51 protein-coding genes and 2 tRNA genes (1 of these 53 cut by a window edge) are annotated in these 56,776 nt (G+C 70.2%); 36 read left to right on the top strand and 17 right to left on the bottom strand.

Annotated elements, in window-relative coordinates; genetic code table 11:
* From pepN to VFF97_RS14275, 3 genes are all read right to left on the bottom strand, one after another.
* Positions 1–1,212, bottom strand: a 1,212-nt coding sequence (gene pepN / locus VFF97_RS14265) for an aminopeptidase N (RefSeq protein WP_325034161.1), incomplete at its 3' end; no start/stop codon positions are given.
* Positions 1,213–1,350: 138 nt separating this feature from the next.
* On the bottom strand, positions 1,351–3,048 hold the full coding sequence (locus VFF97_RS14270) for a SulP family inorganic anion transporter (RefSeq protein WP_325034162.1): 1,698 nt from the start codon (positions 3,046–3,048) through the stop codon (positions 1,351–1,353).
* A complete protein-coding gene (locus tag VFF97_RS14275; RefSeq protein ID WP_325034163.1) occupies positions 3,045–3,413 on the bottom strand; it encodes a metalloregulator ArsR/SmtB family transcription factor in 369 nt (122 codons plus the stop codon). Before VFF97_RS14275 ends, VFF97_RS14270 begins: the two co-directional genes overlap by 4 nt.
* Positions 3,414–3,492: 79 nt before the next feature.
* Between VFF97_RS14275 and VFF97_RS14280 the strand changes: the two genes are divergently transcribed.
* The 3 genes from VFF97_RS14280 to VFF97_RS14290 are packed head-to-tail and all read left to right on the top strand — an operon-like array spanning position 3,493 to position 6,254.
* Complete coding sequence (locus VFF97_RS14280; RefSeq protein ID WP_325034164.1) at positions 3,493–4,686, top strand: ferrochelatase; 1,194 nt, start codon at positions 3,493–3,495, stop codon at positions 4,684–4,686.
* A 21-nt stretch (positions 4,687–4,707) separates the two neighbouring features.
* On the top strand, positions 4,708–5,253 hold the full coding sequence (locus VFF97_RS14285; RefSeq protein ID WP_325034165.1) for a ribose-5-phosphate isomerase: 546 nt from the start codon (positions 4,708–4,710) through the stop codon (positions 5,251–5,253).
* A complete protein-coding gene (locus VFF97_RS14290) occupies positions 5,253–6,254 on the top strand; it encodes an Fpg/Nei family DNA glycosylase (RefSeq protein ID WP_325034166.1) in 1,002 nt (333 codons plus the stop codon). The genes VFF97_RS14285 and VFF97_RS14290 overlap by 1 nt, the downstream gene beginning before the upstream one ends.
* A gap of 23 nt (positions 6,255–6,277) precedes the next feature.
* Here the strand turns inward: VFF97_RS14290 and VFF97_RS14295 are convergent, their stop codons facing one another.
* Positions 6,278–7,105, bottom strand: coding sequence for a nucleotidyltransferase domain-containing protein (locus VFF97_RS14295; RefSeq protein WP_325034167.1), 828 nt, complete (start codon positions 7,103–7,105; stop codon positions 6,278–6,280).
* Positions 7,106–7,178: 73 nt separating this feature from the next.
* Here VFF97_RS14295 and VFF97_RS14300 point away from each other — a divergent pair, with 73 nt between their 5' ends.
* The 5 genes from VFF97_RS14300 (at position 7,179) to VFF97_RS14320 (ending at position 13,077) form a co-directional block, all read left to right on the top strand.
* Positions 7,179–7,853, top strand: a complete 675-nt coding sequence (locus tag VFF97_RS14300) for an FMN-binding negative transcriptional regulator (RefSeq protein WP_325034168.1) — start codon at positions 7,179–7,181, stop codon at positions 7,851–7,853.
* Positions 7,850–9,358: an amidohydrolase gene (locus tag VFF97_RS14305; protein WP_325034169.1), complete on the top strand. Its 1,509-nt coding sequence runs from the start codon at positions 7,850–7,852 to the stop codon at positions 9,356–9,358. Before VFF97_RS14300 ends, VFF97_RS14305 begins: the two co-directional genes overlap by 4 nt.
* Positions 9,359–9,525: 167 nt before the next feature.
* A complete protein-coding gene (locus VFF97_RS14310; RefSeq protein ID WP_325034170.1) occupies positions 9,526–11,007 on the top strand; it encodes a multicopper oxidase family protein in 1,482 nt (493 codons plus the stop codon).
* Positions 10,988–12,400 carry a sensor histidine kinase gene (locus tag VFF97_RS14315; protein WP_325034171.1) on the top strand — a complete coding sequence of 471 codons (1,413 nt, stop codon included), beginning with the start codon at positions 10,988–10,990 and terminating at the stop codon, positions 12,398–12,400. Before VFF97_RS14310 ends, VFF97_RS14315 begins: the two co-directional genes overlap by 20 nt.
* Entirely contained in the window at positions 12,400–13,077 is a 678-nt protein-coding gene (locus VFF97_RS14320; RefSeq protein ID WP_325034172.1) for a response regulator transcription factor, read from the top strand. Before VFF97_RS14315 ends, VFF97_RS14320 begins: the two co-directional genes overlap by 1 nt.
* Before the next feature lie 66 nt (positions 13,078–13,143).
* Here the strand turns inward: VFF97_RS14320 and VFF97_RS14325 are convergent, their stop codons facing one another.
* Positions 13,144–13,629: a DNA starvation/stationary phase protection protein gene (locus VFF97_RS14325; RefSeq protein ID WP_325034173.1), complete on the bottom strand. Its 486-nt coding sequence runs from the start codon at positions 13,627–13,629 to the stop codon at positions 13,144–13,146.
* Between the two features lie 169 nt (positions 13,630–13,798).
* Here VFF97_RS14325 and VFF97_RS14330 point away from each other — a divergent pair, with 169 nt between their 5' ends.
* From VFF97_RS14330 to VFF97_RS14340, 3 genes are read left to right on the top strand one after another with little or no spacing between them, the layout of a single operon-like run.
* Positions 13,799–15,946, top strand: a complete 2,148-nt coding sequence (locus VFF97_RS14330) for an acyltransferase family protein (RefSeq protein ID WP_325034174.1) — start codon at positions 13,799–13,801, stop codon at positions 15,944–15,946.
* A gap of 41 nt (positions 15,947–15,987) precedes the next feature.
* A complete protein-coding gene (locus VFF97_RS14335) occupies positions 15,988–16,530 on the top strand; it encodes a gamma carbonic anhydrase family protein (RefSeq protein ID WP_325034175.1) in 543 nt (180 codons plus the stop codon).
* A gap of 1 nt (position 16,531) precedes the next feature.
* On the top strand, positions 16,532–16,894 hold the full coding sequence (locus VFF97_RS14340; protein WP_325034176.1) for an A1S_2505 family phage non-structural protein: 363 nt from the start codon (positions 16,532–16,534) through the stop codon (positions 16,892–16,894).
* Between the two features lie 87 nt (positions 16,895–16,981).
* Here VFF97_RS14340 and VFF97_RS14345 read toward each other — a convergent pair.
* Positions 16,982–17,055: transfer RNA gene (locus VFF97_RS14345), tRNA-Gly, on the bottom strand.
* Between the two features lie 97 nt (positions 17,056–17,152).
* On the opposite strand from VFF97_RS14345, the gene VFF97_RS14350 reads away from it, so the two are divergent.
* The 8 genes from VFF97_RS14350 (at position 17,153) to VFF97_RS14385 (ending at position 23,841) form a co-directional block, all read left to right on the top strand.
* Positions 17,153–17,533 carry a nuclear transport factor 2 family protein gene (locus VFF97_RS14350; protein ID WP_325034177.1) on the top strand — a complete coding sequence of 127 codons (381 nt, stop codon included), beginning with the start codon at positions 17,153–17,155 and terminating at the stop codon, positions 17,531–17,533.
* Between the two features lie 81 nt (positions 17,534–17,614).
* Positions 17,615–17,688 (top strand) — tRNA-Pro (locus VFF97_RS14355).
* A 71-nt stretch (positions 17,689–17,759) separates the two neighbouring features.
* Positions 17,760–19,214, top strand: a complete 1,455-nt coding sequence (gene tig / locus VFF97_RS14360) for a trigger factor (protein WP_325034178.1) — start codon at positions 17,760–17,762, stop codon at positions 19,212–19,214.
* 76 nt (positions 19,215–19,290) lie between these two features.
* Positions 19,291–19,782 (top strand): tetratricopeptide repeat protein, encoded by a 492-nt coding sequence (locus tag VFF97_RS14365; protein ID WP_325034179.1) that lies wholly within the window; start codon positions 19,291–19,293, stop codon positions 19,780–19,782.
* Positions 19,783–19,860: 78 nt separating this feature from the next.
* Positions 19,861–20,448: an ATP-dependent Clp protease proteolytic subunit gene (locus VFF97_RS14370; RefSeq protein WP_179490004.1), complete on the top strand. Its 588-nt coding sequence runs from the start codon at positions 19,861–19,863 to the stop codon at positions 20,446–20,448.
* 32 nt (positions 20,449–20,480) lie between these two features.
* A complete protein-coding gene (locus VFF97_RS14375; protein ID WP_325034180.1) occupies positions 20,481–21,152 on the top strand; it encodes an ATP-dependent Clp protease proteolytic subunit in 672 nt (223 codons plus the stop codon).
* Positions 21,153–21,376: 224 nt separating this feature from the next.
* Positions 21,377–22,645: an ATP-dependent Clp protease ATP-binding subunit ClpX gene (clpX, locus tag VFF97_RS14380; protein ID WP_325034181.1), complete on the top strand. Its 1,269-nt coding sequence runs from the start codon at positions 21,377–21,379 to the stop codon at positions 22,643–22,645.
* Positions 22,646–22,698: 53 nt separating this feature from the next.
* Positions 22,699–23,841 (top strand): epoxide hydrolase, encoded by a 1,143-nt coding sequence (locus VFF97_RS14385; RefSeq protein ID WP_325034182.1) that lies wholly within the window; start codon positions 22,699–22,701, stop codon positions 23,839–23,841.
* A gap of 7 nt (positions 23,842–23,848) precedes the next feature.
* Here VFF97_RS14385 and VFF97_RS14390 read toward each other — a convergent pair whose 3' ends face one another.
* From VFF97_RS14390 to VFF97_RS14405, 4 genes are read right to left on the bottom strand one after another with little or no spacing between them, the layout of a single operon-like run.
* The gene (locus tag VFF97_RS14390) at positions 23,849–24,532 is read right to left on the bottom strand and encodes an ABC transporter ATP-binding protein (RefSeq protein ID WP_325034183.1); all 684 of its coding nucleotides are present in this window, start codon (positions 24,530–24,532) and stop codon (positions 23,849–23,851) included.
* Complete coding sequence (locus tag VFF97_RS14395) at positions 24,529–25,434, bottom strand: ABC transporter ATP-binding protein (RefSeq protein WP_325034184.1); 906 nt, start codon at positions 25,432–25,434, stop codon at positions 24,529–24,531. Before VFF97_RS14395 ends, VFF97_RS14390 begins: the two co-directional genes overlap by 4 nt.
* Entirely contained in the window at positions 25,431–28,115 is a 2,685-nt protein-coding gene (locus tag VFF97_RS14400; RefSeq protein WP_325034185.1) for an ABC transporter permease, read from the bottom strand. Before VFF97_RS14400 ends, VFF97_RS14395 begins: the two co-directional genes overlap by 4 nt.
* Positions 28,112–31,165 (bottom strand): FtsX-like permease family protein, encoded by a 3,054-nt coding sequence (locus VFF97_RS14405; RefSeq protein WP_325034186.1) that lies wholly within the window; start codon positions 31,163–31,165, stop codon positions 28,112–28,114. The genes VFF97_RS14400 and VFF97_RS14405 overlap by 4 nt, the downstream gene beginning before the upstream one ends.
* A 168-nt stretch (positions 31,166–31,333) precedes the next feature.
* Between VFF97_RS14405 and VFF97_RS14410 the strand changes: the two genes are divergently transcribed.
* Positions 31,334–32,446: a class I SAM-dependent methyltransferase gene (locus VFF97_RS14410; protein ID WP_325034187.1), complete on the top strand. Its 1,113-nt coding sequence runs from the start codon at positions 31,334–31,336 to the stop codon at positions 32,444–32,446.
* A 10-nt stretch (positions 32,447–32,456) separates the two neighbouring features.
* Here VFF97_RS14410 and VFF97_RS14415 read toward each other — a convergent pair whose 3' ends face one another.
* Positions 32,457–34,508 (bottom strand): M3 family metallopeptidase, encoded by a 2,052-nt coding sequence (locus VFF97_RS14415; protein ID WP_325034188.1) that lies wholly within the window; start codon positions 34,506–34,508, stop codon positions 32,457–32,459.
* Between the two features lie 105 nt (positions 34,509–34,613).
* On the opposite strand from VFF97_RS14415, the gene VFF97_RS14420 reads away from it, so the two are divergent.
* The 3 genes from VFF97_RS14420 to VFF97_RS14430 are packed head-to-tail and all read left to right on the top strand — an operon-like array spanning position 34,614 to position 36,831.
* On the top strand, positions 34,614–35,261 hold the full coding sequence (locus VFF97_RS14420; RefSeq protein ID WP_325034189.1) for a helix-turn-helix domain-containing protein: 648 nt from the start codon (positions 34,614–34,616) through the stop codon (positions 35,259–35,261).
* Complete coding sequence (locus tag VFF97_RS14425; RefSeq protein ID WP_325034190.1) at positions 35,258–35,479, top strand: hypothetical protein; 222 nt, start codon at positions 35,258–35,260, stop codon at positions 35,477–35,479. Before VFF97_RS14420 ends, VFF97_RS14425 begins: the two co-directional genes overlap by 4 nt.
* Positions 35,479–36,831, top strand: a complete 1,353-nt coding sequence (locus tag VFF97_RS14430) for an MFS transporter (protein ID WP_325034191.1) — start codon at positions 35,479–35,481, stop codon at positions 36,829–36,831. Before VFF97_RS14425 ends, VFF97_RS14430 begins: the two co-directional genes overlap by 1 nt.
* A gap of 53 nt (positions 36,832–36,884) precedes the next feature.
* Here the strand turns inward: VFF97_RS14430 and VFF97_RS14435 are convergent, their stop codons facing one another.
* The 4 genes from VFF97_RS14435 to VFF97_RS14450 all read right to left on the bottom strand — a co-directional run bounded on the left by VFF97_RS14435 (position 36,885) and on the right by VFF97_RS14450 (position 41,127).
* On the bottom strand, positions 36,885–37,133 hold the full coding sequence (locus VFF97_RS14435; RefSeq protein WP_325034192.1) for a hypothetical protein: 249 nt from the start codon (positions 37,131–37,133) through the stop codon (positions 36,885–36,887).
* Between the two features lies 1 nt (position 37,134).
* Positions 37,135–39,714: a valine--tRNA ligase gene (gene valS / locus VFF97_RS14440; protein ID WP_325034193.1), complete on the bottom strand. Its 2,580-nt coding sequence runs from the start codon at positions 39,712–39,714 to the stop codon at positions 37,135–37,137.
* 97 nt (positions 39,715–39,811) lie between these two features.
* Entirely contained in the window at positions 39,812–40,468 is a 657-nt protein-coding gene (locus tag VFF97_RS14445) for a hypothetical protein (protein WP_325034194.1), read from the bottom strand.
* A 116-nt stretch (positions 40,469–40,584) separates the two neighbouring features.
* Positions 40,585–41,127, bottom strand: coding sequence for a hypothetical protein (locus tag VFF97_RS14450; RefSeq protein WP_325034195.1), 543 nt, complete (start codon positions 41,125–41,127; stop codon positions 40,585–40,587).
* Positions 41,128–41,235: 108 nt separating this feature from the next.
* On the opposite strand from VFF97_RS14450, the gene VFF97_RS14455 reads away from it, so the two are divergent.
* Positions 41,236–41,616: a hypothetical protein gene (locus tag VFF97_RS14455; RefSeq protein ID WP_325034196.1), complete on the top strand. Its 381-nt coding sequence runs from the start codon at positions 41,236–41,238 to the stop codon at positions 41,614–41,616.
* On the opposite strand, the gene VFF97_RS14460 is transcribed toward VFF97_RS14455, so the two are convergent.
* Positions 41,585–42,682 carry an FUSC family protein gene (locus VFF97_RS14460; RefSeq protein ID WP_325034197.1) on the bottom strand — a complete coding sequence of 366 codons (1,098 nt, stop codon included), beginning with the start codon at positions 42,680–42,682 and terminating at the stop codon, positions 41,585–41,587. The genes VFF97_RS14455 and VFF97_RS14460 overlap by 32 nt on opposite strands.
* A gap of 151 nt (positions 42,683–42,833) precedes the next feature.
* On the opposite strand from VFF97_RS14460, the gene VFF97_RS14465 reads away from it, so the two are divergent.
* From VFF97_RS14465 to VFF97_RS14490, 6 genes are all read left to right on the top strand, one after another.
* Entirely contained in the window at positions 42,834–43,187 is a 354-nt protein-coding gene (locus tag VFF97_RS14465; protein WP_325034198.1) for a TraR/DksA family transcriptional regulator, read from the top strand.
* 112 nt (positions 43,188–43,299) lie between these two features.
* On the top strand, positions 43,300–43,467 hold the full coding sequence (locus VFF97_RS14470; protein ID WP_325034199.1) for a hypothetical protein: 168 nt from the start codon (positions 43,300–43,302) through the stop codon (positions 43,465–43,467).
* Positions 43,464–44,231, top strand: coding sequence for a PH domain-containing protein (locus tag VFF97_RS14475; RefSeq protein ID WP_325034200.1), 768 nt, complete (start codon positions 43,464–43,466; stop codon positions 44,229–44,231). Before VFF97_RS14470 ends, VFF97_RS14475 begins: the two co-directional genes overlap by 4 nt.
* Positions 44,232–44,454: 223 nt before the next feature.
* On the top strand, positions 44,455–45,900 hold the full coding sequence (rpsA, locus tag VFF97_RS14480) for a 30S ribosomal protein S1 (protein WP_325034201.1): 1,446 nt from the start codon (positions 44,455–44,457) through the stop codon (positions 45,898–45,900).
* A 132-nt stretch (positions 45,901–46,032) separates the two neighbouring features.
* Entirely contained in the window at positions 46,033–47,769 is a 1,737-nt protein-coding gene (locus VFF97_RS14485) for a sensor histidine kinase (RefSeq protein WP_325034202.1), read from the top strand.
* Complete coding sequence (locus tag VFF97_RS14490; RefSeq protein WP_325034203.1) at positions 47,766–48,926, top strand: hypothetical protein; 1,161 nt, start codon at positions 47,766–47,768, stop codon at positions 48,924–48,926. Before VFF97_RS14485 ends, VFF97_RS14490 begins: the two co-directional genes overlap by 4 nt.
* Positions 48,927–48,956: 30 nt before the next feature.
* On the opposite strand, the gene VFF97_RS14495 is transcribed toward VFF97_RS14490, so the two are convergent.
* Positions 48,957–49,709, bottom strand: coding sequence for a response regulator transcription factor (locus tag VFF97_RS14495; RefSeq protein WP_325034204.1), 753 nt, complete (start codon positions 49,707–49,709; stop codon positions 48,957–48,959).
* A 577-nt stretch (positions 49,710–50,286) separates the two neighbouring features.
* Between VFF97_RS14495 and coaE the strand changes: the two genes are divergently transcribed.
* The 6 genes from coaE to VFF97_RS14525 form a co-directional block, all read left to right on the top strand.
* Positions 50,287–50,913: a dephospho-CoA kinase gene (coaE, locus tag VFF97_RS14500; RefSeq protein ID WP_325034205.1), complete on the top strand. Its 627-nt coding sequence runs from the start codon at positions 50,287–50,289 to the stop codon at positions 50,911–50,913.
* 122 nt (positions 50,914–51,035) lie between these two features.
* Positions 51,036–52,241: an acyl-CoA dehydrogenase family protein gene (locus tag VFF97_RS14505; protein ID WP_325034206.1), complete on the top strand. Its 1,206-nt coding sequence runs from the start codon at positions 51,036–51,038 to the stop codon at positions 52,239–52,241.
* Entirely contained in the window at positions 52,238–53,473 is a 1,236-nt protein-coding gene (locus VFF97_RS14510) for a CoA transferase (protein WP_325034207.1), read from the top strand. Before VFF97_RS14505 ends, VFF97_RS14510 begins: the two co-directional genes overlap by 4 nt.
* A 35-nt stretch (positions 53,474–53,508) precedes the next feature.
* Positions 53,509–54,699 (top strand): mandelate racemase/muconate lactonizing enzyme family protein, encoded by a 1,191-nt coding sequence (locus tag VFF97_RS14515; RefSeq protein WP_325034208.1) that lies wholly within the window; start codon positions 53,509–53,511, stop codon positions 54,697–54,699.
* Entirely contained in the window at positions 54,699–55,922 is a 1,224-nt protein-coding gene (locus VFF97_RS14520; RefSeq protein WP_325034209.1) for a CaiB/BaiF CoA-transferase family protein, read from the top strand. The genes VFF97_RS14515 and VFF97_RS14520 overlap by 1 nt, the downstream gene beginning before the upstream one ends.
* A gap of 10 nt (positions 55,923–55,932) precedes the next feature.
* Positions 55,933–56,776: the 5' portion of an MFS transporter gene (locus tag VFF97_RS14525; protein WP_325034210.1), read on the top strand. Its footprint extends 515 nt past the window's final position; the window shows 844 of its 1,359 coding nt (coding positions 1–844); it begins with the start codon at positions 55,933–55,935; its stop codon lies off the right edge, out of view.

Below are 56,776 nucleotides of genomic sequence, written 5' to 3' on the forward strand. Positions count from 1 at the left end.
CTGCTCGATGCCCACCCACGCGGCGAGCTGCTTGAGCACCGACCCGCCCTTGGCGTACGTGATGCCGTCGAAGTTGACCTGCACGTCCTCGAGGTCGCGGATCTCGGCGACGACCGGATGCGTCGACGGCAGCTGGTCCTGGCGGTACGCCCAGGTCTTCTCCATCGCGTTGAACGTGGTCCACGCCTCGGTCCACTCGGTCGCCTCGGCGGTCGCGATCGTCGACGCCCATTCGGCGAACGACTCGTTGAGCCACAGGTCGTTCCACCACTTCATGGTCACGAGATCGCCGAACCACATGTGCGCGAGCTCGTGGAGGATCGTGACGACGCGGCGCTCCTTGACGGCATCCGTCACCTTCGAGCGGAAGACGTAGGTCTCGGTGAACGTGACCGCGCCCGCGTTCTCCATCGCGCCGGCGTTGAACTCGGGCACGAAGAGCTGGTCGTACTTCGCGAACGGGTACGGGTAGTCGAACTTGTCCTCGAAGTACGCGAAGCCCTGGCGGGTCTTCTCGAAGATGTAGTCGGCGTCGAGGTACTGCCACAGGCTCTTGCGCCCGTACACGCCGAGCGGGACGACGCGGCCCGACGAGCTCGTGAGCTCGGAGAACGTCGCCTCGTACGGTCCGGCGATGAGCGCGGTGATGTAGGACGAGATGCGCGGGGTCGGCTCGAACGTCCAGGTGGCGCTGCCGTCGCCGTGCCGCTCGGGGTCGGGCGTCGGGGAGTTCGACACGACCTTCCACTGCTCAGGTGCGGTGACGGTGAACTGGAACGTCGCCTTCAGGTCGGGCTGCTCGAACACCGCGTACATGCGACGCGAGTCGGGCACCTCGAACTGCGTGTAGAGGTACACCTCGCCGTCGACCGGGTCGACGAAGCGGTGCAGGCCCTCGCCGGTGTTCGTGTAGAGGCAGTCCGCGTCGACCACGAGCTCGTTCTCGGCGGCGAGGCCGTCGAGCGCGATGCGCGAGTCGGCGAACGCGGTGGCGGGGTCGATCGAGCGGCCGTTGAGCGTGATCTCGCGCACCTCGCGGGCGATGAGGTCGATGAAGGTCGAAGCGCCTTCGGTCGCGGCGAAACGCACGACGGTGCGGGATCCGAAGACCTCCGCCCCACGCGTCAGGTCGAGCGTGACCTCGTACGAGTGGGTGTCGACGATCGCTCGGCGCTCCTGCGCCTCGACGCGGGTGAGGTTCTCTCCAGGCACTGCGTTCTCTCCCAGGGGTGAAGGGGATGGGCGCCCGTGCCACGCCGTTCGCGCGCACGGCAACCATGACACTCTACGTCAGGGCGCGGCATCCGCCCCTCACCCCCTGGGACGCCCAGCGCCACATCGTCGCGCGGCTCAGCGACTGCCCGCGGCCTCGCGTGCGATGTGGCTGCGCGCGTGCTCGATCGCCGCCGGGAGGTCGGCGAAGAGGTGCTTGTGGTGCCGCAGCGAGTCGAGCACGCCCACCGTGCGGAAGAGCTCCTCGTGACCCGGCTGCACGCCCTTGATGAGCACCGTCACGCCGCGCCGCTCGAGGGACTGGACTATCTCGGTGAGCACGCGCGCACCGCTCGCGTCGACGAGCTCGAGCTGCGACATCCGCAAGATGACGACGGACACGCCGTTCATCCGCATGACGGTCTCGAAGACGCGGTCCGACGCCGCGAAGAACAGCGGTCCGTCGAACCGGATGATCGCGATGCGCTCGTCGCCCGGCTCCGCGGGACCGGGGAGCTCTTCGCGTCGCACGCCCGTCGCCCGCGACAGGTTGCGGATCGCGAAGACTCCGGCGCACAGCACCCCGATGCCGACGGCGACGATGAGGTCGAAGGACACCGTGATGATCGCGGTGATCACGAACGCGAGCGCGTCGGCGCGCGTCGAGCGCAGGATCGAGCGGACGGTCGCGGCGTGCACCATGCGCGTCGCCGTGACCATGAGGACGCCCGCAAGAGCCGCGAGCGGGATCATGCCGACGGGCCCGGATGCCACGAGCACGATGAGCAGCAGCACGATGGCGTGGGTGATCGACGCGATGCGCGTGCGACCGCCCGAGCGCACGTTGACCGCGGTGCGCGCGATCGCGCCGGTCGCGGGCATGCCGCCGAAGAGGCCGGATGCCACCGACGCGAGTCCCTGGCCCACGAGCTCGCGGTCGGGGTCGTACGGACCCGTGTCGGCGAGCGACGCCGCCACGCGTGCCGACAGGAGCGATTCGATCGCGGCGAGCGCGGCGACGGTGAGCGCGGCGGGGACCAGTCCGCCGAGCGCCGCGAGGTCGATCGACGGAAGCGCGGGGGCGGGAAGTGCGGAGGGGAGGGCGCCGATCACCGCGAGCGGTGTCGGAAGCACGGCAGCGAGCACGGCGACGATCGCGATGCCGAGGAGCGAGCCCGGGAGCGAGGGGTGGATCCGGGGTGCGACGAGCATGCACGCCGCGACGATCGCGACCGCGCCGAGCGCCCACGGCACGTACGACCAGTCCGCCTCGAGGAGCGACTGCACGGCGGCGACGATCGCGTTGGAGCTGTGCTCTCCTGCGTGCGGCGTCGTGGGCGTGGTCACGAGCGGCACCTGCTGCATGAAGATGATGACCGCGATGCCGAGCGTGAACCCCTCGATGACGGGCCACGGGATGAACGACACCGCGCGGCCGAGACGCAGGGCACCGGCCGCCAGCACGACGACTCCTGCGAGCACGCTCACCGCGGCGATGGCGCCGACGCCGTGCGACGCGACGATCGGCAGCAGCACGACGACCATCGCTCCGGTGGGTCCCGACACCTGCACGTTCGAGCCGCCGAAGATCGCCGCGACGAGGCCCGCGACGATCGCGGTGATGAGTCCCTGCTCGGCCGTGAGCCCCGAGCTGACCCCGAACCCGAGCGCGAGCGGCAGCGCGACGATGCCGACGGTGACGCCCGCGATGAGGTCGCGGCGCCACGTGCGCTTCGCCGGGCGATAGTCGTCGGGGGACGGGAGCAGAGCCAGCGCCGCGGCGCCGGCGCGCCGCCACCGCGAGGCGGGGGTGGCGGCATCCGTCGCGCGGCTCATCGCGGTGCTCCGGGAAGCGCCGGCAGGTCGTCGGCGTCGGCGAGACGCGCGCCGTCGGAGCGGAGCATGTCGAGCAGCAGCGCGCGGGCGACGGCGAGGAGGTCGGCCACGCGCGGGTCGGCGAGCCGGTAGTACACGTGGCTCGCGCGCCGCTCGGAGGCGACGAGTCGGTGGCGGCGCAGGACCGCGAGATGCTGCGACAGGTGCGAGGCCTCGAGGCCCGTCTCGTCCTGCAGGACGGCGACGCTGAGCTCGGGCTCGCTCGCGAGGAGTTCGAGGATGCGGATGCGGAACGGGTGCGACAGACCCTTGAAGAGGCCGGCCTTCACCTCGTACAGCGGACGCTGCTGCTGGGTGAGTGGCATGATGAATTCATCATATCGCCCTTTCGTGTGCGATCGTGCCGCGAGTCGACCGGCCGCGACGCGGTGCGAGGATGGACGGGTGAGCGCAGCAGCACAGCAGGTCCCGTTCGCATCGCCCGCGGCGAGCGGCGGCGCCCCGTACGTCGAGACACCCGTTCCCTACGACGCCATCCTCCTCGCGAGCTTCGGCGGGCCCGAGGGACAGGACGATGTCATCCCGTTCCTGCGCAATGTCACGCGCGGCCGGGGCATCCCCGACGAGCGCCTCGAAGAGGTCGCGCACCACTACCGCGCCTTCGGCGGCGTCAGCCCCATCAACGCGCAGAACCGGCAGCTGAAGGCCGCGCTCGAAGACGAGCTCGCCCGCCGCGGGATCGACCTGCCGGTGTACTGGGGGAACCGCAACTGGGCGCCCTATCTCGATGAGGCGGTGACAGATGCCGCGGCATCCGGTCACACGAGTCTCCTCGCCATCGCGACGAGCGCGTACAGCTCGTTCTCGAGCTGCCGCCAGTACCGCGAGGACTTCGCGCGCGTGCTCGCCGACACCGGGCTCGCCGGCACGGTGACCATCGACAAGGTGCGCCAGTTCTTCGATCATCCCGGCTTCGTGCAGCCGTTCATCGACGGCGTCCGCGACGCGGTGACGCAGCTTCTCGGCGAAGGCATCGAAGGGCGGCACATCCGCGTGCTCTTCTCCACACACAGCGTGCCGACCGCCGACGCGCAGCGATCCGGTCCGCGCGAGGGCGACGAACTGCACCGCGAGTGGGGCGAGGGGGGTGCGTACGCCGCTCAGCACGAGGCCGTCGCGGCGTACGTGATGTCGCAGGTCGAGGCATCCGTCGACGCCGTCGACATCGGGTGGGAGCTCGTGTACCAGTCGCGGTCCGGCCCGCTCAGCCAGCCGTGGCTCGAGCCCGACGTCAACGACGTGATCGAAGGGCTTCCCGCGGAGGGCATGCAGGCGGTCGTGATCGTGCCGCTCGGGTTCATCAGCGACCACATGGAGGTCCTGTGGGATCTCGACACCGAAGCGACGGATGCCGCGGCCGCCGCAGGCCTCCGTGTGCTGCGCACGCCCACCCCGGGCGTCGACCCCGCGTTCGTGGCAGGGCTCGTCGATCTCGTCCAGGAGCGGCTGCACGGGACGCCCGCGGCGGAGCGCCCGCACGTGACGGAGCTGGGCCCGTGGTTCGACGTATGCCGACCCGCGTGCTGCGAGAACGTGCGCGCCGGATTCAAGCCCGCCGCGGCGGGCTTGGCGCCCTGACTCGTCCGTAGGATTGAGGTCATGCGCATCCACATCGCGACCGACCACGCCGGCCTCGAGTTCTCCACCCAGCTGCAGCACCATCTGGCCGGTCAGGGCCACGATGTGGTCGACCACGGTCCGGTCGAGTACGACCCGCTCGACGACTACCCGGCCTTCTGCATCCGTGCCGCCCAGGCGGTGGTGCGCGACCAGGAGGCGGGCATCGAGGCGCTCGGCGTCGTGTTCGGCGGCTCGGGCAACGGCGAGCAGATCGCGGCCAACAAGGTGCGCGGCGTGCGCGCCGCCCTCGTGTGGAGCATCGCGACCGCCGAGCTCGCCCGCGAGCACAACGACGCGAACGTGATCGCGATCGGCGCCCGCCAGCACACGTTCGAGGAGGCCGCGTCGTTCATCGACCGGTTCATCTCCACGCCGTTCTCGAACGAGGAGCGCCACGTGCGCCGCATCGGCCAGATCGCGGCGTTCGAGGCGGACGGCACGCTCGAGCCCGACCCGCGCGCGACGGCGGGCGAGCCGGACGTGCTCGCCGACGGCTCGAGCTCGTTCGACCCCGAAGCCGGCTGATGCCCGAGGGCCATTCCGTCCATCGGATCGCCCGGCAGTTCGACCGCAACTTCGTCGGCCGCACGGTGACCGCGTCGAGTCCGCAGGGCCGGTTCGCCGAGGGCGCTGCGGTGATCTCGGGGCGCACCGTCACGAGCGTGCGGGCAGTGGGCAAGCAGATGTTCCTCGAGTTCGACGACGAGATCTGGCTGCGCGTCCACCTCGGAATGTACGGGGCGTGGGACTTCGCGGGCGAGATCCTCGTCGACCCGACGATCGCCTCGGCGAACGGCCGTATGGGCCAGACCAACCAGCGCGGCACGAATCTCGTTGAGGAGCCGATCCTGGACTCCGCGGGCGAGAACTCACTCACGTCGATCGGGGCGCCTCGCCGCGCGCGTGTGCACGTCCGCATGTCCGAGCAGACGACGGGCCTCCCCGATGAGGGCGCCGAGTGGCCGCCGGCGGTCGTGGGCCAGGTGCGGCTTCGCCTCCTCACCGACACGACATGCGCCGACCTGCGCGGCCCGACCGCGTGCGAGCTGCTCACGCCCGACGAGGTCGCAGCCGTGATCGCGAAGCTCGGCCCCGACCCGCTCGTCGACGACGTGCAGGAGGGCGAGGAGCGCTTCGTGTCGGTCGTGCGGCGCAAGCCGACGTCGATCGCGCTGCTGCTCATGGACCCGAGCGTCGTGAGCGGCATCGGCAACGTCTACCGTGCCGAGCTGCTGTTCCGCGCCCGCCTGAACCCGCACACGCCGGGCCGCGACGTGCCCGAGGAGGTCGTGCGCGAGCTGTGGCGCGACTGGGTGCGGCTGCTGGCGATCGGCGTCGAGACCGGGCAGATGATGACGATGGACGGCCTCGACCCCGACGCGTACCGCAAGGCGATGGCCAACCGCGACGACCGCCACTGGGTCTACCACCGTGCGGGGCTCCCGTGCCGCGTGTGCGGCACCGCGATCGTCGTCGAGGAGCTCGCGACGCGCAAGCTCTACTGGTGTCCCGAGTGCCAGGCGTGAATCACCTCTGACGCGGTCCAGCCTCAGAGATCGTCGACCGGCGCCGGCCCGTGCATCCACGACCACTCCGTGTCACGCATGAACCACGCGCCCCACGACTTCTCGGCCGCGGCGACGTCGACGCCGTAGTGATCGAGCACGCCGTGCACGAGCGCGTCGACGCGCTGCACGGTGGGGTCGTCGTAGAGCGCCGCGATGTCGTCGAGCAGACGTGCGGGGCGGTCCGGGGCATCCGCCGTCACCCGCAGCAGCCACTTGTGGAACGGGAACAGCATCGCGTTCTCGTTGAGGACGATGCGGCACGCGAACAGCACGGCGCGGTTGAGCGAGATGCCGCGCAGGTACGGATTCTGCTTCTCCCACCCCTGCTCGTGGTACCAGCGCCAGGCGAGCGCCTGCGACACGAAGCGCTCGCGGCGCTGCGACTGCTCCTCGACGGGGAATCGGACGACGTCGGCGAGCGTCTCCTCGAGTCCTGCTGTGCGCGAGAAGAGGACGCGCGCGTCCTGGTACCCCCACCGCGTCGCGTCGTCTCCGCGTGCCGCGACCTCGTCGAGGAAGCGCCGCGACACGAACTTGCCGTCGACGTAGCCGCCTTCGTACGTGCTGAGGTCGTGGCTCACGAAGCCGGTGTCGGGCACGGCGAGCCGGCGCTCGAACTCGTCGTGCGGCACGACGATCACGATGTCGACATCGGATGCCTCGGTGCCGAAGCCGTGCGCGAGCGAGCCGGTGAGCAGCAGCGCCTCGACATCGGGCCGGCCGGAGAAATGCGCGAAGACGCGTTCGACGGTCTCGACCTGGTGGGGCCAGATGCGCACGTCGTCGAGCGGGGGAAGGGTGAGGGTCACAGTCGCACACGCTAGCGCCTGATCGTGCCCCCGCGCGATCACTCCGCCGCGAGAGGACTCGTAGGCTGGTGTGGTGCGCCAGAACCCGTCCTTCGCGATGACCGACGTCGGCGAGCTGCGTCGACTCATCGATGACAACCCTTGGGTCACGCTCGTGAGCTCCACCGACGACGGTCTCGTCGCCTCGCACTACGCCGTGCTGCTCGACGAGGGGCGCGACGACCTCACGATCGTGGGGCACGTCGGTCGCCCCGACGACATCGTGCACGACCTCGGCCGGCGTGAGCTGCTCGTCGTCGTGCAGGGCCCGCACGGGTACATCTCGCCGGGCTGGTACGGCGACACCCCGTCCGTCCCCACGTGGAACTTCGTGGCCGCACACCTGACGGGCGTTCCCGAACTGCTGTCACCCGACGAGAACCTCGCGGTGCTCGACCGCCTGGTCGCGCGATTCGAGAGCCGGATGCCCCAGCCGAGGCTCATGTGGCAGCCGCCCAACGACCGCTCGTTCATCGAGAAGCTCGAAAAGGGCACGGTCGGCTTCCGCCTGACGCCCACGCGCGTCGTCGCGAAGCGCAAGCTCAGCCAGAACAAGAGCCCCGAGGTGGTCGAGACGATCATCGCGGAGCTCTCGGGCGACGGTCCGTACGCCGATCCCCAGCTCGCGGCCGAGATGCGCCGGGCGCACGACGCGATCGCGGCGGCGCGTGCCTCGCTCGAGGCCGCCGACGCGGGCCCGGCACGATGATCCTCGCGCGCGGCGAGCACGTCGCGGTCATCGCGAACGTGCGCATGACCGGACGCGACCGCCTCGACCCGTTCGGCGCCGACCCCGTCGACGTCCACATCGCGGACGGGCTCATCGCCGACATCGCGCCCGCGAACGCGCTTCCGCGGCACGGAGCCGTGCTCGATGCCTCGGGGTCGTGGCTCATCCCGGGCTTGTGGGACCACCACGTGCACACGGTCCAGTGGGCCCTCGTCGCGCAGCGGGAGGCGCTCGCGCACGCGGCATCCGCGGCTGAAGCAGCAGCGATCATGTCGAACGCGCCCGTCCTCGGCGACGGCCGACGCGTCGGCACCGGCTTCCGCGACGCGCTGTGGCCCGACCAGCCGACGATCCGGATGCTCGACGCCGCGACAGGCGACGTGCCGACCTATCTCATCAACGCCGACGTGCACAGCGTGTGGCTCAACTCCGCCGCGCTGCGACGTGAGGGCTTCGAGCCCGACGAGACCGGCATCCTGCGAGAGGCGCCCGCATTCGAGATCTCGCGGCGCCTCAACGCGGTCGATGCCGCCGTCGGCGACCGGCTGGTCGCCGCGATGGCGACGGATGCCGCGGCCCGCGGCATCGTCGGAATCGTCGACCTCGACATGGCGTGGAACGAAGAGGCGTGGGCGCGGCGGCTCGCCGCCGGGTTCGACGCACTCCGCGTCGAGTTCGGCGTGTATCCCGACCTCCTCGACCGGGCGATCGCCGAGGGACTCCGTTCGGGCGACCTCGTGCGCGGAGCCGACTCCGACCTCGTGCGCGTCGGACCGCTCAAGGTCATCACGGACGGCTCTCTCGGCACACGCACGGCGGCGTGCTCGCATCCGTATCCCGGCGATCCGCACAACCACGGAATGCTCACCGTCGACCCGGCCCACCTCGTGGAGCTCATGACGCGTGCGACGGGAGCAGGTCTGGCGTGCGCGATCCACGCGATCGGCGACGTCGCGAACTCGCACGCGCTCGACGCGTTCGCGACGACGGGAGCCGTCGGCACGATCGAGCACGCGCAGCTCGTTTCGGCGGTCGACATCCCACGGTTCGCGCGGCTCGGTGTGGCCGCGAGCGTGCAGCCCGAGCACGCCGTCGACGACCGCGACATGACCGACACCATCTGGGCCGAGCAGACCGCGATCCCGTACCCCCTGCGGGCGCTCGCCGACGCGGGGGCGACGCTGCGATTCGGGTCGGATGCCCCGGTCTCGCCTCTCGACCCGTGGGCCGCCCTCGCGGCGGCGGTCTATCGCACGCGCGACGGGCGTCCCGCGTGGCGACCCGAGCAGGCGCTCGATGCCGCGACGGCGCTGGCTGCGTCGACGCGCGGCGGCTCGGGCGAGGACGCCGCGACGATCGAGCCGGGCGCCCTCGCCGACCTCGCGATCGTCGAGCGCGACCCGCTCGCCGCGTCGGAGGGCGAGCTGCGGGGCATGCGCGTCGCCGCGACGATGATCGAGGGCCGCCTCACTCACGTCGCCTGACGCCGCCGCCGACCGGCCGGCGGGCAACTCCCACGCCCGGGCCGGGGGACAACCCCCGTTCGCATTCGGTCGGCACCCGGATGGGGCGGAAGGGCCGTCCTGGGTTGGCTGGAGTCATGCTTCACCGAACCCTGTCCACACGCGGCCGACTCCGACGCCCCCGCGCCGTGACGGCGACCCTCGCCGCACTCGCGGCCGTCGGCATCGGCCTGTCCGTCGGCATCTCCGGATGCGCCGTCTTCGCCCGCCCGGCACCGCCCGCGGCCGGAAGCGTGTCGTTCTCGAACCCGCTGCGCGTGCCGCCGCTCGCGGAGTCGACCGTCGAGAACGGTGTGCGCGTGTACGAGCTCACGGCCGCCGAGGGCTCGACCGACATCGTTCCCCAGGGGCCGACGCCCACGCTCGGGTACAACGGCTCCTACCTCGGACCGACGCTCGTCGCCGAACGCGGCGAGACCGTGCGCGTCGAGGTCGACAACGAGCTGCCCGACGCGACCACCGTGCACTGGCACGGCATGCACCTGCCCGCCGCGATGGACGGCGGGCCGCACAGCCCCATCGCACCGGGCGACACGTGGTCGCCCGAATGGACCGTCGACCAGCCCGCCGCGACGCTCTGGTACCACCCGCACCTGCACGAGCACACGCGCGAGCAGGTCGATGCGGGACTCGCCGGCATGTTCATCCTGCGCGACGACGTCGAAACCGCGCTTCCACTCCCGCGTGAGTACGGCGTCGACGACATCCCCCTCATCGTGCAGGACCGTTCGTTCGGTGCTGACGGCGCGTTCACCGGCGAGCTCGGGCAGTTCGACGGCGTGCTCGGCGACACGATCCTCGTCAACGGCACCGCGTCCCCGTACCTCGACGTCACGACCGAGCGGGTGCGCCTGCGGCTGCTGAACGGCTCGAGCGCCCGCATGTACGAGTTCGCGTTCGAAGACGGCCGTGCGTTCGACCTCATCGCGACCGACGGCGGACTGCTCGAGGCTCCCGTCGAGACCGAGAGCATCCCGCTGTCGCCCGGCGAGCGTGCCGAGATCGTCGTGACGATGACGCCGGGGGAGAGCGCCGTGCTGCGCTCGATCGCGCCAGACCCGGCCCTCAACGCGGGCTCGTCGTCGTTCGACGTGATGGAGCTGCGGGCCGCAACCGATCTCACTCCCTCTCCCACGGTTCCCGACCGACTCGCGGACATCCCCGAGCCGGATGCCTCGACCGCCGTCGGCGAGCGCACGTTCGAGCTCAGCGGCCACAACATCAACGACCGCCAGATGGACATGGGCCGCGTGGACGAGGTCGTCACCGTCGACACGAGCGAGGTGTGGCGGGTGCGCAACGACAACCCGCTGCCGCACAGCTTCCACGTGCACGACACGCAGTTCCGTGTGCTGAGCATCGACGGAGAGGCTCCGCCGCCGCGACTGGCCGGATACAAGGACACGATCGCGCTGGAGCACGACCGCGAGTACCGCCTGCTCGTCCGGTTCGAGGACTACGCCGATCCGACGACGCCGTACATGTACCACTGCCATCTGCTGTGGCACGAGGACCAGGGCATGATGGGACAGTTCCTGGTCGTCGAGCCGGGCCAGCAGCCCGCCCTTCGCACAACACCGGGAGGATCCGATGACCACCACGACCACTGACACCGCCGTGGCACCGCCGCAGCAGCGCCCCGCCGAGGGCTTCTGGGCGACGTACGGCCGCTGGTGGGTCAACGCCCCCGGAAGCGCGCTGTACCTCCTCGTCGTGTTCGTCCTCGCGATGACGAGCATCGGGGTGCTGGCGTCGTTCTTCTCGACCGGCATCGGCCTGCTCGTCCTCGTGATCGGGCTCCCGATGGTCGTGCTGACCCTGCTGATCGCGCGCGTGCTCGGCGTGGTCGACCGGTTCCTCCTGCGCCTCACGGGTCTGCCGCAGATCGCCGAGCCGGAGTGGAACCGTGACGCGCCGGACGCGAACGGCTTCTGGATGACCCTGACCCGCCCGATCCGCAACGGCCACTACTGGTCGTACCTCGTGCACGGCATGATCGTGAACCCGATCATCAGCACGATCTCGTTCGCTCTCACCGTGGCGTGGCTCAGCGTCGGCCTCGGCGGACTGACGTACTGGTTCTGGGGCATCTTCCTGCCGCGAGGCGACGTCGGTCGCTGGGGCCAGTACGTGGCGGACTTCATGCCGGGGCTGTTCGGCGGCTGGTCGTGGTGGGCCGTGGAGGTCGTGCTGTATCTCGTCGCCGGCATCCTCTTCACGTTCACCCTGCCGTGGGTGATGGGCGGCCTCGCCCGCATGCACCATGCGATCGCGCAGGGCATGCTCGGACGCTGGCCGTCCGACGATCTCGCCGCGGAGGTGCGCGCCGAGGCTGCGGCCCGCGGCCTTGCCGTGCAGGCTGAGGACGCAGCGCTTCGTCGCCTCGAGCGCGACATCCACGACGGTCCGCAGCAGCGCCTCGTGCGTCTGCAGATGGACCTCGCGGCCCTGCAGCGGCGTGCCGAGGCAGGCGACACGGATGCCGCGGCCGAGCTCGCCCGCGAAGCGCAGTTCCACACGAAGGCCGCGCTCGACGAGCTGCGCGCCCTGTCGACCGGGGTCGCGCCGCCGCTGCTGCAGGACCGTGGCCTCGGCGCGGCACTGAACGCGCTCGGCGCCGCAACGGCGCTGCCGGTCACCCTCGACATCGACCCCGCTGTCGACACGGTGAGCCCCGAGATCGCGCGCACGATCTACTTCGTCGTCGCGGAGCTGCTCACGAACGCGGTCAAGCACTCGGGCGCATCCGAGGTCACCGTGCGCGCCGCGATCCGGCCGGCCACCCCGCAGACCCAGGCGATGCTCGACGTGTGGGTCGTCGACAACGGACACGGCGGCGCCCACATGTCGCCAGGACACGGCCTCGAGGGCCTGCGCGACCGGGTGGCGGGCCTGCGCGGCATCCTCCGCGTCGAGAGCCCGTACGGCGGACCGACGACGATCGGCGCGCATGTGCCGCTGCCCGCTCCGGGCGCGGCGGACACGGGAACGGGGGTGCGATGATGGCCGATCCACGGACCGAGACGCCGGATGCCGGGCTCCGCGTCGTGCTCGTCGAGGACTCCGTCCTCCTGCGGGAGGGCCTCGTGCGACTCTTCGACGAAGCGGGCTACGTCACGGCGGGAGCGTTCGGTGACGCCGACGACATCGTCGCGCGGGTGCGCGGCGCGCAGGCCGACGTCGCGATCCTCGACGTCCGACTGCCGCCGACGTTCCGCGACGAGGGGATCAAGGCGGCCATCACGCTGCGCGCCGAGGCGCCGGACGTGGGGATCCTCGTGCTCAGCCAGTACGTCGAGGGTCTGTACGCACGAGAGCTTCTCGCGGGCGGCGACGGCGGCATCGGCTACCTGCTCAAGGACCGGGTCACGTCGCTCGAGGAGTTCACGGATGCCGTGCGCCGCGTTCGCGAGGGCGGCACGGTGCTCGATCCGCTCGTCGTGAAGGAGCTGCTCGCCGCGCGACCCGACCCGCTCGCGAGCCTGACGCCCCGCGAGCGCGACGTCCTCGAGCTCATGGCCGAAGGCCGCAGCAACGCGAGCATCGCGGAGCGCCTCTTCATCGGGGTGGGCGCGGTCGAGAAGAACATCAGCTCGATCTTCGCGAAGCTCGGGCTGGAGGAGACCGGCAGCGAGCACCGACGCGTGCTCGCGGTCCTCGCGTTCACGCAGCGGAGCTGACGACGGAATGACGGATGCCCCCGCCGGCGTGCGCGCCGGGCGGGGGCATCCGTGGGTATCGGTCGATCACTCGGCGAGGTGCGCGAAGAGGAACCAGCGGTCCTTCTCGAGCGACTCCTTGATGGCGATCGCGATGTCCTGGCTCGTGAGGTCGATCTCGTCGAGGCCGTCGATCGCGGCCTGCGTGTCGGCGATCACGGAGTCCATGTCGGAGATGACCGCGCGGATCATGTCCTCCCACTGCGTGAAGCCGCCGCCGACGGCGGTCTTCTTCGCCTTCTCGGCGACCGTCGCCACGCGCGCGTCGATCGGAAGGCCGAGGGCGACGATGCGCTCCGCGGCGGAGTCGGCTCCGTCCTGCGCGTGCGCCACCACGGTGTCGAGCAGCTCGTGGATCGCGATGAAGTTCGCACCGCGGACGTTCCAGTGCGCCTGCTTGCCGTTCACGGCGAGCGCCTGCAGCCCGAGGACGAGGGGAGTGAGGAACTGTGCTGCCGCTGCGGCGACCGTCGGGTCGGCAGCGGTTGCGGGGGTCGTTTGCGTGTTCGTCATGGCCTTCGCCTCCGATAGCGTCGGGGAACCGGTCGGTCCGATGGGAGCAACGCTACTCAGCACCCCGTATTCCGCAAGCAAGAGAAGCCTGGGCTAACCGCGCGGCGGGGGAGGGCGTCGACGGCTCGGCGCGTCGGTCGCATCCGCTCGGAGCGGCTAACGTCGAGGGGTGCCATCCGCCGATCACGACCTCGGACCGCAGCACCTCGAAGACCCCGCACGGGTCGTGCTGCGGCAGCCGACCGACCGTTCGCCCGAGCACGCCGAGCCGTCGCGGTTCATCCCCCACGTGCAGGGGCTCCGCGCTATCGCGGTCATGTGCGTCGTGCTGTACCACTTCTGGCCGGGGCGGTTCCCGGGTGGGTACGTCGGCGTCGACATCTTCTTCGTGATCTCGGGCTTCCTCATCACGTCGCACCTCATGCGCGAGCTCACGGCGACCGGCACGGTGAAGCTGTCGCAGTTCTGGGCCCGCCGCGCGCGGCGCCTTCTGCCGGCATCGCTGCTCGTGCTGCTGTTCTGCGCGATCGTCGCGGGCTCGGCCTACCTCATGCCGACATCGGCGCTGCCGAACGAGGTGCGCGAGATCATCGCGTCGACGTTCTACGTCGAGAACTGGTATCTCGCGCTGAACTCCGCCGATTACCTCAATCATTCCGGCGATCCGACGACCGTGCAGCACTACTGGTCGCTGTCGCTCGAGGAGCAGTTCTACGTCATGTGGCCGCTCATCATGCTGCTGGCGGCGTGGATCGGGCTGAAGTGGTTCCGCGGCGCGCGCCGCCGCACCGTCATCGGGGCGCTCGCGGTCGTGTCGTTCGTGTCGTTCGTCTTCTGCGTGTGGTTCACACTCACGAACCCCGCACCGGCGTACTTCGTGACGTTCGGCCGCATGTGGCAGTTCGGCGTCGGGGCGATGGTGGCCCTCATCCCGATGCTCCGCATCCGCAATGCGGTCGGAAGCTTCGTGCTCGGGTGGGCGGGTGTCGCGGCGATCGTCTTCACGCTGTTCCGATTCGACGGCCAGACGCCGTTCCCGGGCTACGCGGCGGCGCTGCCGACGCTCGGTGCGGCCGCGATCATCGCCGCCTCGAACACGGAGCGCTGGTGGTATCCGACTCGCGTCCTGTCGCTGCGCCCGGCGCAGTTCGTCGGCGACATCTCGTACTCGCTGTACCTGTGGCACTGGCCGCTCATCATCATCGCGCCGTCGGTGCCGTTCTGGGGTCTCACGATCTACCACCGGCTCGCTCTGCTCGCGCTGTGCTTCGTGCTCGCCTGGCTCACCAAACGCTTCGTCGAAGATCCCGTCCGCGGCTGGAAGGTGCTCACGTCGAGACCCGCGCGCGTGACGCTGTGGTCGTCGCTCGCCGCGATGCTCGTGGTCGCCGGAGCCGCGGGGACGGCGTGGGCGGTGAACGCCCCCGCCTACAACGAAGGGGTCCGAGGACTCCAGGAGCTTCGCGAGAACCCACCCGAGTGCTTCGGGGCGGCGCTCGAGCTCGACCCCGGCTGCGAAGGCGTCGACTTCGGCGACACGATCCTGCCCGCACCGGGATTCGCGGGCGTCGACCGCCCCGGCGACGAGCAGTGCTTCGTGCAGCTCAACGACGCACGCCCGGTGTCGTGCGAGTTCGGCTCAGACGATGCGGATGCCCCCACCGTCGCCCTCATCGGAGACAGCCACGCCTTCCAGCTGCTGTCGACGTTCCAGCGCATGGCCGACGACAACGGCTGGCGGCTTGTGACCTACTTCAAGGGCGCATGCCCGTGGAACACGACCCCGCTCGCGACACCGGGCGCGTTCGGCGAGGCGTGCACAGAGTGGCGCGACGCCGTGCGCGCCCAGCTCGCCGAGCGCGACCTCGATGCGGTGTTCACCGCCGCGATCGCGACGACGCCGTACTCATCGGCCGGGTTCGACTCGGCGCACGACGCTGCGGTCGCCGGCTACCGCGAGGCGTGGGGAGAGGTGCTCGACCGGGGCATCCCGGTGGTCACGGTCGTCGACAACCCGGTGTGGGAGACCGATCCGAACAAGTGCCTGCGCACGCGCGACGCGTCGGAGTGCGACGGTCCGCGCTCGGCACTCCTCGTCGAGGACGACCCGCTGAGGGAGGCCGCAACCGACGTCGCGGGTGTCTCGCTGCTGGACTTCACCGAGGTGTTCTGCGGCCCCGACGTCTGCAGCCCCGTCGTGGGCGGCGCGAACGTCTATCGCGACCAGGACCACCTCACGGTGACCTTCGCCGACACGCTCGCCCCCTGGTACACCGAGGCGATCCGGAGCGCGCTGAACTCGTCGACCGCGGACTAACCCCGGTCGGGTGGGCGCCTGGCTCTCGCTATCGTCGAAGCATGACCATCGCCGACGATGCATCCGTTCTGTCCGTCTCCGGGTCGACCCCCGACCTGCATCCGACCGCCTTCGTCGCCTCCGGCGCGCGGGTCATCGGCGCCGTGACCCTCGGCGAGGGCGCGAGCGTCTGGTACAACGCGGTGCTGCGAGCTGACGGCGACACGATCACCATCGGCGCGAACACCAACCTGCAGGACAACGTGTCGGTCCACGTCGACCGCGGCTCGCCCGTCGTGATCGGCGAGAACGTGTCGGTGGGCCACAACGCCGTCGTGCACGGATGCACCGTCGGCGACGGCGCCCTCATCGGCATGGGCAGCGTCGTCCTCTCGAACTCGGTCATCGGCGAGGGGTCTCTCGTCGCTGCCGGCGCGGTCGTGCTCGAGGGCACGGTCGTGCCTCCCGGATCACTCGTCGCGGGTGTCCCCGCGAAGGTGCGTCGTGAGCTCACGGATGAGGAGCGTGAAGGCATCCGCAACAACGCAGCCGGCTACCTGCGCCTGCGCGACGCGCACGAGTCCGCGAGCGTGGCAGGAGGCTGACATGCGAATCGAGTCGCTCCAGCCGGGCGAGATCTTCGTCTTCGGCTCCAACGCGCACGGCGCGCACGCAGGGGGAGCGGCGCGGTTCGCGCACGAGCGCTTCGGCGCGGTGTGGGGGCAGGCCGAGGGGCTTCAAGGGCAGTCGTACGCGATCGACACGATGTCGGGCCTCGACGTGTTCGAGGAGCAGGCGGCGCGGTTCGTCGCGTTCGCCGGCGAGCATCCCGAACTGCGATTCCTCGTGACCGAGGTCGGATGCGGCATCGCCGGCTACACGCCCGCGCAGGTGGCGCCGTTCTTCCGCGGCGCACCGGATAATGTCGTGCTGCCCGAGTCGTTCGTGAAGGCGCTCCATCAGGATTGAGTCGGAGCGGGACCCCCGAAGCTGGTCGGTTCCGACGGCACCCACGCGAAAGCCCTGAGGGCCGCCATCGGGCGGCCCTCAGGGCTTTGGAGGGGATGACGGGAATCGAACCCGCGTAGCCAGTTTGGAAGACTGGGGCTCTACCATTGAGCTACATCCCCGTGCGCCCGCTGACGGGCACCGACCAATCGTAATACACAGGCGGACCTCGCTCATTCCACCGCCAGCCTCCGCGCGGATCCACGGGAGGAGACAGCGATGTCCGACGAAGGAAGGGCTGTCGTCGAGGCTCTCATCGCGACGCTCAACGCAGGCGATGTCCCGGGCATGGACGACGTGTTCCATGAGGATGCCGTGATGGAGTGGCCGCAGTCGGGGGAGCGCATCGTCGGCGGAGACAACCGACGCGCGGTCTACGGTGCATTCCCGCAGCTGCCGAAGATCACGCCGCGCCGGATCACCGGCGAGGGCGACCTGTGGGTCGCCGAGGCCGACCTCGACTACGGCGACGGCGACCCGTACCAGACGGTGTTCATCTTCGAGCTGCGCGACGGGCGCATCGCGAAGGAGACCGCGTACTGGACGAAGCCGTTCCCCGCGCCGGATTGGCGCGCCCGATGGGTCGAGCGGACGCGGTAGCGCGGCATCCGACATATCGGCGTCACCACGTCGGCTAGACTTACCGGGGCCGAAATCGGCGCACTCGTGTGCGCACCCGCCCGGGGCGTAGCTCAGCTTGGTAGAGCGCCCGCTTTGGGAGCGGGAGGCCGCAGGTTCAAATCCTGTCGCCCCGACGTCACGGCCCCCGAGACCCAGACTTCAGCCGCCGCGCCGTGCGCGGACCACACGAGGAGAACGAACAGGCATGGTCACGAGCACCGTCGAGAAGCTCAGCCCGACGCGGGTGAAGCTCCGCATCACGGTCACCCCCGAAGAGCTCAAGCCGAGCATCGCTCACGCGTACGAGCACATCGCACAGGACGTGCAGATCCCCGGCTTCCGCAAGGGCAAGGTGCCCGCCCCCATCATCGACCAGCGCATCGGCCGTGCCGCCGTCCTCGAGCACGCCGTGAGCGAGGGTCTCGACAAGTTCTACCGTGACGCGGTCGCCGAACAGGGCGTGCGCGTGCTCGGTCGTCCCAGCGCCGACATCGTCGAGTGGCCGAACGAGAAGGACTTCTCGGGCGACCTGCTCGTCGACGTCGAGGTCGACGTCCGCCCCGACTTCGAGCTCCCCGAGCTCGAGGGCACCACGATCGAGGTCGACGCCGCCGAGGTCGACGAGGCCGCGATCGACGAGGAGCTCGACCGCCTGCGTGCGCGCTTCGGCACGCTCGTGACGGTCGACCGTCCCGCCGCCACGGGCGACTTCGTCGAGCTCGACCTCGTCGCGACGATCGACGGCACCGAGATCGACCGCGCCGACGGCGTGTCGTACGAGGTCGGTTCGGGTGAGCTGCTCGAGGGCATCGACGAGGCCGTCGAGTCGCTCACCGCCGGCGAGGAGACGACGTTCCGCTCGAAGCTCATCGGAGGCGACCACGCCGGCGAGGAGGCCGAGGTCACGGTCACGGTCAAGAGCGTCAAGGAGCGCGAGCTGCCCGAGGCCGACGACGACTTCGCGCAGATCGCGAGCGAGTTCGACACGATCGCCGAGCTGCGTGACAGCCTCAAGGAGCGCGTGAGCCAGCAGTCCGCGTTCACGCAGGGCTCGCAGGCTCGCGACAAGCTCGTCGAGCGTCTGCTCGAGCAGGTCGACATCCCCGTCCCGGCGCAGCTCGTCGAGGACGAGGTCCACAACCACCTCGAGGCCGAGGGTCGTCTCGAAGACGACGTGCACCGCGCCGAGGTGACCGAGGCGAGCGAGAAGCAGTTCAAGACGCAGATGCTGCTCGACGCGATCGCCGAGAAGTTCAACGTGCAGGTGTCGCAGGACGAGCTCACGCAGTACCTCATCCAGTCGTCCGCGCAGTACGGCATGTCGCCGCAGGACTTCGTCAACGCGCTGCAGCAGAACAACCAGCTGCCCGCGATCGTCGGCGAGGTCGCGCGCAACAAGGCCCTCGCGGTCGCGCTCGGCAAGGTCACCGTCGTCGACACGACCGGCGCTCCGGTCGACCTGACCGGTTTCGTCGCCACCGAAGACGAGGCTGAGGCCGAGGAAGAGGTCGTCGAAGAGGCCGAGGAGATCGCGGATGCCGCGGCCGAGGCCGACGCCGTCATCGAGACCGAGGAGGCCGAGGCCGCCGAGAAGCCGGCGAAGAAGGCTGCGGCCAAGAAGGCGCCCGCCAAGAAGAAGGCCGCGGCCGACAAGGAGTGATCGCCGCACGGCGATGTGAAACGGGGGACGGGTGCTGCGGCATCCGTCCCCCGTTCGTCTTTCGAGAGGAACCATCATGACCGACACGTGGGACGACCGCGTCGCCGCGGTGTGGGCCGACGAGACCCTTTCCGACGAGGAGGTCGTCGAGCGCATCGACGCGCTGGCCGCGGAGCGCCCCGACGGCGACGCCCGGGCCCTCTTCGAGCGTGCCGGTGCACGCGACTCGGCAGGACTCGAGGCCGAGGCCGAGCCGCTGTACCGCGCGGCGCTCGAGGCGGGACTCGACGACGAGCACCGCCCTCAGGCGGTCATCCAGCTCGCGAGCACGCTGCGCAACCTCGGCAGGACCGACGAGGCGATCCGGATGCTCCGCGCCGAGCTCGACCGCGAGCCGCCTTCGCCCCTTCGAGACGAGGCCGCCGCGTTCCTCGCGCTGGCGCTCGTGTCTGTAGGACGCGACCGGGAGGCGGCATCCGTCGCGCTGCGCGCACTCGCTCCGCATCTGTCGCGGTACCGGCGATCCGTTCTCGCCTACGTCGACGAGCTGGGGGCGGACGCGCCCTGATCTGCCCACGGCGAACACGGGCGGGTCGCACGCGACGCGCCGGTAGATTCGATGCCACGAACGGAATCAGGAGCACACATGGCCGCTGAACCCCTTGTCGCGACGAGTGTCTTCGACAGGCTGCTGAAGGACCGCATCATCTGGCTCGGCTCGGAGGTGCGTGACGACAACGCGAACGAGATCTGCGCGAAGATCCTCCTCCTCGCGGCCGAGGACTCGCAGAAGGACATCTACCTCTACATCAACTCGCCCGGTGGCTCGATCACGGCCGGCATGGCGATCTACGACACGATGCAGTTCGTCCCGAACGACATCGTGACCGTGGGCATCGGCATGGCGGCATCGATGGGCCAGCTGCTTCTCACGAGCGGCACGAAGGGCAAGCGCTACATCACCCCGAACGCGCGCGTGCTGCTGCACCAGCCGCACGGCGGCTTCGGCGGAACCGCGAGCGACATCCAGACGCAGGCGCAGCTCATCCTCGACATGAAGCGTCGTCTCGCCGAGATCACCGCCGCGCAGACCGGCAAGACCGTCGAGCAGATCAACGCCGACGGCGACCGCGACCGCTGGTTCTCGGCCGAGGAAGCGCTCGAGTACGGCTTCGTCGACCACATCCGCGAGCACGCCGTGGACGTGTCCGGCGGCGGCGGAACCGCGAACTGACGGCACCGAGGGCGAAAGAGAGAGACATCGCAATGCACACCCCCACCTTCGGCGCCGGCCTTCCGCAGGGCCTGCAGGTCCCGAACAGCCGCTACATCCTGCCGCAGTTCGAGGAGCGCACCGCCTACGGCTACAAGCGCCAGGACCCGTACAACAAGCTGTTCGAGGACCGCGTGATCTTCCTCGGCGTGCAGGTCGACGACGCGTCGGCCGACGACGTGATGGCGCAGCTGCTCGTTCTCGAGTCGCAGGACCCCGACCGCGACATCATCATGTACATCAACTCGCCGGGCGGCTCGTTCACGGCGATGACGGCGATCTACGACACGATGCAATACATCGCGCCGCAGATCCAGACCGTCGTCCTCGGTCAGGCCGCGTCCGCGGCGGCCGTGCTGCTCGCCGCCGGCACGCCGGGCAAGCGCCTCGCGCTGCCGAACTCGCGCATCCTCATCCACCAGCCCGCGATGGGCGAGGCCGGCCACGGGCAGGCCTCCGACATCGAGATCCAGGCGGCCGAGATCATGCGCATGCGCACGTGGCTCGAGGAGACGCTCGCGAAGCACTCCAACCGCTCGGTCGAGCAGATAAACAAGGACATCGACCGCGACAAGATCCTGTCGGCCGAGGACGCCGTCGACTACGGCCTCGTCGACCAGGTGCTCACGTCGCGCAAGCGGGCGCAGCCCGCGCTCACGAAGTAGGCGAAGCCTCCGCGGATGCCTCGCCCGCGCCCCGTCGCCCGAAAGGGTGGCGGGGCGCGGGAGTTCTCGTGACGGTCCGGGGGCGGCGGAGGCTTTCGCTCTCAGCGGACGAGCGGATCGCAGCACCCGGATTCCGCGTCGCAATCCATCCGCTTGTCGCCGTCACCCGTTAGGCTCGAACACGTCCACGGGAATGCACCCGCCGGCCCACGAGGAGGAGCCTGATGGCACGCATCGGTGAGAGCGCCGACCTGTTCAAGTGCTCCTTCTGCGGAAAGAGCCAGAAGCAGGTGCAGCAGCTCATCGCGGGACCCGGTGTCTACATCTGCGACGAGTGCGTCGAACTGTGCAACGAGATCATCGAAGAGCGCATGGCCGAGTCCGGTCAGGGCGCGGTCGCGGACTTCGACCTCCCCAAGCCCCGTGAGATCTACGCGTTCCTCGAGGAGTACGTCGTCGGGCAGGAAGACGCGAAGCGCGCGCTGTCGGTCGCCGTCTACAACCACTACAAGCGCATCCGTGCGCACGGCACGCTCCAGCCGGCCGAGCAGCGCGCCGACGAGGTCGAGATCGCGAAGAGCAACATCCTGCTCATCGGCCCGACCGGATGCGGCAAGACCTACCTCGCTCAGACGCTCGCGAAGCGCCTCAACGTGCCGTTTGCCGTCGCCGACGCCACCGCGCTGACCGAGGCCGGCTATGTCGGCGAAGACGTCGAGAACATCCTGCTGAAGCTCATCCAGGCGGCCGACTTCGACACGAAGCGCGCCGAGACCGGGATCATCTACATCGACGAGGTCGACAAGATCGCTCGCAAGGCCGAGAACCCGTCGATCACACGCGACGTTTCGGGCGAGGGCGTGCAGCAGGCGCTCCTGAAGATCCTCGAGGGCACGGTCGCGTCGGTGCCGCCCCAGGGCGGCCGCAAGCACCCGCACCAGGAGTTCATCCAGATCGACACGACGAACGTGCTGTTCATCGTCGCGGGTGCGTTCGCGGGGCTCGAAGACATCATCTCGTCGCGCGTCGGCAAGCACGGCATCGGATTCGGCGCCGAGCTGCACAACAAGGGCGAAGACCTCAACCTCTACAGCGAGGTTCGTCCCGAAGACCTCCACAAGTACGGTCTGATTCCCGAGTTCATCGGCCGCCTTCCGGTGGTGGCATCCGTGTCGCCGCTCGACCGGCAGGCGCTCATGGAGATCCTGACCGAGCCGAAGAACGCGCTCGTCAAGCAGTACCAGCGCATGTTCGAGCTCGACGGCGTGACGCTCGAGTTCGAGACCGAGGCCCTCGAGGCGATCGCCGACCTCGCGGTCGAGCGCAAGACCGGCGCGCGCGGTCTGCGTGCGATCCTCGAAGACGTGCTCGGCCCGATCATGTTCGAGATCCCCTCGACCGACGACGTCGACAAGGTCGTCATCACGCGTGGCTCGGTCGAGCAGGGCGCCCCGCCGACGCTCGTGCTGCGTCAGGCGCGCAAGAGCGCCTGACGCCCGGCCGGGTGGTCGCCGACGGTGTCGGTGGCACTCCGTAGCGTGGACGGATGCAGACACCCCAGCCGTTCCGCATCGCCGTCGCCGACGAAGTCCTCGAAGATCTGCGCGATCGCCTCTCGCGGTTCCGCGCGTTGCCCGACTCGCCGCGCCGCGCCCAAGCGGGCATGACCGCGGACTACCTCGCGGACCTCGTGGCCTCGTGGATCGCGTTCGACTGGCGAGCGCGCGAGGAATGGCTCAACCGGCACGCGCAGTTCCTCGTCGACATCGGCGACGCCACGATCCACTTCGCACATCTGCGGTCGGATCGCGACGAGGCGCCGGCGCTCCTCGTCATGCACGGGTGGCCGCATACGTTCGCACTTCAGCTCGACTTCGCCGACCTGCTGCGCGACTTCCATGTGGTCGTGCCGAGCTTTCCGGGGTTCGCGTTCTCCTCGCCGTACCGTGACGGCCCGATCACCGAGAAGCGCCTCGCCGACACGATGCACACGCTCATGACCGACGTGCTCGGGTACGACCGCTACCTCACCTACGGTGAGGACGTGTCGGCGAACGTCAACGACCTCATCGCGGCGACGCATCCCGAGGCGGTGCAGGGAATCATCGTGACGCACTCGCACTTCCCCTCGCGCGACGAGCGCGCGACACTCACAGCGCCGGAGGAGCGTGCGTTCTTCGCGCGGCTCGACGCGGCGCACGGCACGGAGGGCGCGTACGGGCACGTTCAGGCGACGCGCCCCGACACGCTGGCCGTGGGCCTCAACGACTCGCCCGCGGGCCTTCTCGCGTGGCTGGCCGAGAAGCTCGTCGAGTGGAGCGACACGCCGACGGAGCGACCGGCCGAGGTCGAGCGGCGCATCTCACGCGACCGCATCCTCAGCGAGGCGATGATCTACTGGGTCACGCAGAGCATCGGCACGTCGTTCCGCCCATATTATGAGGGCGCCGACCAGCCCGACGCGATGCCGCCCGTCGAGGTGCCGGCGACGGTGCACATCCAGCGGCACGAGGGTGACTACCCGGAGTCCCTCGCACGCCGCTACTACCGTGACCTGCGCACGTTCGAGCGGCTCGCCGAGGGCGGGCACTTCGCCGTGGCCGAGGTGCCCGAGGTGATGGCCGATCGCACGAGGGCGTTCGCCGTCGAACTCGGTCTGCTCGCGGACGCTGCCGTGGCGGAGCGCTGACGCGGGCTCAGTCCGCCGTGACGACGCCGTCGTGGATCGACACGAGTCGATCGGCGTGAGCCGCGATGCGGGGGTCGTGCGTCGACACGATCGCGGTGATGCCGCGTTCGTGCACCATCGCCGCGATGAGCCCCATCATCGCCTCGGCGTTGAGGCTGTCGAGTTGACCGGTGGGCTCGTCGGCGATGAGCAGTCGCGGGCTCGTCGCCAATGCGCGGGCGATGCCGAGGCGCTGCTGCTGCCCTCCCGAGAGCTCCGGAGGGCGCTGCTCGGCGTGCGCGGATAGGCCGACGGCGTCGAGTAGCTCGCTTACGCGTCGTTCACGCTCCGGGCGGCGCACGCCGGCGAGTCTCAGGGGCAGGTCGACGTTCTCGCGTGCCGACAGCACAGGGAGGAGAGCGAACGTCTGGAAGACGAATCCGAGGTCGTGTCGCCGGAGTCGGACGAGTTGCTGCTCGTCGGCACCCGTGACCTCGCGGTCGCCGATCCAGATGCGGCCGGAGTTGGGGGTGTCGAGCGACCCGATGAGGTTCAGCAGGGTCGTCTTGCCGGAACCGGAGGGCCCGCGCAGCACGACGACCTCGCCCGCACGGAGCGTCAGCGACGCCTCCCGCACCGCATGGACCCTGCCCGCACCGCGGCCGTACGTCTTCGTGAGCTGCTCGCACCGGACGATGACATCGGCGGTCATCGCTGCTCCTCGCGGGTGTCACCGGTCTCTGCATCCGGCGGCACCGTCGGGTGGACCGCGACGTGGTCCGTCTCGAGCTCGAGGCGTACGAGATCGCGCATGTCGAGCGCGCGCAGGTAGTCGGCCGGAAGCTGGAGTCTTCCGACACGATCGAGCACCGCGTACTCCTGCGCGTGCACCCGTTCCTGGCCGTGCTCGTCGATCGCCTGACGGCGGTGCACTTCGGTGGAGAGCCGTCCGTCGCGGATCTGCACCGTGCGGCGGACCTGCGCCGACACGCCTTCGTCGTGCGTCACGATGAGGATCGTCGTGGCGAGCTGTTCATTGACGTCGCGGAGCGACGAGAACACGAGCTGCGAGTTCGCCTCGTCGAGCTCGCCGGTCGGTTCATCCGCGAACAGCACTTCCGGTTCGTTCGCGAGCGCGACCGCGATCGCCACGCGCTGCTGCTCGCCGCCCGACATCTCGGGCGGTCGGCGGTCGCGCAGTCGACCGATCCCCATCAGATCGAGGAGCGCACCTGCGCGCTCCTTCCGAGTGCTGCGCGGCGTGTGGCCGATCGCGAGGGCCATCGCGATGTTCTCGCCCGCGGTGAGGTACGGGACGAGGTTCCTCGCCGCCTGCTGCCACACGAAGCCGACCGTGTGCCGACGGTACTCCGTGCGCTCCCGGGTCGACATCGTCAGGAGATCGTGCCCCGCGACATGCGCGGACCCGGCCGTCGGCTTGTCGTGCCCCGACAGGATCCCGAGGAGCGTGGACTTGCCCGAGCCGGATGCGCCGACGATCGCGGTGAGCTCGCCGCGCTCCACCGTCAGCGTGAGTCCCTGCAGCGCCTGGACCTCGACGCCCTCGGTGCTGTAGATGCGCACGAGGTCGAGGCAGCGGATGTGGGCGGTCATCTCTCTCCCATCTTGAGCGTCGTGGCGACGGATGCGCGTCGTCCGACGACGAACGCCACCGCGCCCGCCGCGAGCGCGAACAGCAGCACGGCTCCCAGAGCGAACGCGATCGAGGCGGGATCGATCGTCGGTGGAGGCGACACGATGCCTCCGACGAACGGCCGCAAGTCGATGAGCCGTGCGAGCACGGTGGGGAGCGCGAAGCCGACCACCGTGCCCACCAGCACGGAGGCGGCGACCGGCGGAGCGAGCTCCCACAGCAGCACGCCGCGCTGCTGACGCGCATCGGCGCCGAGGATCCGCAGGACCGCCACCGTGCGTCCGCGGCTGGCCGAGGCGGCGACCGTGGCGAGTGCGACCCCGATGAGCGTGAGCACCAGCGCAGCCCCGGACACCCACGGGAGGGCCGTCTCCACGCCGCGCGTGAGCGGTGAGGATCGCGCTTCGTCAACCAGAATGTCCGCCGAGAGCACAGAGACCGTGCCGAGCCGGTCATCGGGCTGCGCGGCCGCCACCGCCTCCTCGATCGCAGCGGCGACGGTCGTGGCATCCGCGTCTTCGCTGAGCCCCACGAGAATCCGCTCGGTGTCGAGGTCGGCGCGACCGACGTCGGCGGCGAACCGGGCATCGATGAGCGCCCACGCGCGAGCGCCGCCGGGCAGCGCCTCCGGCGGCAGCTGATCGATCGCCTCGACCTCGGCGCTTCCGATGCGAGGATCGGCGCCCGCCCGCGCGAGGGCGCCGCTCGAGACGACGACGGGCACCGCGCCGTCGCGCAGAGCGTCGATCGCGGGGATGTCGGGGCGCACGCGGTGCAGCGCAGCGGTGTCGGCCGCGACGAGTGTGACGGTCGCGGTGCCGGCTTCGCCCAGCACGCGCACGCCGGTCACAGGCGCGAGCGCCACCACGTCGTCGACACCGTCGATCTCTGCGATCCCCGCGATCACGTCCTGTCCGAGCTCCGCGGCCGAGACCTGCACGTCGGCGCCCACGCGGTCGCGCGTCCCCGACACGATCGCCTCGCGCAGCGTCGAGCCGAGCACCGCCGAGAACACCACGACCGACACCCCGAGCAGCAGCGCGAACGATGCCGCGAACCCGAACACGGGGGAGCGGACCGCGCGGGCGGAGCCGAGGAGTGCGATCGCGCCGTCCCGGCCGCGGCGACTGGCCAGCACGAGACGCAGCGGGATCGGATACAGCCGCAGCGCACCGATGCACAACGCCGCCGCGATGAGGAGCGGTGCGAGCAGGATCAACGGGTCGACGCCTCCCGCGTCGGTCGGGGGGTCGATGCCGCGACGAGCGAGGAGGGCGATCGACACCACGGCGAGGCCCACCACCCCGAGTTCCGCGATCGTGCGCGTGCGGCGGTCGCCTGCCCGCGCGTCCTCTCGCTCCGCGCGGAAGGGACGCGGTCCCGAGAGCAGCGCGAACAGCAACGGCACGGCGAGGCCGACCGCGATGGGCAGCGCCCACGCATCCGCCCCGACCGGCTCGGGGATCGCCGCCGCAGCCGCCGCGATCCCCAGTGCGGTGGCGGGCACAGCGATGGCGAGCCCCTCGAGCGCCATCGCGGCGCGCACCTCCGGTCCGCTCGCGCCGCGGGCGCGCGCGAGCGCGAGAACCGGACGGCGTCGGTCGACGATCGATCCGACTCCGAGGGCGAAGACGGCGAGCAGGACCCCGAGGAGTCCGGATGCTCCGAGCGCCAGCAGTCCCGCGACCGTGGCCGTGCGGCCCATCGCCTCGTCGAGCTCGTCGGCGAGCGCCGTGCCGAACGCGAGGTGTCCGCCGTAGGGGAGGGCGATGTCGGCGGCGACCGCGGCGCGCAGCTGCGCCGCGACCGTCGCTGCGTTCGCGGCGGTGAGCGGCGACCCGTCGAGCGGGATCCATGCGACGAGCGACCCGTCGGGGACGCTGGTCGTGAGCCCGCCGAGGGAGCCGGGGTCGACGAACACCGACGCGCGCACGGTCGGCGTCGACCCGGGCTCGCGTTCGACGAGCGGGGCCGCCAGGTCTGAGAACTGCGCCCAATAGGCATCCGCCTCGTCGATCGGCTCGTAGAGCCCCGCGACCCGCAGCTCGAGGAGGCCGTACTCGAGGAGATCGCCCACCGTGAGGCCAGACTCGGAGGCGGTGGCCGTCGAGACCGCGATGTCGATCGGCGGCTGATCGGATGCCTCGTTCTCATCGCCCGCCCACGGCGCAGGGGCGTCGCCCGACACGATGCGAACCTGTTCGAGCCAGAGCGGATCCGTCGCCAAGCGCACGATGAATCGGGTGCCGGGTTCGCCGTCCATCCGCAGCGCATCCGCCGACGGAGTGCTCGCGACCCAGTGCGGATCACCGGCCATCGACGCCACGGGTTCGGGCAGATCGTCCAGGAAGAGCCCGATGGCGCCGTCGGTCGGTGCGACGAGCCGCGGAGCGGGGGTGCCCGCCAATCCGACGGGCAGCCCGAGCCGACCGACGCCGCGCAGGTCGCGCACGATCGGCGGGGTCGCGGCAACGGTCCGCCGCACCTCCTCGGTGCCGAGCTGTGCCACGGCCCGCGGCGCGGCGGAGACCGCGAAGACCGACACCGCCACGAGAGCTGCCATGAGCAGCGACGCCACCAGTCCGCGCCGCGCGTGCCGCAGGAGCAGGCCGATCGTGCTGTACCGGGACGGCGCGCTCATCGCAGGCCCTCCGCTCCTCGGACGGTGCGCGCGTCGCGTGCGACGGTCGCCGAGATCCACATGACGGATGCCGCGCACACGAGCACGAGGGCCACAAGGGCGATCGCGAGCCCCGTCAGGTCGATCCGCAGCGGCGTGCCGAGGCCGAGGTCGACGCCCGGGATGGCGGCACTGGCGAGCTGGGGAACGGTCAGTGCGCCGACCGCCAGCCCGGCCACGAGTCCGATCACGATGGCGCACGCGAGCACCGCGGTCCACTCGTCGCGCCGGCTCGACGCCTGCGCCCGCGCGCGGAGGCCGAGGGCGCGCAGGAGCCCGATCTCGGGCATCCGCGTGCGGTGCTCGGCGCTGGCAACGGCGGCGAGGGTGACGAGGGCGAGCAGGCAGCACAGGGCGGCGGCTGCCCACACCGCGAGGGCGGCGGAGCCGACGACGGCGCGCTCGGCCGAGTCGTCGGCGTAGCTCAGGCCGGTGTTGGGCGGCAGCGCGCGGCGGACGTCGGCGGCGGCATCCGCCCCGCCTTGCTGGATCCACAGGGCGTTCGGCGCACGGGGGAACTCGGTCGTGAGCACGGCGTCGACCTGCAGCACCGCGAGGTCGATGAGGACGGCAGCCTCGTCGCCGGCCGACGGGACGGCCGGAACGATAGCGACGACCTCGCCGTCGATGCGCGCGTATGACCGCTCGACCGCGAACGAGAACGTGTCGCCCACAGCGAGGTCGTAGCGATCCGCGAGCGCCCGTGTGACCGCGATCGGCGGGCGGTACAGTCCCGCGTCGAGCTCCGTGTCGGGCATCAGGCGTACGTTCATGACGCCGGGTGCGGCTCCGAACCCTCCCTCCGCGAGGGGGAGAGGCGCGACGATCACCATCTCGCCACCTCGCGGCGACCATTGCCGTTCCGTGAAGGCGGAGAGCGGCTGTCCGCCCGAGTCCGCCCACCGGGTGGGGACGAAGCGAGCCCCCTCGGACGTGATCGCGTCGTCCGCGAGGTCGACGTCGAACGCGAGGACCTGACCGCGACCGTCGCGCGCTGACGGCGGCACGGACGACGTGATCGTCAGCGTTCGTCCGGCCGCGGGATCGCCGGTGCCCGACACGTCGGCTGTCACGCGCGTGAGCCCCCCGGCGCTGTCGAGCACGAGCATCGTGACGACGGGATCGACCGCGAGGTCCCGCGTGGAGGCTTCGAGCACGACGGCGTCCGCCCCCTCCGGGATCAGGACGCCCGGAGCCTCGACGGGCAGCGCCGCGGCGAGCGCGTCGGCGTCGATCGCGTCCTTCACCGGTGCGACGAGCGTGGGGAGGGCCACGGGCGGTGCCGCGACCAGGGCGGCGGACCCGTCGCGAACCTGCAGCCGCGCCCGTTGGACGGGGAAGACGTCGGCGATGGACGGCTCTCCGTCGAGTGCCTCGAGCTGCGGCGGCTGGAACCCGCCTCCGGCCGCGGTCGCGAGGATGTCGGCGCCGGACCGGAAGGCGCTCACACGCGCGAAGCCCTCAGCCCAGGTCTCCTGGTACGCGGCGGCCGCGACGAGCGAACCCGTCGCGACTCCGAGCACGACGATCGAGGCGGTGAGGCGCGGGAGGCGCCTCGCCACGTTGTGCGCCGCGAGCATGCGCGGCGCCCCCGATCGGCGCGACAACCGCTCGAACAGCCGCATGACCGCGGGCAGGACGGTGAGCCCGATGAACACGATCGCGACGAGGGCGAGCGCGGGCGCGAAGGCCGTGACGGGGTCGACGGATGCCTCGCCGTCCGCCTGCACCGTGATCGGAGACCCGTACAGCCGCAGCTGCCACACCGCGATCGCCGCCGCGACGGTGAGGAGCACCGCCGCGGCGGGGGCGACCAGGCGGCTCACTCGCCCTGCACTGCTCTCCTCCGCGCTGCCGTGCGGGCGCGACGCACGCGCTGCTCCGATGCCGAAGCCCGCCGCCGCGACGAACGCGAGTGCCGCGACCGTCGCCGACACGGTGACGAGAGGCATCGTCCAGCCGCGCCCCGCGGCCGCCGAGATGGCGACAGCGACGCCCGCGCCGAGGATCCCGCCGAGCAGGGCGGCACCCGCGGCGAGCATGGCCGCCTCGAGCGCGTTCGCCGTCGCGGTGCGACCGCGCGACCACAGGAGTGCGAGCTCGGGTGCGCGGCTCGCGCCGGCGAGGCGTGCGAGCTCGGCGAGGGTCACGGCGGCGGCCGTCGCGACGAGCAGCAGCACGACGGGGGCGATCGCCTGCATGCCCTGCACCTGGGCCCGCAGTTCGGCGGCGGTGTCGGTGAAACCACCCGTCGTCGAGAGGGCGGCGGGGTCGATGCCCTCGGCACGCAGCGCGGAGCGCAGGCGCGGCCATCCCTCCTTCACGGAGGTGAGGTCGGATGCCGTGACCCTCGTCGCATCGGGGGCAGCGGTCCAGTGCACGCGCGCCGACTCCCACGTGCGCTCGTCGGTCTCGCCGAGCACGACCGGGGCGACCGCACGTCCGCGCCCGGCCGTGATCCGCTCGTCTCCGAGCCACCGCGGGTCCAGTGCATCGGTGACCCGCCAGGTGCCGGTGAGCCGCATCGGGATGCCGGCGACGACCACGGCGTCGCCGTCCTCGAGGCCGAGAGCGGCCGCGGCATCCGCCTGCATCGTCAGCTCCTCGGCACCCGTCGCCCACCGTCCGTCGACGATGTCGGTGTGGCGCTCGAGGTCGTCGGCCATGAGCACGAGCGCCTCGAGCTGCTCGAGCAGCCCGGGCACCTCGACGACGGCCTCGGCCACAGTCGAGCGACTGACCTCGACAGGTGCCGACACGTCGGCGAGCGCGCGAGAGATCGCCGATCGCACAGCGGCGTCCTGCGCCTGCGCGTCGTCCGCGAGGGGAAGGGTCGCCCGCAGGGCCAGGTCGGCCCCGGAACGGGTGGCGAGACCTCGCCGCACGCCGTCGTCGGCTGCGGCGTCGAGCGCGCCGAGGAGCGCGATGACCGTTCCGGTGACCAGCGCCGCGACGACGGCGACGGCCGTGAAGACAGCGCCGTGCGGGCGTGCCCGCCTGAACCACTTCACGGTGCGCCGGCCTCATTCTCTCGGGTGTGCGCTCTGGAGTGTGCCGAGTCTATTGGGGGAACAGGACACGAGGTCGAGCGCGTCGTGCCCCATCCGCCTCGCGGGTCTTCCGGGCGAGCCGGCGCAGACGTACACTCCGGCCAGAAAACACCCGACAGGAGGACGATCATGACGACCACGACCACGGACGAGGCTCGCACGGCTCGCGCCGAGGCGTTCTCCGCCCGTCTGTTCGAATCGCTCGTTCCCGCGATGGAGCTGCTCTGCGTGGAGCTGGGGGTCCGGCGCGGCCTGTACGCGGCCCTTCAGAGACTCGGTTCGGCGACGGTCGGCGAGCTCGCACGCGAGACGGGCATCGTCGAGCGGTACGCCCGCGAGTGGCTCGAGCAGCAGGCTGCCGCCGGCATCCTCGAGGTCGCCGAAGAGGGCGACGCCCAGAGCCGCCGATACACCCTGCCGCCCGCGCACGCCGAGGTGCTGCTCGACAGCGAGAGCCCGTACGCGATGGCGGGCGTCGGATCATTCCTGGTCGGCATGGCGGACGTGTTCGATGCGGTCGTCGACGACTTCGCGAAGGGTGAGGGCGTCGCCTACCACCGGTACGGGGCCGCCGTGCGCGACGCGATCTCATCCCTCAACCGCCCCGGGTTCTCGCTCGCCCTGGGGGAGTGGATGCAGTCGGCGCCCGACCTCGACGACCGGCTCCGCACGACCCCTTCGGTGATCGTCGACGCGGGGTGCGGTACAGGCTGGTCGACGCTCGCTCTCGCGCGCACCTACCCGCTCGCGCACGTGATGGGCATCGATCTCGATGAGGCATCCGTCGAAGAAGCCCGTGCCAACCTGGCCGAGACCGACCTCGCCGACCGTGTCGAGTTCGTGCGCGCCGACGCCGGCGACGCAGAGACCCTGCGCAGCGTCGCGCCGGGACCGATCGCCCTCGGGACGGTGTTCGAGGCGCTGCACGACATGAACGGACCCGTCCGGGCGCTCCGGGCGCTCGGGTCGCTCCTCGAGCCCGGCGGTGCGATCGTCATCGGCGACGAGAAGGTCGCCGACGAGTTCACGCCCGACGGCGACTTCCTCGAGCGCCTCAACTACGGCTTCAGCGTGCTGCACTGCCTCCCGGCGACGATCGCCGAAGGGCAGGACGAGGCGAACGGAACCGTGATGCGGGCGCCGACGGTCGAGCGATGGGCCCGCGAAGCCGGGTTCACTCGGTTCGAGGTGCTCCCGGTCGAGCACGAGCTGTGGAGCTTCTACCGCCTCGGCACCGACTGACCCTCACGGATCAGGCGACGAGCCCGCGCCGTTCGAGCAGCGGCTGGATCTCGGCGTCGCGCCCGCGGAAGTCCCGGTACGCGGCGAGCGGGTCCTTCGAGCCGCCCACGCCGAGGAGCCGCTCCCGGAACCGGTCGCCGTTCTCCCGGCGCAGCCCGCCGTTCTCGCGGAACCACTCGACCGTGTCGGCGTCGAGCACCTCGCTCCAGATGTACGAGTAGTAGCCGGCGCTGTAGCCGCCCGAGAAGACGTGCGCGAAGTACGTCGACGAGTAGCGGGTCGGCACGACCGGGTTGTCGAGTCCGATGTCGGCGAGGGCGGATGCCTCGAACTCCGCCACATCGATGTCGCGAGACGCCTCTTCGCGCGAAAGCGAGTGCCACGCCTGGTCGAGCCAGGCCGCGGCGAGGTACTCGCTGGTGGCGAAGCCCTGGTTGAAGCTCTCCGTCGCGCGCAGCTTCTCGACCACGCCATCCGGCAGTTTCTCACCGGTCTCGACGTGCCGCGCGTACGAGTCGAGGATCTCGGGCCAGTAGATCCACATCTCGTTCACCTGGCTCGGGAACTCGACGAAGTCGCGGAACACGTTCGTGCCGGCGAAGTGCGGGTAGGTCACCGTCGCGAACAGACCGTGCAGCGCGTGGCCGAACTCGTGGAACAGCGTCGTCACCTCGTCGAGCGTGAGCAGCGTCGGCCGGCCCGGTGCAGGCTTGGGCACGTTGAGGTTGTTGACGACGACCGGACTCGTCCCGCGGAGGCGGGACTGCGGCACGATCGAGTTCATCCACGCACCACCGCGCTTCGTGTCGCGTGTGTAGAGGTCGAGGATGTAGAGGCCGAGCGCGGACCCGTCGGCATTGAACACCTCGAACACGCGCGCATCCGGGTGGTACGCCGGCAGGTCGTCCCGCTCGGTGAAAGTGATGCCGTACAGGTCGGTCGCGGCCCGGAACACCCCGTCCTTCAGCACGCGCTCCGCCTCGAACCACGGGCGCAGGGCCGTCGTGTCGAGGTCGTACTGCGCGGCACGCACCTTCTCGGTGTAGAACGCCCAGTCGTGCGCCTCGAGCGGGAACGGCTCGGACTCGGCGTCGATGATCGCCTGCAGCGCTTCGCGCTCGCGCTCCGCGTTGCGCCGCGCCGGAGCGGCGAGCCGGCGCAGCAGCGAGTGCACGGCCTCGGGGGAGCCCGCCGTCTCATCGCTGGTCACGTACGCCGCGTGCGAGGGATAGCCGAGCAGCTCGGCGCGCTCCGCGCGCAGCCGCACGATCTCCAGCAGCACGCCGCGGTTGTCGTGCTCGTTGCCGCGTGACCCGCGGGCACGCGACGCGTCCATGATGCGCTTGCGGCTCTCACGGCGCGTGAGCGTCGAGAGATACGGATGCCCCGTGAACAGCGTCAACGTCACGACGTACTTGCCCTCGAGGCCGCGGTCGGCGGCCGCCTGCGCCGCGGCTGAGAGCTCGCCCTCGGTCAGCCCGTCGAGCTCCGCCGCGTCGTCGAACACGACGGCGAGCTCGTTCGTGTCGGCGAGGAGGTTCTTCTCGAATTGAGTCGTGAGCGTCGAAAGGCGCTGGTTGAGCTCGGTGAGCCGCGCCTTCGCGGTCTCGTCGAGACCTGCGCCGGCATGTGACATCTCGGTGTGGCGGCGTTCGAGGAGGTATCGCTGCTCCTCGTCGAGCTCGAGTTCGTCCGCCTTCTCGTAGAGGGTGCGGATGCGGCTGAAAAGCGCGCTGTCGAGCTGGATCGAGTCCTCGTGGGCGGCCATGAGCGGTGCCAGCGTCTCTTCGATGCGCTGGATCTCGTCGGTCGCGTCGGCGGACGACACCGTGTAGAAGGTGCGGGAGAGGTCGCCGAGCAGCCGGCCGCTCTCCTCGAGCGCCAGGAGCGTGTTCTCGAAGGTCGGCTCCTCCTCGTTCTGCGTGATCCGGGCGACCTCGGCCTTGTGGAGCGCGAAAGCCTCTTCGAACGCGGGGAGATAGTGCTCGGGCTTGATCGAGGGATAGTCGGGGAGTCCGTAGGGAAGCGTGCTGGGGGAGAGCAGTGGGTTCTCGGTCGCCATACGCCCAGCCTAGTGACGGCGCATCCGATGCCGCCATTCCTTTGCAAAAGAGCAATTGCAAAGAAGTGCTTGCAAAGAAGGGTTTGCAAGAGTATCTTTGGAGACATGGACGAGGAGATCCGCGAAGACGGTCGGGACGACGCCGAAAAGGAGTCCGCCGTCTTGGCACACCACCGCGACGACCGCGTGCTCGACACCGGCGCGCTTCGGGCGCTGGCGCATCCGATGCGGGTGCGGATCTACGACATCCTGAGTCAGTACGGTCCGCAGACCGCCAGCTCATTGGCCGAGCGGCTCGGTGAGTCGACGGGATCGACCAGCTACCACCTGCGCGCCCTCGCGAAGCACGATCTGATCGAAGAGGTCGAGGGTCGCGGCAACGCGCGCGAGCGCTGGTGGCAGCGACCCGTCGGCGGTGTGTCGTTCGCGAACCCCGACGCGATGAAGTCGCCGGCCGGACGCGCCGCGACGCAGCTCGTCATGAACGAGTTCTTCCACCTCCGTCAGGAGCAGCTCATGCGCTTCATCCATGGCGGCCTCATGGCGGAAGACCCCGAGTGGCAGGAGTCGAGCATGATCTCCACCGCTCACGCCCGTCTCACGCCCGCGCAGAGCGCGGAGCTGTCGCACAAGATCATGGCCGTGATCGATGAGGCCGTGGAAAAGCACCGCAACCAGACCGGCGACGACGTCCGCCCCGTCACCATCCGTGCCGACGTCTTCCCGCTTCCAGAACTTGGAGAAGAGTCATGACCACCATCTCCGCACCGCGATTCTCACACTCCCGCGTGTCGACGACGCGTTTCGAGCGCACGCTGCTCCGCGTCACGGCCGCCGTCGAGTCCTTCGTCGCGCACCGCCTCGAGCGCCGCGCGATGTCCGCCGCCCGTGCCGCAGCGACGGCGCAGGAGCGCTACGTCGACGCTCGCCGCAGCGCCGAGGCGCTCGGCGCGGCCGGATTGCTCCGCTGATGAGCGACGCCGTCGACACCGCGGAGCCGAAGTCGTCCGAAGGAGCGGCCGAGCGGGGGAGCAGGGCCCCGCTCGGCCGCGACTTCGGCAAGCTGTGGACCGCGGCCGCGTTCAGCAACCTCGCTGACGGCCTCGGTCGCACGGCGGTTCCGCTCATCGCCACGACGCTGACGCGCGATCCGCTCGCGATCTCGGTCATCACCGCGCTCGCCTTCCTGCCCTGGCTCGTCTTCGGTCTTCCGGCCGGCATGATCGTCGACCGCTTCGACCGGCGCATCATCATGGCGGTCGCCAACGGCATCCGCGGAGGCGTCGCCCTGTGGCTCGCCGTCCTCACGGTGACGGGGGCGCTCGACCTGTGGGCCCTGTTCCTCGGCACGCTCGTGTTCGGGCTCGGCGAGACGCTCTTCGACAATGCGACGAACGCGGTGATTCCGGGTGTCGTGACGCGGCCGCAGCTCGACCGCGCGAACGGGCGCATGCAGGCGGCGCAGATCACGATCGACTCGTTCGTGTCGCAGCCGATCGCGGGTCTGCTGTTCGCGGCGTCGCTCGCGCTGCCGCTGTGGGTGGGGTCGGCGGGTTACCTCGTGCCGATCGTGCTCGCCCTCCTGCTCCCGCTCTCGGCCGCGCGTCCGCTGCGCGAGCCGGACGTCGTGTCCGATGCGGATGCCCCCGACGTCGCCGCCGGGGCGGTGGCCGAGCCCGTGGCCGTGCCTCCGTCGCCGTCGAAGGTGTCCGCCCGCGAGGCGATCTCGTACCTGTGGCACCAGCGCTACCTCCGCACGATGGTGGTGTTCACGTCCCTCGTCGGAAGCGCGCTCACGTTCTCGCAGGCCGCGATCATCCTCTACTTCCTCGACGTGATGCACGTCGTGCCCGCCGCGATCGGATTCGTCACGGCGTCGATCGGCGTCGGCGCGCTCCTGGGCTCGCTCGTCGCGTCGCGCCTGGTCGAGCGGTTCGGGCGCGGCCCCGTCATGCTCGCCGCCAACCTCGGCGCGGGAATCGGGCTGCTGCTGACGGGACTCGCTCCCGAAGTCGCGACGGCGTGTGTCGCGTACGCGGTCGGCGCGATGTCGGTCTCGATCTGGAACGTGCCGTGGGGAGCGCTGCGGCAGCAGATCGTGCCTCCGCACCTGTTCGGTCGTGTGCTCGGCATCATCCGGATGCTGACGTGGGGGCTCTTCCCGATCGCGACGATCATCGGCGGGCTCGTGTCCCGCATCGACCTCCGTCTGCCGTTCGTCGTCGGCGGCGGCGTGATCGTGCTCGCCGCGCTCGTCGGCTCTCGCCTGTTGATCGTGGGCACGCGCAAGGCGGGCGCCGAAGCCGGTGTCGAGCACCTCTGACCGCTTGACGAAGGGGGCGGGCCGCATGTGCGGCGCCGCCCCCTTCGCACGTGTCACCCGAATCCGGCCTCCGGGTCGTTCTGCGCGACCGGTTCGCCGTTCTCGTCGAGCGTCACGATGACTCCCGTGTCGAGCTCCGCGATGGGCTTGCCCTCGAGCCACGTCAGCGTCCACCGCGGACGCGGCTGACCGAGCTCGTCACCGGGGATCGACGCGTCGACCGACCGGATGCCGCGCACGAGCGCCTCCGGAACACCCTTCGGCGGTTCGTCGCCCGAGGTCCACCGTGTGCCGAGCTGCATGTCAGGCCTCCTGCGGGACGAGTTCGATGTCGGAGACCGTGACGGCCTCGGCATCCGCGAAGGTGAGCTCGTCGATCCGACCGACGGCCTTGAGGTCGCCTTCGGCGGCCTTCAGCGAGGCGACGGCCGCGGCGGGCGCCGAGATCGTGAGGCGGGCGACGGGCGTCTTCTGCGAGGCCTTCGCCTCGGTCTTCGCGCGACGGATGCCGATGAGCGCCTCGCTCACCGCGGCGAGCACGGCCGGGTCGCCCTCGATGCCGAGCGGCTCGGGCCACGAAGCGGTGTGCACGGAGCCCTCGTTGAACCACGACCACGCCTCTTCTGCCGCGAACGCGAGCACGGGCGCGAGCAGGCGCAGCAACGTCGAGAGCGCGAGGCGCAGCGCGAGCGCGGCCGAGGGCTGGCCGACGTCGGTGCGGTCGTACGCGCGCTCCTTCACGAGCTCGAGGTAGTCGTCGCAGAACGTCCAGAAGAACGCCTCGGTGACTTCGAGCGCACGAGCGTGGTCGTAGGCCTGGAAGGCCTTCGTCGCCTGCCGGATGACGTCGTCGAGCGTTGCGAGCATCGACGCGTCGAGCGCGTGGGTGATCTCGGCGCCCTCGGGCACGGGGAACGACAGCACGAACTTCGCCGCGTTGAGCACCTTGATCGCGAGGCGACGGCCGATCTTCACCTGCGTCGGGTTCTGCGGGTCGAACGCCGCGTCGGCGCCGAGGCGGCTCGAGGCCGCCCAATAGCGGACGGCGTCGGACCCGTGCTGCGCGAGGATGTCGGCGGGCGTGACGACGTTGCCCTTCGACTTCGACATCTTCTTGCGGTCGGGGTCGACGATGAAGCCCGAGATGGCGGCATCCGTCCACGGCGCGCGGCCGTCCTCGAGTGCGCTGCGCAGCATGGTCGAGAACAGCCACGTGCGGATGATGTCCTGACCCTGCGGGCGCACGTCGAACGGTGCGACGAGGTTCCACAGCTCGGGGTCGCGCTCCCAGCCGCCGGCGAGCTGCGGCGTGAGCGACGACGTCGCCCACGTGTCGAAGATGTCGCGCTCGCCGTCGAAGCCTCCCGGCTTGCCGCGCTGGTCTTCGGTGTACCCGGGCGGGACATCGGTGCTCGGGTCCACGGGGAGCTGCGAGGCATCCGGCACGAGCACGCGGTCGTAGTCGCGCTCACCGTTCTCGTCGAGCGCGTACCAGACGGGGATCGGCACGCCGAAGAAGCGCTGCCGCGACACGAGCCAGTCGCCGGTGAGGCCGTTCGTCCAGTTCTCGAAGCGCACCCGCATGAAATCCGGATGCCACGCCATTCCTCGGCCGAGCTCGATGAGCTTGTCGCGCAGCTCTTCGTCGCGCGCGCCGTTGCGGATGTACCACTGGCGCGTCGAGACGATCTCCATCGGGCGATCGCCCTTCTCGTAGAACTTCACGACGTGTGTGAACGGCTTCGGGTCGCCGATGAGCTCGCCGGACTCGCGGAGGAGCTCGACGATGCGCTTCTTGGCGCTGAACACGGTCTTGCCCGAGAGCTCGGCGTACGCGGCGCGGCCGGCGTCCGACGTGATCGCGTCGGGCGGGTCGGCGATGACGCGTCCGTCGAGACCGAGGATCGTGCGGTTCGGCAGGTTCAGCTCACGCCACCACACGATGTCGGTCACGTCGCCGAAGGTGCAGATCATGGCGATGCCGGAGCCCTTGTCGGGCTGGGCGAGCGGATGCGCCAGCACCGGCACCTCGACGTCGAAGAGCGGCGTGCGGACGGTCGTGCCGAACAGCGGCTGGAAGCGCTCGTCGTCGGGATGAGCCACGAGGGCGACGCACGCGGCGAGCAGTTCGGGACGCGTCGTCTCGATGTGCACGTCGCCCTGGCCGTCGGTGCGGTGGAACGCGACGCGGTGGAACGCGGCGGGCTGCTCGCGCTCTTCGAGTTCGGCCTGCGCGATCGCGGTGCGGAAGTCGATGTCCCACATTGTGGGGGCGAGGTCCTGGTATGCCTCGCCGCGCTCGAGGTTGCGCAGGAACGCGAGCTGGCTCGTGCGGATCGTCTCGTCGGAGATCGTGCGGTAAGTCTGGGTCCAGTCGACGCTCAGGCCGAGGTCGCGCCACAGCGCCTCGAAGTGCTTCTCGTCTTCGACGGTGAGCTTCTCGCACAGCTCGATGAAGTTGCGGCGGCTGATCGGAACCTGGTCGGCGGCCTTGCTGCTCTTGTTCTCACCGCCCTCGAACGGCGGCGTGAAGTCGGGGTCGTAGGGCAGCGACGGGTCGCAGCGCACGCCGTAGTAGTTCTGCACGCGGCGCTCGGTGGGCAGGCCGTTGTCGTCCCAGCCCATCGGGTAGAACACGGTCTTGCCGCTCATGCGCTCGAAGCGCACCTTCACGTCGGTGTGCGTGTAGCTGAAGACGTGGCCGATGTGGAGGGTTCCGGATGCCGTCGGCGGGGGAGTGTCGACCGAGTAGATGCCGGCGCGGCCGACCTCGACGGCTCGTGCGCGGTCGAACAGGTAAGTGCCCTGCTCGCGCCACTTCGCGTCCCACTTCTTCTCGAGACCCTCGAGGGCGGGCTTGTCTGGAATCTGGGCGTCGGCCATGGGGTCTCCTAAGGCGATATATGCGGCACTGTGTGAGCGTGCCTGAGTGTGGGAACGGGCCGATTCTACCGGTCGCGCCCGATCGCCGCAGGGAGCGTCAGCAGCCGGGACCGCGAGGGTCTTCCGCGCACGTGCGGTCGACGAGCGCGGTGCGGGCCTCGAGCACCTCGATCAGGTAGGCGCCGGAGTCGGCTGTGACGTAGCCCGACACGGGTCGCCAGACCCCCGACCCGAAGTCGACGGCCGCCGAATACAGCACGCGCGCCGAGACCGCGTACGTGCCGCGTGCGCGGTACGTGTGACTCGTCGCCGTCGGCGTGAACTGCGGCTGACCCGTCGCCGCCCACGCCGCGCCGCCCGTCGCCGTGCGGACGGTCGTGCCGTCGCCGTAGTCGAAGACGTACCCCGCGGGACGGAAGCGGACGGTCACGTCCCAGCCCAGGAGCTCGCCGCTCAGGCGCTGTTCGGATGCCGCGGCCATCACGTTCGCCGGCAGCCCGACGACACCGAACCCGAGCGGCTCGCCGGTGAGCGTCGGGGCTGCGGGACGGAACGACACGAGGTCTTCGATCGTGACGTCGGGGACCGAGACGATCTCGTACGGCATTTCGCGGCAGACCGTGGCGGTGGCGCAGTCGTCGGGTGCAGTGGGGGGAGCGGATTGATCCACAGGCGCTTCCGCCGGGTCGTGCGCGGACGAGCCGCCGCGGTTTGTGGTTCCTGTGATGTCGACCGTCTCGCCGCGGTTCGTCATGTCGCAATTGCCGGTCCAGGCGGCACCATCACACTTGTCGGCCATAGCTGGGATCGAGGCCGTGAGCGCGACGAAAATGCCAACCACCGTGCCGGAGGCCATCAGCCGCCACCCGGTCAGCCGTTGCATTGAGGCTGCCCTTCTCGCCCATCAATGTCTGCGATCAAGAGACCCGTCGGCGACGCTGACCCCGCCGTGAGTACGACCCGCATCGACTGGATATTGCGCCGATCCGGACTAACGACCGATTGTCCGTTCGCGTCGACGACGGCGACATCTGAGACATCGAGGCATACATCGAGCGACGTCCCGCTTTCGGATGTCTCGTGGGGAGCAACGAGGGCAACCCGCGTTTCTCCGGTCACGGTCCACACGTTGGCGTGCATTTCGCTGAATTCTCTGCGCGCCCCCGAGTTCGCCTCGCCGGTCGTCCACGCGAACACCGGCTCGAACGTCGCCGGATCGCTCAGATCCACCTCGTTCAACGCATCGACATACGCCCGGTACGTCTCCTCGGCCGCTGCGAACGCCTCTTCGTCGCTCGCGAACGCCGGCGCCGAAGGCGTCGACGGGTCCGGCGCGGGCTGGCCGCTGCATCCGGTCGCCGACGCGCCGGCCAGCAGGAGGGCGACGAGGCCCGAGACGATCCGTGGCAGCACACGAACACCGTAATCGCGGGTTCCTGCGCCGCCGCTGAGTTGTCCACAGGCGTGCGTGGTGGGGAGGAGCGGTGGACGAGGCATCCGTGCGGTGCCATGCTGACCACCGTGAGATCGGTTCGAGTCTTCTCCGCTCTCGTCGCCGTCAGCGCCGCGCTCGTCCTGAGTGCGTGCAGCCCGGCGATGAACGAGCCTGTGATCGCACCGGTGACGATGAGCGCGAACGATCTGCAGGGGCAGACCGTCGACCTCGTCGTGGGACAGGTGCTCAACATCGACACGGGGTCGCTCCCGGTCGACAGCTACACCGCTGAGATCGACGACGAGTCCGTTGCGACGTTCACGCAGGGACGCGAAGACGACACGGCGACGTTCAACCCGGGCATCAACGCCGTGGGGGTCGGCTCGACCGGCGTTGTGATGACGAACGAGGACGGGGGGATCCAGCCGCTCGAGTTCACCGTGGTCGTGACGGAGCGGACTCCGTAGCAGCGGTCGGCGGCTCGACGAGAGACTCGTGGATGCGCCGCAGGTCTTCGAGCAGCGAGCCGATCAGCACCCAGTGGTCCGCGGACGGCGTCTCGATCGTCAGCGGCGCGGTCAGTGCGGGCTCCTCGTCGACGGTGTCCGCCGCGTCGGGCTGCGGCACGGGTCGCACGTCCGGAGCGGCGGCGGCGCGCTGCGGATCGAGCCGCACGTCGTGGGCGGCTCGCCGCAGCTGGTCGGCGATCGCGTGGACGGCGGGCTCGTCGACGAGTCCAGGGTCGTAGCGGTCCACGACGGCGCGGGTCATCCCGATCACCTGCGTCACGATGGGGGAGTAGCGGTCCACGAGGGCCTGCGAGACGGCGAGGTCCGCGCGGTAACGCCTGGCCCGCGGATTGAGCGTGAGCGAATCGCTCGCCGCTTCGATGTCCGCCTCCGCCTTGCGCACCATCGGCCGCATGAGGCGCGCCTCGAGCATGAGCTCCGTGAGCTGTGCGGGAGTCTGCACCGACGTGAGCGCGCGTGCGAGGCGCTCCAGTGAGTCGGCGACCGCCGCGCCGAGCCCCAGGGCGTCCGCGCGGGCCGGAGCCACCGCGACAGGCGGCACGAGGAGGATGTTCACGACGAAGCCGATCACCGCGCCGATGAGGGTCTCGAGCACGCGGTTCATCGCGTATCCGGGTGTCGCGGTGCCGAGGGCGAGGACGAGGAGGGCGCTGATCGCGACCTGGTTCGTCGTGCCGGACGTCATCCGCAGCGCCCACGCGACGGCGAGCGCGATGACCGTCGCGAGCAGGATGACCCACGACGCCGACCCGAACGCGAGGCCGAGCAGCGACGCGATGACGACGCCGACGATCACGCCGACGCTGCGCTCGATCGCCTTGGTGAACGATTGGTTGAGGCTGGGCTGGACCACCAGCAGGGCCGCGATCGCCGCGAACACAGGCGGCGGGCCGGGCACGAGCAGACCGGCGACGATCCACGCGAGCGCCGTCGCGACGGCGGACTTGGCCACCTGCAGGAGCGGCGCCCGCTTCGTCGCACGGAACGACTGGGTCATGCGCATGTGCCCACGCTACGACCCGTGACGGCTCGCCGTGCGCGGTGCGGCGATGAGTGAGAAGCGGATGCCGCACCCGGCGCGCCGCGGCGCCGACGGCCCCGACCCGATGCGGCGGGTCTAGTCTCGAACGATCGAGGCTCATGGGGAGGTCGAGATGCGCGAGGCCGAGATGCGCAAGCTGCTGGACGAGCTCGCGGCCGACGCGTCCGCGCGCCTGGCGGCCATCGACGCGGATCTCGAGGAGCTGCGCGCCGATCGTCGCGGCGACCAGGCCGACGACGAGCACGACCCGGAGGGCGCCACGCTCTCCGCCGAATGGTCGCGCCTGGCCGGGCTTCGCGACGAGATCGCCCGTGAACAGCACGACATCGACGCGGCGTTCTCCCGGTGGGAGGCGGGCGAGTTCGGCGTGTGCGTGGACTGCGGCAAGCCCATCCCGGTGGGCCGCCTTCGAGCGCGGCCGACCGCGACTCGGTGCGTCGTATGCGCGGAGCGCGCGGGGGGCTGACTTCGTCGTTTCGGCGCGTTCGGCGCCGCATCCGGTCCTTTTTGCGGTAGAACTGCACCGTTACGATCCGGGGGGACCGTCCACATCTCGCCGACCGAAGGGACCCCGTGCCGTGAAGCTTGTGAAGCGAATCGTGATCGGGCTCGTCATCGCGTTCGCCGTGTTCTACCTCGTCACCCGCCCGGAGGACGCCGCGAACGCGGTGCAAGGCGCCGTCGGCGCGGTGTGGGGTGCGGGTGTCGCCGTCACACAGTTCTTCGTCAGCCTCGCGGGCGGATGAGGTTGTTCGACCCCAAGACGCAGAAACATCTCATCTCGGATCACGGCGAGGTCGTGATCGACGAGGTGAAGAAGCACTGGGCCGCTCTCGTCTCGGCCGCCCTCGAGATGCTGGGCGGCATCGTCGTCATGGCGTTCGTGGTCGTCGTGCCGCCGCAGGTGTGGTGGATCCCGATCTTCGGAGGCGCCGCGATCATCGTCCACGGAGCGTGGCGCATCCTCGACCGGCACGTCGACCGATTCGTCATCACCAACATGCGCGTGTTCCGCGTGCACGGGATCCTCTCGCAGCGCATCGCGACGATGCCCTTGTCGCGAATCCTCGACATCTCGGTGCACAAGCCGCTGATCGGACGGATGCTGGGCTACGGCCACTTCATCTTCGAGTCCGCCGCGCAGGAGCAGGGTCTGCGCGAGATCAAGTACGTCGGCGACCCCGACGGACGCGGTCTCACGATCCAGCGCGTCATCCAGCAGGCCGGTCTCCGCGGTCTCGCGGCGGCGCAGCAGGGCGGCGCGCCGACACCCATGCCGGTGCCGAAGCCCGCGGAGCCGACCGTGACCGTCGCGCCGGCCGAGTCGACCGAGACCTCTCCGCCCGCGCAGGACGACAGCTGGCGCAGGATGGGCTGGCTGGAGGCGGCGCAATTGCGCGAGGCGCAGCGCATCGCCGAGCTCCGCGGGGAGGGCGAGGGCCCGTATCCGCCGTTCGACCCCGACCGTACGACGACGGCGCCGATCGACCTCCCTCGCACGGGGGCCTGATCCTCACGGGAACATCACAGCCGCCGACGGCGTTCTGATACCCTGGAGTGTCACACGTGTGGCTCGTTCCGCACGCCCGGACTCCGGTCCACGTGGCACCGCACGACAACAATCCGCTCCGCTCCGGTGTGCTGCGCCTTGCTCATGCGGTCGATTCCGACCGTGAAGACAAGGAAGGCGCGTGCCGGGGCCCGATCAACAACCAACTAGGACAACCCACTACATGACTACCGCAACGACCGCCCCGGCCACCAAGCAGGTCGCGATCAACGACATCGGATCTGCCGAGGACTTCCTGGCCGCGGTCGAAAAGACGATCAAGTCCTTCAACGACGGCGACCTCATCGAAGGCACCGTGGTGAAGGTCGACCGCGACGAGGTCCTCCTCGACGTCGGCTACAAGACCGAGGGCGTCATCCCCTCGCGCGAACTCTCCATCAAGCACGACGTCGACCCCAACGAGGTCGTCAAGGTCGGCGACGAGGTCGAGGCGCTCGTTCTCCAGAAGGAGGACAAGGAAGGCCGCCTCATCCTCTCCAAGAAGCGCGCGCAGTACGAGCGCGCGTGGGGCGACGTGGAGAAGATCAAGGAGAACGACGGTGTGGTCACCGGTCAGGTGATCGAGGTCGTCAAGGGCGGCCTCATCGTCGACATCGGCCTCCGCGGCTTCCTCCCCGCCTCGCTCATCGAGCTGCGTCGCGTCCGCGACCTCACCCCGTACCTCGGGCAGGAGATCGAGGCGAAGATCCTCGAGCTCGACAAGAACCGCAACAACGTCGTTCTGTCGCGTCGTGCCCTTCTCGAGCAGACGCAGTCCGAGTCGCGCACCACGTTCCTCAACAACCTGCACAAGGGCCAGGTCCGCAAGGGCACGGTCTCGTCGATCGTCAACTTCGGTGCGTTCGTCGACCTGGGCGGCGTGGACGGCCTCGTGCACGTCTCCGAGCTCTCGTGGAAGCACATCGAGCACGCATCCGAGGTCGTCGAGGTCGGCCAGGAGGTCACCGTCGAGATCCTCGAGGTGGACCTCGACCGCGAGCGCGTCTCGCTGTCGCTGAAGGCGACGCAGGAGGACCCGTGGCAGGTCTTCGCCCGCACGCACGCGATCGGCCAGGTCGCGCCGGGCAAGGTCACCAAGCTCGTTCCGTTCGGCGCGTTCGTTCGCGTCGCGGACGGCATCGAGGGCCTCGTGCACATCTCGGAGCTGTCGGGCAAGCACGTCGAGCTCGCCGAGCAGGTCGTGTCGGTCGGCGAAGAGGTCTTCGTCAAGATCATCGACATCGATCTCGAGCGTCGCCGCATCTCGCTGTCGCTCAAGCAGGCGAACGACTCGGTCGACCCGTACGGCACCGAGTTCGACCCCGCCCTCTACGGCATGGTCACGGAGTACGACGAGAACGGGGAGTACAAGTACCCCGAGGGCTTCGACCCGGAGACCAACCAGTGGAAGGAAGGCTTCGACGAGCAGCGCGAGAAGTGGGAGCAGGAGTACGCTGCGGCCCACGCGCGCTGGGAGGCCCACAAGGCGCAGGTCGCCAAGGCCCTCGAGGCCGAGGCCGCCGCGAACGACCTGGGCCCGTCGACCTTCGTGTCGGAGAGCGGCCCGCAGGGCACCCTCGCCGACGACGAGGCGCTCGCCGCTCTGCGCGAGAAGCTGTCGGGTCGCTGATAGATCCCACGAAAGGGCCGGAACCTTCGGGTTCCGGCCCTTTCGCTTTCCATGAGGCGGATGCCGCGGCATCCGTCTCATCAAATGCGCGGCCGTACGGCGCACTCGCCCGGTATCCGTTACCGTCACGGTATGGCTGTGGCAGACGACGACGTCGCGCCGCCGGTCGACCTGGTCGACTCGGGCGTGCGACCGTTCAGCGATCGCGGCGCCGACCGCACGCGCGAACGAGCAGCCGTGCTCAACCAGCTGCTGCTTGCGACCGTCGTGTTCATCCTCGCCGTGATCGTCGCCCTCGGACCGTTCGGCGGCGAGATCGCGCTCTTCTTCTTCGGGGTCGTCCTCGTGCTCGTGCTCACGGGTGCGACCTTCCTCATACCGTGGAACCGTCTCGCGCCGGGTTGGGTCGCGATGATCCCGACCCTCGACATGGTCGCCATCATCCTCATCCAGCTGTCGTCGCCGCGGTCACCGCTCGGGCTGCTGTGGATCTTCCCGGTGACGTGGCTCTCGGCGGGTTTCGGTACGCTTGGACTGTGCGGCGCGGTCGCCGGCATCGCGGCGATGCTCGCGATCCTGCTTCCCGTCGGCGGTGAGGACCTCAGCTACGCCACGCTCCTGCTGCCGCTCGTGCTGCTGGCGGTCGCGGCGACGAACTTCCTCACGGCGAGGCGCGCCGACGCGCAGCGCACGCTGCTCGCGAAGCAGGCGCAGCTGCTGCGCCGGGTGCTCGAGCGCACGAGACGCCAGGAGCAGGAGCTCACCGAGGTGCTCGACGCCGTCGACTTCGGCGTCATCCGCATCGGTCCCAACGGCGAGGTCGCCGTGACGAACGAGGCACACGGCCGACTGCAGCTCGCGCTCGGCGCGGGCGATCGCTCCGACCTGTCCGACCCAGGCGACCCCGAGGGGCACGAGGTGCCCGCCTACCTCGACGACGGTGAGACACTGCTGCCGCCGGGCGAGCTGCCCCTCGAGCGCGCGCTGCGCGGCGAGGCGTTCGACGGTCAGGTGGTGTGGTTCGGCGACCCCTCGGGGCCGCGCCGCGCGCTGAACATCACGGCACGCCGGCTCACCGACACGTCGGGGGCGGATGCGGGGGCCGTCGTCATCTCGCGCGACGTCACCGCCGAGCTCACCGCGCTCCGCGCGCGCGACGACCTCGTCGCATCCGTGTCGCACGAGCTGCGGACGCCGCTCACCTCGATCCTCGGCTACCTCGACCTCGCACTCGACGACGAGGAGCTGCCCGAACGCGTGCGCGGCGGACTCGAGATCGCGGAGCGCAACGCCGAGCGGCTGCTCGGGATCGTCGGCGACATCCTCGCCGCGTCGAGCTCGTCGCCCTCGTCGGCCGAGCTCACCGTCTCACCGCGCGAGGTGAGCGCCGACGAGATCGCTCGCGCCGCGGCCGAGGCGATGCTGCCGCGCGCCCAGTCGCGCGCCATCACGATCGACACCGTCGGACTCGAGCCCGCGATGGTGTGGGCCGACCCCATGCGCCTGCGGCAGGTGATCGACAACCTCCTCGCGAATGCCATCACATACAACCGCGACGGCGGCTCCGTCTTCCTCGGCACGACGACAGACGGGACCTCGACGTGGGTGCTGGTGCGCGACACGGGCGTCGGGATCAGCGAGGGCGATCGCGCGCGGCTGTTCCACCGCTACTATCGAGCGTCGGCGCCGCGGGGGACGGGCACCGGCCTCGGGCTCGCCATCTGCCGCGACATCGTGCGCGCGCACGGCGGCGAGATCGGCTTGCACAGCTCACCCGGCGTCGGCTCCACCTTCGTGGTCAAGCTGCCGGCGACCCAGGCGGCGTCCGCGGCCGAGGGTGCATCGAGCGGGAGCGGAAGCACGGAATGAACCTGGACCTGTTCAGCGTGATGGTCATGACGGCGCTCGTGGTCAACACGAGCGGCGTGCTGTTCATCGTCGAGACGATCATCCGGCGCGACGAGGGTGCCGGGCGCATCTGGTCGATCGGCTTCCTCGCGGCGATGCTCACGACGATCGCGTACGTCCTGTGGACCGAGATGCCAGGGGTCTCATGGCCGGTCGCCGTGGGCAACGCCGCGTTCGTCGCGGGGACCGGATGCATGTGGCTCGGCGCACGGGCGTTCAACGGGCGGCGGATGGTCGCCGCATCCGCGATCGTCGTGCTCGCGGTCGCCGGCGCCGCCCTCTCGACCTTCCTCGACCCCGTCGCCGGGGACTGGGCGGGTGCGACGTGGATGTTCCTCGCGCTCGTGGTGTTCGCGGGACTGGGCGCGGCGGAGTGCCTGCGCGGGGCACTGCTCGAGAGCAGGACGGCCTGGGTGCTCGCGACCGTGCTCGCGTTCCAGGCGATCTACTTCATCGCGCGGACGAGCGCATTCCTCGTCGCGGGTCCGGAGAGCGCACTGTTCCAGGGCGTCTTCGGCACCGCGAACACCGCGATGCTCACCGTCGTCCTGACGATCGTGGCCGTCGTGGTCACCTCGGTGCTACGCGCGTCGCGAGCACCCGTGCGCGGGTACGGTCCGGTCGCGCACGGCGAGCGCAGGGACGGGATCGTGCCGCTCCCGGTGTTCGAGCGCGACCTGACGGACGTGTGCAGGCGTGCGGCGTGGCGGAACGACCTCGTGGGGGTCATCGCGATCCGCGTCGAGGACCTCGACCAGATCTCGACGGCGTTCGGCAGCGAGGTCGCCCGAGCGGTGACCGACGCGTGGCGTGCCGGCGTGCGGCGTCACGCCCCGTCGAACGCGATGGTCGGCGAGGACGGCCCCACAGGACTGCTCGTCGCGGTGGTCGCCGATTCGCCCGCGACGGCGCGTCGCAGCGCGGGGGTCATCTACCGGGGACTGTTCGACGACCTGGGCAAGGTCGGCGGGGGAGTGCTGCCCGTCGTCGGTGTGGGCGTGAGCCTGAGCGACACGTCGGGGTACGACACCGAGGCGCTCGTTCGGGTCGCGCGCGAGGCGGCACGGCGGGCTGCGGCGAGCGTCGAGACATCGGTGCTCGTCGGCGACGAGCGCTGACGCCGCGCTGCGGGTCGCGGGCGGTGCGCGTCAGGCCGTGAGGCGGTAGCCCACTCCGCGGACCGTCTCGATCCACTGCGGGTTCGCAGGCGATTCGCCGAGCTTGCGCCTCAGGTTCGCGACGTGGACCTCGATCGCGCGCGCATCGCTGTCGCTCACGTACTCGACCCCGGTGTACCGCTCACCGCGCAGCATGAGCGCGAGATCGCTCTTGCCGCGCACGCGCCGTCCGGCGGCGAGCAGATCGGCGAGGATGTCGAACTCGCTGCGTGTGAGTTCCAGATCCTGGCCGTTGAGCGTCGCGATCCGCATGTCGCGGTTGAGCCGGACGCCCTTGTGCTCGAGCCATGCCGAAGCGGCCGGCGGGTCGGTGCTCGGCTCGGGCCCGGCGGTCGGGGCCGCGTCGAGGCGGTGGCGAGGGCGGCGCAGCATGGCGTCGATGCGCGCACGCAGCTCGCGCGGACGGAACGGCTTGGCGATGTAATCGTCCGCGCCGGCCTCGAGACCCTGGAGCGCGTCGATCTCCTCGGTGCGCGCGCTGAGCATCACGATGTACGTCGAACTGAACGTGCGGATCCGCTTCGCGGTCTCGAATCCGTCCATGCCGGGCATGTTGATGTCGAGCGTCGTCACGAGCGGCTCGTGGTCGCGGACAAGGCGGAGGCCCTCCGCTCCGGTCGCGGCGCCGTGCACGGTGAAGCCCGCGTTGGCGAGGACTGTGCTCAGGAGCGAGCGGATGTCTTCCTCGTCTTCGATCACCACCGCGACGCGCTGCTGATCCATCGAAGCACCCCCGGGCGCGGCCGTTTCCGCCGTCGGATCGTTGACGTCGGTCATGATATCCCAGAACGCCGCCTCGAATCGGCGGTCGCCGGGCATCTCAATCACCGCATGGGGAGGGGCCGTGTGCGTCGACAGAAGAGCGATCGCGTCGACGCTGCGAGACGGGAGGACGGCGAGGGGGAGCCCCCAGTCGCTCCCCGTCGCTCGCCCTGCCGCTGCGAGTGGTGGGCGCCGCGCCCCCCGCGTGCGCCCTCACCACCCGCATCGCCCTCCGGCGCTTCGCATGAGCCCCCGCACCATCGCCGACGCCTTGCATGGGATCAGGACCGACACCGCGTCGCAATTCGGCGGCGGCGGTGCGGCACGAGCAGAGGGCCGCGTGAGTCGAGAGCGCTTGTGACCGGCGCCGCTCGAGCATCTCACGACCTCCCCAGACTCCGCTCGTGCCGAAGTCCGTCTCTCTTTCGGGTACCCCAAAAACTAGTCCGCACGGCTCAAGCGCTCCTCAGGCGTTCCTCAGGAGCGCCCAAAGGTTGCGGGCGCGCCTGGCATGCGCGGGCGTGGCATCCTCGTTGACATGCCGCTCATCGCCCTCACCGGTGGGATCGCCTCGGGCAAGTCCACCATCGCCACCCGTCTCGCCGAGCACGGGGCGGTCGTCGTCGACGCCGACGCGATCGTCCGCGACGTGCAGCAGCCAGGCTCTCCGGTCCTCGACGAGATCGTGCGCGAGTTCGGGGCGGATGTCATCCGCCCGGACGGCTCGCTGGACCGAGCCGGGCTCGGCGCCCGCGTGTTCGGCGACGACGACGCGATCGCATGCCTCAACCGCATCGTGCACCCCGCCGTGCGCACCGAGTCCCAGCGCCGGTTCGACGAAGCGTTCGCCGCCGATCCGGACGCGGTCGTCGTCTACGACGTGCCGCTGCTCGTCGAGGCGCGCGTCGACGACCCATGGGAGCTCATCGTCGTCGCCCACGCGCCGTCGGACGTGCGACTGCGGAGGCTGGTGGAGTTCCGTGGAATGAGTGAGACGGATGCCGCGGCCCGCGTCGCTTCGCAGGTCGACGACAGCGCGCGTCTGGCCGTCGCGGACGTCGTGATCGACACGACAGGGACGATCGACGACACCATCCGCCAGGTCGACGAACTGTGGGCGCGGCTGCCGGACCTCGTCGCGCGGAACGCGCGCGGATCCGGGTAAACGCAGGAAAACAGCGGTTTAAGTCATGAAATCTCTGTTTGGCATGATTAGTCCTCGCGGGTGAGCATGGCTGGGTCGCATCGATTCCAGATGCCCCGACCAAGTCTCGAAGAGGAGGCGTCATGTCCGCCGTCGCCACAGCTCTGCGCCCGCCCGTCCAACTCGGGGAGGAGTACGAGGAGTTCGCCGCCTGGGTGCGCGGCGCTGCCGCCCCGCACGCCGACTCGTACCTGCCCGTCGCCCGCAGCGACCGCTTCCCGTGGGAGCTTGCCCGCGCGCTCGGCGAGCAGGGGCTGCTCGGCCTCGGCACATCGGAGGAGCACGGTGGCATGGGACGGCTCGGAGACGAGTTGACCCGCGTGCACCTCGGCATCGTGCACGAGGAGCTCGCCTACGCGAACTTCTACCTCGCCCAGATCGCCTACACCTCCAACCTCACCGCACCGCTGCTCGAGCGATTCCTCCCCGCGGATCTCGCGGCCGAATGGGTCCCCGGCATCGTCCGCGGCGAGCACATCGTCGCACTCGGACTCACGGAGCCCGGGAGCGGGTCGGATGCGGCGGCCATGCGCATGCGCGCGCGCCGCGTCGACGGCGGGTGGCAGCTCACCGGCGAGAAGACCTCGATCACGTTCGCGCCGCACGCGAAGGGCATGATCACCTTCGCACGCGCTGAGGACTACACAGACGCGGACGGGAACCCCCGCAAGGGCGGCATCACCTGCTTCCTCGTGCCACTCGACTCGCCCGGCGTCGAGATCCAGACGTTCGACGACCCGGGCTGGAAGCCCCTCGGCCGCTCCGCCGTGTTCCTCGACGACGTCTTCGTCCCCGACACCCAGGTGCTCGGCGCGGTCGGCGCGGCGTTCCGGATGGTCATGAGCGAGTTCGACTACACGCGCTCCGTCATCGGATTCATGAGCACCGGCGTCGCACGAAAAGCGCTCGACCTCACGATCCAGCACACGCGCGACCGCCACACCTTCGGCAAGCCGATCGCCGCGTACCAGGGAGTCAGCTTCCCGATCGCAGAGGCCGCGACGAAGCTCGAGGCCGCGCGGTGGCTCACTTATCGCGCGCTGTCGCTCGCCGATGCGGGGGAGCCGTACACGAAGGAAGCCGCGATGGTGAAGTGGTGGACGCTGGACGTCTCGCTGCAGACGATCCACGACTGCATCATCGCGCACGGGCACACGGGGTACTCCGAGGAGATGCCGCTGCAGTCCATGCTGCGCGACGTCTCCGGCCTCGAGATCGGCGAGGGCACTCCGCAGATCCAGAAGCTCATCGTCGCGCGCGCCCTGATCGGGCGGGAGTACACCGGATGAACGGCGCGCTCGCGGGCATCCGCGTCATCGACCTCACGCAGGCGCTCGCCGGCCCGTTCTGCACCTCGCTGCTGGCCGACTACGGCGCCGACGTCATCAAGGTCGAACCGCCGCGCGGGGACATGCTGCGCCGCACCGGCCCGTTCGCCCCGGACGACGAGACGCACGACCACGGGAACGTCTTCCAGAACGCCAATCGGAACAAGCGCTCGATCGTGCTCGACCTCAAGTCCGACGAAGGCAGGGGGGTGCTGCTGACGCTGGTGCGCGAGGCTGACGCCCTGGTCGAGAACTTCAGCGCCGGCGTCATGGATCGACTCGGGCTCGGGTACGAGGTTCTCGCCGAGATCAACCCGCGTCTCGTGTACACGTCGATCCGCGGCTTCGGCGACCGCCGCGGCGGGGAGAGCCCATACGCGCACTGGCCGGCGTTCGATGTCGTCGCGCAGGCGATGGGCGGGATCATGAGCATCACCGGCCCCGACGGCGGGCCTCCCGTGCGTGTCGGCTCCGGCATCGGAGACAGCGTCCCCGCGTTGTTCGCAGCCCTCGGGACCGTCACCGCCCTGTTCGAGGCGCAGCGCTCGGGGCGTGGGCAATACGTCGACACGGCCATGGTCGACAGCGTCCTCGCCGTCTCCGAGATCGCGGTCAACGTCTACGCGGCGACGGGGGTGTCGCCGCATCCGATGGGAAACCAGTTGCAGGGATTCGCCCCGTTCAACACCGTCCGCGCCAAGGACGGCGAGGTCGCGCTGGGCGCCCCGCACAACGCCCAGTGGGCCAAGCTCTGCGCCCTCATGGGACGCCCCGAGCTCATCGACGATGAACGGTTCTCCTCCGACAACGCGCGCTGGGTCAATCGCGACGAGGTGTACGAGATCGTCGGCGAATGGACCGGCCGGCACACGGTCGCCGAGCTCATCGAGATCCTCGGCGGGAAGGTCCCGCTCGGTCCGGTGCTCGACGCCGAGGCGATCTTCGCCGATCCGCACTTCGAAGTCCGCGGGATGCTGCCCGTGGTGGAGAACCCGCGCACGGGACGACCCACGCGCATCACGGGGCCCGTCGCGAAGCTCACCCGCACCCCCGCCACCATCCGGCGCCGCGCTCCGCTCCTCGGGGAGCACACCGTCGAGGTGCTCCGCGAAGCCGGCGTCGGCGACGACGCCATCGACGCCCTCGCCGCCACCGGCGTGATCGGCGAACTGCCCGCGGCGCTCAGCGCCTGACCCCCAGACATCTCATCGGCCGAAGGAGGCCCACCATGAAGATCACCGACGTCGAACTGATCCCCGTCTCGACTCCGCTCGTGAAGGCGTTCCATATGCCCGGGACCGAGATCACCCACATCCACAGCATCGTCCTGCGCATCACGACCGACACCGGCCACGTCGGCATCGGCGACAGCGGCGACACCTCGACGTGGTACCGCGGCGAGACGCCCGACTCGATCGCCGCCATGATCGAGCAGCACATCGCGCCGCGCTTCCTCATCGGCCAGAACCCGCTGGCGATCGAGAAGATCGTCGGGCAGATGGACACGTTCGTCCGCGACAACAACCAGGCCAAGGCCCTCGTCGACTTCGCGCTGCACGACCTCAAAGGAAAGGTCGCGGGGCTGCCCGTCTACGAGCTCCTCGGCGGCAAGACCACCGACGGGTCGAAACAGGGCTGGGTCGCCGGCGCCGGGTCCGCCGAGGACCTCGTCGCCCAGGCGCAGGCGGCGATCGCCGCGGGCTTCTCGCTCATCAAGACCAAGAGCGGCGGTGACGTGGACGAGGACGTCCGCAACGTCGCCGCCGTGCGCGAGGCGATCGGCGACGACATGCGCCTCGTGATCGACATCAACGGATTCTGGAACTACGACCAGGCGCTGCACACGATCCGCCGCATGGACCCGTACAACCTGTACTGCGTCGAGCAGCCGCTGCCGCATTGGGACATCGAGGGGCTGGCACGCCTGCGCGAACGCGTCGGGACGCCGATCTTCGCCGACGAGTCCGCTCAGGAGCTGCACCACCTCAAGGAGATCATCGACCGGCGCGCCGCCGACGGCCTGTTCATCAAGCTCCAGAAGGCCGGCGGCCTGGTCAAGGCGCAGCGCTGGCTCACCCTCGCGCGTCTGGCCGATCTGCCGGTGATGAGCGGATGCATGATCGGGTCCGGCCTCGAGGCGAGCCCCTCGGCGCACCTCATGATGTCGAACCAGTGGGCCTCGCAGTTCACGCACGAGAACCTCGGCCCGCTCATCATCAACAACCAGTTCGAGAACGCGGAGCAGCGGATCACGCAGGACATCGCGCGCCAGGTGCCGGTGTTCCGCGACGGCGTCCTCTACGCGAACGAGGGACCGGGCTACGGCATCGATCTGAACGAGGAGTTCATCGTCGCCAACCGCACGCCCGGCCGCGAGATCCGCCACGTGCGCGACGAGTCCCGACTGGTGCTCGTCTGATGACCGCGCCGAACCGCGTCGGGCCCCTGGCGGGACTGCGGGTCATCGAGTTGGGCGGGATCGGCCCCGTCCCGTTCGCGGGGATGTTCCTCGCCGATCAGGGTGCGAGTGTGCTGCGCATCGATCGCGCGCGGGGCGCCTTCGAGATGCCGATCGACCCGACGCTCGACACACTCCATCGCGGCAAGGACCGGATCACCGTCGACCTCAAGTCGTCGACGGGCGTGGCGGCGATCCTGCGGCTGGCCGAAGAGGCGGACGTCCTCCTCGACTCCTACCGCCCAGGCGTCCTCGAGCGACTGGGGCTCGGTCCCGACGTGCTCCACGACCGGAATCCGCGCCTCGTCGTCGGCCGTATGACGGGGTGGGGCCAGACGGGACCCCTCGCACAGCGTGCCGGGCACGACCCGACCTACATCGCCCGCACCGGCGCGCTCCACGCGATCGGCGAACGGGACGGTCGTCCGCACCTGCCGTTGAGCCTCGTGGGCGACTTCGGCGGGGGAGCCATGTACCTCGTCGCGGGCGTCCTCGCGGCGCTCTGGGACGTGCAGCGCTCCGGCGAGGGGCAGGTCGTGGACGCCGCGATCGTCGACGGCGTCTCCCACCTCATGGCATCCCCGTACTCGCTCCTCGCGGGCGGGGCGTGGCGCGATGAGCGCGGCAGCAACCTCATCGACGGCGGAGCGCCGTTCGTCGACGTGTATGAGACCGCCGACGGTCGCCACGTCGCCGTCGCCGCGCTCGAACCGCCGTTCTTCGCACAGCTCGTCGCCGGTGTCGGGCTGGACGCCGAGTGGCGCGACGCCCAGTGGGACCGCCGTCGCTGGCCGGAGCTGCGCGAGGTGCTCGCGGAGCGCTTCCGCACGCGCACCCGCGACGAGTGGGCCGCGGTCTTCGACGACACCGACGCGTGCGTCGCGCCGGTGCTCGCGATGACGGAGGCGCCGGAGTCCGCACACCTGCGCGCGCGCGGCACGTTCGTCTCGCGCGACGGCGTCTGGGAGCCGGCTCCCGCGCCTCGCTTCAGCAAGGCCGCCGCGCCGCTTCCGCACCGTCCTCACGCTCCCGGCTCCCAGTCCGTCGCCTCGGCGCTGGAGAGCTGGGGGCTCACGGATGCGGCCGAACTCGCCGCATCGCTGAGCACCGACCACGTCGACCCCGCCCCCCGTGAGGCCGACACCTATCCGTCCCGGACCGACCGGGCGATACTCATCTCGTAGGGAGAGGGTTATGTCCACCGTCACCAACGCTGCTGACGCGACGAAGGATCCGAGGGAGATCCGACGTGTCGTCACCTCGAGCTTCATCGGCTCGACCATCGAGTTCTACGACTTCATCCTCTACGCGACCGCTGCGGCGATCGTGTTCGGGCCGGTGTTCTTCTCGACGCTGGACCCCCTCCTGGCGACGATCGCGTCGTACCTGACGTTCGCCGCCGGGTATCTCGCGCGTCCGATCGGCGGGATCGTCTTCGGCCACTTCGGCGACCGGATCGGTCGCAAGCGCATGCTGATGGTCTCGCTCACCGTGATGGGGGTCGCGAGCATGCTCATCGGCCTCGTCCCACCCGTCGAGGTGTGGGGGGCGTTCCTGCTCCTGCTGCTTCGCATGGTCCAGGGGATCGCGATCGGCGGAGAGTGGGGCGGCGCGACGCTGATGGCGCTGGAGCACTCGTCGACGTCGAAGCGCGGCTTCGCGGCGTCGTTCGCGAACGCGGGCGGTCCGGCCGGCGCCTTCCTCGGCACGGCGGCGCTCGCGCTGTTCGCGCTGCTGCCCCAGGATCAATTCCTCGCGTGGGGCTGGCGCATCCCCTTCCTGTTCTCCGGCGCACTCCTGGTGATCGGCCTGTACATCCGCTCGCGCGTCTCGGAGAGCCCGGTGTTCACCGCCGCCCTGCAGATCGCCGAGGCGACGAAGGCGCGGCGTCCGAAGGTTCCGATCGCGCAGGTGTTCCGTCGCCCGGGCGCCTTGCTCACGGTGGGACTCGTGGGGATGTCGTCGTTCGTGCTGCAGGCGATGTTCTCGACCTTCACCGTCGGGTTCGCGGTGGAGAGCGGGTTCGACCGCTCATCGG

The sequence above is a fragment of the Microbacterium sp. genome (assembly GCF_035687345.1).
Lineage (GTDB): Bacteria > Actinomycetota > Actinomycetes > Actinomycetales > Microbacteriaceae > Microbacterium.

Excerpts from the sequence above, each read along its gene's own strand:
- VFF97_RS14270 (WP_325034162.1), bottom strand. The coding sequence starts at position 3,048 with ATGAGCCGCGCGACGGATGCCGCCACCCCCGCCTCGCGGTGGCGGCGC.
- VFF97_RS14275 (WP_325034163.1), bottom strand. The coding sequence starts at position 3,413 with ATGCCACTCACCCAGCAGCAGCGTCCGCTGTACGAGGTGAAGGCCGGC.
- VFF97_RS14285 (WP_325034165.1), top strand. The coding sequence starts at position 4,708 with ATGCGCATCCACATCGCGACCGACCACGCCGGCCTCGAGTTCTCCACC.
- VFF97_RS14290 (WP_325034166.1), top strand. The coding sequence starts at position 5,253 with ATGCCCGAGGGCCATTCCGTCCATCGGATCGCCCGGCAGTTCGACCGC.
- VFF97_RS14305 (WP_325034169.1), top strand. The coding sequence starts at position 7,850 with ATGATCCTCGCGCGCGGCGAGCACGTCGCGGTCATCGCGAACGTGCGC.
- VFF97_RS14315 (WP_325034171.1), top strand. The coding sequence starts at position 10,988 with ATGACCACCACGACCACTGACACCGCCGTGGCACCGCCGCAGCAGCGC.
- VFF97_RS14320 (WP_325034172.1), top strand. The coding sequence starts at position 12,400 with ATGGCCGATCCACGGACCGAGACGCCGGATGCCGGGCTCCGCGTCGTG.
- VFF97_RS14325 (WP_325034173.1), bottom strand. The coding sequence starts at position 13,629 with ATGACGAACACGCAAACGACCCCCGCAACCGCTGCCGACCCGACGGTC.
- VFF97_RS14335 (WP_325034175.1), top strand. The coding sequence starts at position 15,988 with ATGACCATCGCCGACGATGCATCCGTTCTGTCCGTCTCCGGGTCGACC.
- VFF97_RS14340 (WP_325034176.1), top strand. The coding sequence starts at position 16,532 with ATGCGAATCGAGTCGCTCCAGCCGGGCGAGATCTTCGTCTTCGGCTCC.
- VFF97_RS14350 (WP_325034177.1), top strand. The coding sequence starts at position 17,153 with ATGTCCGACGAAGGAAGGGCTGTCGTCGAGGCTCTCATCGCGACGCTC.
- tig (WP_325034178.1), top strand. The coding sequence starts at position 17,760 with ATGGTCACGAGCACCGTCGAGAAGCTCAGCCCGACGCGGGTGAAGCTC.
- VFF97_RS14365 (WP_325034179.1), top strand. The coding sequence starts at position 19,291 with ATGACCGACACGTGGGACGACCGCGTCGCCGCGGTGTGGGCCGACGAG.
- VFF97_RS14370 (WP_179490004.1), top strand. The coding sequence starts at position 19,861 with ATGGCCGCTGAACCCCTTGTCGCGACGAGTGTCTTCGACAGGCTGCTG.
- VFF97_RS14375 (WP_325034180.1), top strand. The coding sequence starts at position 20,481 with ATGCACACCCCCACCTTCGGCGCCGGCCTTCCGCAGGGCCTGCAGGTC.
- clpX (WP_325034181.1), top strand. The coding sequence starts at position 21,377 with ATGGCACGCATCGGTGAGAGCGCCGACCTGTTCAAGTGCTCCTTCTGC.
- VFF97_RS14385 (WP_325034182.1), top strand. The coding sequence starts at position 22,699 with ATGCAGACACCCCAGCCGTTCCGCATCGCCGTCGCCGACGAAGTCCTC.
- VFF97_RS14390 (WP_325034183.1), bottom strand. The coding sequence starts at position 24,532 with ATGACCGCCGATGTCATCGTCCGGTGCGAGCAGCTCACGAAGACGTAC.
- VFF97_RS14395 (WP_325034184.1), bottom strand. The coding sequence starts at position 25,434 with ATGACCGCCCACATCCGCTGCCTCGACCTCGTGCGCATCTACAGCACC.
- VFF97_RS14400 (WP_325034185.1), bottom strand. The coding sequence starts at position 28,115 with ATGAGCGCGCCGTCCCGGTACAGCACGATCGGCCTGCTCCTGCGGCAC.
- VFF97_RS14410 (WP_325034187.1), top strand. The coding sequence starts at position 31,334 with ATGACGACCACGACCACGGACGAGGCTCGCACGGCTCGCGCCGAGGCG.
- VFF97_RS14415 (WP_325034188.1), bottom strand. The coding sequence starts at position 34,508 with ATGGCGACCGAGAACCCACTGCTCTCCCCCAGCACGCTTCCCTACGGA.
- VFF97_RS14420 (WP_325034189.1), top strand. The coding sequence starts at position 34,614 with ATGGACGAGGAGATCCGCGAAGACGGTCGGGACGACGCCGAAAAGGAG.
- VFF97_RS14425 (WP_325034190.1), top strand. The coding sequence starts at position 35,258 with ATGACCACCATCTCCGCACCGCGATTCTCACACTCCCGCGTGTCGACG.
- VFF97_RS14430 (WP_325034191.1), top strand. The coding sequence starts at position 35,479 with ATGAGCGACGCCGTCGACACCGCGGAGCCGAAGTCGTCCGAAGGAGCG.
- VFF97_RS14435 (WP_325034192.1), bottom strand. The coding sequence starts at position 37,133 with ATGCAGCTCGGCACACGGTGGACCTCGGGCGACGAACCGCCGAAGGGT.
- valS (WP_325034193.1), bottom strand. The coding sequence starts at position 39,714 with ATGGCCGACGCCCAGATTCCAGACAAGCCCGCCCTCGAGGGTCTCGAG.
- VFF97_RS14445 (WP_325034194.1), bottom strand. The coding sequence starts at position 40,468 with ATGACGAACCGCGGCGAGACGGTCGACATCACAGGAACCACAAACCGC.
- VFF97_RS14460 (WP_325034197.1), bottom strand. The coding sequence starts at position 42,682 with ATGCGCATGACCCAGTCGTTCCGTGCGACGAAGCGGGCGCCGCTCCTG.
- VFF97_RS14465 (WP_325034198.1), top strand. The coding sequence starts at position 42,834 with ATGCGCGAGGCCGAGATGCGCAAGCTGCTGGACGAGCTCGCGGCCGAC.
- VFF97_RS14475 (WP_325034200.1), top strand. The coding sequence starts at position 43,464 with ATGAGGTTGTTCGACCCCAAGACGCAGAAACATCTCATCTCGGATCAC.
- rpsA (WP_325034201.1), top strand. The coding sequence starts at position 44,455 with ATGACTACCGCAACGACCGCCCCGGCCACCAAGCAGGTCGCGATCAAC.
- VFF97_RS14485 (WP_325034202.1), top strand. The coding sequence starts at position 46,033 with ATGGCTGTGGCAGACGACGACGTCGCGCCGCCGGTCGACCTGGTCGAC.
- VFF97_RS14490 (WP_325034203.1), top strand. The coding sequence starts at position 47,766 with ATGAACCTGGACCTGTTCAGCGTGATGGTCATGACGGCGCTCGTGGTC.
- VFF97_RS14495 (WP_325034204.1), bottom strand. The coding sequence starts at position 49,709 with ATGGATCAGCAGCGCGTCGCGGTGGTGATCGAAGACGAGGAAGACATC.
- coaE (WP_325034205.1), top strand. The coding sequence starts at position 50,287 with ATGCCGCTCATCGCCCTCACCGGTGGGATCGCCTCGGGCAAGTCCACC.
- VFF97_RS14505 (WP_325034206.1), top strand. The coding sequence starts at position 51,036 with ATGTCCGCCGTCGCCACAGCTCTGCGCCCGCCCGTCCAACTCGGGGAG.
- VFF97_RS14510 (WP_325034207.1), top strand. The coding sequence starts at position 52,238 with ATGAACGGCGCGCTCGCGGGCATCCGCGTCATCGACCTCACGCAGGCG.
- VFF97_RS14515 (WP_325034208.1), top strand. The coding sequence starts at position 53,509 with ATGAAGATCACCGACGTCGAACTGATCCCCGTCTCGACTCCGCTCGTG.
- VFF97_RS14520 (WP_325034209.1), top strand. The coding sequence starts at position 54,699 with ATGACCGCGCCGAACCGCGTCGGGCCCCTGGCGGGACTGCGGGTCATC.